The organism is Williamsia deligens, from assembly GCF_024171765.1.
Classification (GTDB): domain Bacteria; phylum Actinomycetota; class Actinomycetes; order Mycobacteriales; family Mycobacteriaceae; genus Williamsia_A; species Williamsia_A deligens.
The window spans coordinates 572,882-625,719 of sequence record NZ_JAMTCI010000002.1 but is presented as its reverse complement, the minus strand read 5'-3'; the positions used below and the strand labels follow the sequence as shown (position 1 = coordinate 625,719).

Annotated in this window: 43 protein-coding genes, 2 tRNA genes and 1 rRNA gene (1 of these 46 cut by a window edge); 30 read left to right on the top strand and 16 right to left on the bottom strand. The window is 71.0% G+C overall.

Translation table 11 applies throughout. From position 1 onward, the window contains the following. A 5S ribosomal RNA gene (gene rrf, locus LX14_RS21080) occupies positions 1-86 on the top strand; the annotation flags it as partial. A 66-nt stretch (positions 87-152) separates the two neighbouring features. Here the strand turns inward: rrf and LX14_RS17180 are convergent. Then, complete coding sequence (locus LX14_RS17180; RefSeq protein ID WP_253648532.1) at positions 153-719, bottom strand: NUDIX domain-containing protein; 567 nt, start codon at positions 717-719, stop codon at positions 153-155. Between the two features lie 17 nt (positions 720-736). Here LX14_RS17180 and nucS point away from each other — a divergent pair, with 17 nt between their 5' ends. Both nucS and LX14_RS17170 read left to right on the top strand, forming a co-directional pair. Beyond that, a complete protein-coding gene (gene nucS, locus LX14_RS17175; RefSeq protein ID WP_253648531.1) occupies positions 737-1,420 on the top strand; it encodes an endonuclease NucS in 684 nt (227 codons plus the stop codon). A 2-nt stretch (positions 1,421-1,422) separates the two neighbouring features. Next, positions 1,423-1,704 (top strand): Rv1322 family protein, encoded by a 282-nt coding sequence (locus LX14_RS17170; RefSeq protein ID WP_253648530.1) that lies wholly within the window; start codon positions 1,423-1,425, stop codon positions 1,702-1,704. A 21-nt stretch (positions 1,705-1,725) separates the two neighbouring features. Here the strand turns inward: LX14_RS17170 and LX14_RS17165 are convergent, their stop codons facing one another. Both LX14_RS17165 and mce read right to left on the bottom strand, forming a co-directional pair. Next, positions 1,726-2,742 (bottom strand): coiled-coil domain-containing protein, encoded by a 1,017-nt coding sequence (locus LX14_RS17165; protein ID WP_253648529.1) that lies wholly within the window; start codon positions 2,740-2,742, stop codon positions 1,726-1,728. Positions 2,743-2,806: 64 nt separating this feature from the next. Then, positions 2,807-3,292, bottom strand: a complete 486-nt coding sequence (gene mce / locus LX14_RS17160) for a methylmalonyl-CoA epimerase (RefSeq protein WP_253648528.1) — start codon at positions 3,290-3,292, stop codon at positions 2,807-2,809. Between the two features lie 93 nt (positions 3,293-3,385). Here mce and LX14_RS17155 point away from each other — a divergent pair, with 93 nt between their 5' ends. The 5 genes from LX14_RS17155 to LX14_RS17135 all read left to right on the top strand — a co-directional run bounded on the left by LX14_RS17155 (position 3,386) and on the right by LX14_RS17135 (position 7,548). Next, positions 3,386-4,573 (top strand): acetyl-CoA C-acetyltransferase, encoded by a 1,188-nt coding sequence (locus LX14_RS17155; protein ID WP_253648527.1) that lies wholly within the window; start codon positions 3,386-3,388, stop codon positions 4,571-4,573. Positions 4,574-4,636: 63 nt separating this feature from the next. After that, positions 4,637-4,993: a DUF3817 domain-containing protein gene (locus LX14_RS17150; RefSeq protein ID WP_253648526.1), complete on the top strand. Its 357-nt coding sequence runs from the start codon at positions 4,637-4,639 to the stop codon at positions 4,991-4,993. A gap of 10 nt (positions 4,994-5,003) precedes the next feature. Continuing rightward, entirely contained in the window at positions 5,004-5,309 is a 306-nt protein-coding gene (locus LX14_RS17145) for an MTH1187 family thiamine-binding protein (protein ID WP_253648525.1), read from the top strand. Further along, on the top strand, positions 5,306-6,571 hold the full coding sequence (locus tag LX14_RS17140; protein ID WP_253648524.1) for an MFS transporter: 1,266 nt from the start codon (positions 5,306-5,308) through the stop codon (positions 6,569-6,571). The genes LX14_RS17145 and LX14_RS17140 overlap by 4 nt, the downstream gene beginning before the upstream one ends. Positions 6,572-6,621: 50 nt before the next feature. After that, positions 6,622-7,548, top strand: a complete 927-nt coding sequence (locus LX14_RS17135) for a tetratricopeptide repeat protein (RefSeq protein ID WP_253648598.1) — start codon at positions 6,622-6,624, stop codon at positions 7,546-7,548. A 6-nt stretch (positions 7,549-7,554) separates the two neighbouring features. Here the strand turns inward: LX14_RS17135 and glgB are convergent, their stop codons facing one another. The 4 genes from glgB to LX14_RS17115 all read right to left on the bottom strand — a co-directional run bounded on the left by glgB (position 7,555) and on the right by LX14_RS17115 (position 15,302). Further along, on the bottom strand, positions 7,555-9,747 hold the full coding sequence (gene glgB, locus LX14_RS17130) for a 1,4-alpha-glucan branching protein GlgB (protein WP_301283857.1): 2,193 nt from the start codon (positions 9,745-9,747) through the stop codon (positions 7,555-7,557). A gap of 38 nt (positions 9,748-9,785) precedes the next feature. After that, the gene (locus tag LX14_RS17125) at positions 9,786-11,804 is read right to left on the bottom strand and encodes a maltotransferase domain-containing protein (protein WP_253648522.1); all 2,019 of its coding nucleotides are present in this window, start codon (positions 11,802-11,804) and stop codon (positions 9,786-9,788) included. 94 nt (positions 11,805-11,898) lie between these two features. After that, positions 11,899-14,001: an ATP-dependent DNA helicase gene (locus tag LX14_RS17120; RefSeq protein WP_253648521.1), complete on the bottom strand. Its 2,103-nt coding sequence runs from the start codon at positions 13,999-14,001 to the stop codon at positions 11,899-11,901. Further along, positions 13,998-15,302: a nicotinate phosphoribosyltransferase gene (locus LX14_RS17115; RefSeq protein ID WP_253648597.1), complete on the bottom strand. Its 1,305-nt coding sequence runs from the start codon at positions 15,300-15,302 to the stop codon at positions 13,998-14,000. The genes LX14_RS17120 and LX14_RS17115 overlap by 4 nt, the downstream gene beginning before the upstream one ends. Positions 15,303-15,322: 20 nt before the next feature. Here LX14_RS17115 and clpS point away from each other — a divergent pair, with 20 nt between their 5' ends. The 8 genes from clpS to LX14_RS17075 all read left to right on the top strand — a co-directional run bounded on the left by clpS (position 15,323) and on the right by LX14_RS17075 (position 21,205). Then, positions 15,323-15,706: an ATP-dependent Clp protease adapter ClpS gene (clpS, locus tag LX14_RS17110; RefSeq protein WP_253648520.1), complete on the top strand. Its 384-nt coding sequence runs from the start codon at positions 15,323-15,325 to the stop codon at positions 15,704-15,706. Between the two features lie 4 nt (positions 15,707-15,710). Then, positions 15,711-16,298, top strand: coding sequence for an oxidative stress transcriptional regulator AosR (gene aosR, locus LX14_RS17105; RefSeq protein WP_253648519.1), 588 nt, complete (start codon positions 15,711-15,713; stop codon positions 16,296-16,298). Next, entirely contained in the window at positions 16,295-17,371 is a 1,077-nt protein-coding gene (locus tag LX14_RS17100; RefSeq protein ID WP_253648518.1) for a P1 family peptidase, read from the top strand. The genes aosR and LX14_RS17100 overlap by 4 nt, the downstream gene beginning before the upstream one ends. Positions 17,372-17,463: 92 nt before the next feature. Then, positions 17,464-18,114, top strand: a complete 651-nt coding sequence (locus LX14_RS17095) for a rhomboid family intramembrane serine protease (RefSeq protein WP_253648517.1) — start codon at positions 17,464-17,466, stop codon at positions 18,112-18,114. Beyond that, positions 18,111-18,920, top strand: a complete 810-nt coding sequence (murI, locus tag LX14_RS17090; protein ID WP_253648516.1) for a glutamate racemase — start codon at positions 18,111-18,113, stop codon at positions 18,918-18,920. The genes LX14_RS17095 and murI overlap by 4 nt, the downstream gene beginning before the upstream one ends. A 69-nt stretch (positions 18,921-18,989) precedes the next feature. Beyond that, the gene (locus tag LX14_RS17085) at positions 18,990-19,751 is read left to right on the top strand and encodes a cyclic nucleotide-degrading phosphodiesterase (protein WP_253648515.1); all 762 of its coding nucleotides are present in this window, start codon (positions 18,990-18,992) and stop codon (positions 19,749-19,751) included. Between the two features lie 57 nt (positions 19,752-19,808). Continuing rightward, positions 19,809-20,558, top strand: a complete 750-nt coding sequence (rph, locus tag LX14_RS17080; RefSeq protein ID WP_253648514.1) for a ribonuclease PH — start codon at positions 19,809-19,811, stop codon at positions 20,556-20,558. After that, on the top strand, positions 20,555-21,205 hold the full coding sequence (locus tag LX14_RS17075; protein WP_253648513.1) for a non-canonical purine NTP pyrophosphatase: 651 nt from the start codon (positions 20,555-20,557) through the stop codon (positions 21,203-21,205). The genes rph and LX14_RS17075 overlap by 4 nt, the downstream gene beginning before the upstream one ends. A 100-nt stretch (positions 21,206-21,305) precedes the next feature. Here the strand turns inward: LX14_RS17075 and LX14_RS17070 are convergent, their stop codons facing one another. Together LX14_RS17070 and LX14_RS17065 are read right to left on the bottom strand one after the other, a co-directional pair. Beyond that, positions 21,306-21,635, bottom strand: coding sequence for a DUF3817 domain-containing protein (locus LX14_RS17070; protein WP_253648596.1), 330 nt, complete (start codon positions 21,633-21,635; stop codon positions 21,306-21,308). A gap of 67 nt (positions 21,636-21,702) precedes the next feature. After that, on the bottom strand, positions 21,703-22,104 hold the full coding sequence (locus tag LX14_RS17065) for a transcriptional regulator (protein ID WP_253648512.1): 402 nt from the start codon (positions 22,102-22,104) through the stop codon (positions 21,703-21,705). 61 nt (positions 22,105-22,165) lie between these two features. On the opposite strand from LX14_RS17065, the gene LX14_RS17060 reads away from it, so the two are divergent. The 3 genes from LX14_RS17060 (at position 22,166) to LX14_RS17050 (ending at position 24,810) form a co-directional block, all read left to right on the top strand. Further along, positions 22,166-22,247 (top strand) — tRNA-Leu (locus LX14_RS17060). Positions 22,248-22,395: 148 nt separating this feature from the next. After that, positions 22,396-23,901 (top strand): flavin-containing monooxygenase, encoded by a 1,506-nt coding sequence (locus LX14_RS17055; RefSeq protein ID WP_253648511.1) that lies wholly within the window; start codon positions 22,396-22,398, stop codon positions 23,899-23,901. 9 nt (positions 23,902-23,910) lie between these two features. After that, positions 23,911-24,810, top strand: coding sequence for an alpha/beta fold hydrolase (locus tag LX14_RS17050; RefSeq protein ID WP_253648510.1), 900 nt, complete (start codon positions 23,911-23,913; stop codon positions 24,808-24,810). A 21-nt stretch (positions 24,811-24,831) separates the two neighbouring features. Here LX14_RS17050 and LX14_RS17045 read toward each other — a convergent pair whose 3' ends face one another. Both LX14_RS17045 and LX14_RS17040 read right to left on the bottom strand, forming a co-directional pair. Then, positions 24,832-25,152 (bottom strand): putative quinol monooxygenase, encoded by a 321-nt coding sequence (locus LX14_RS17045; protein ID WP_253648509.1) that lies wholly within the window; start codon positions 25,150-25,152, stop codon positions 24,832-24,834. A gap of 104 nt (positions 25,153-25,256) precedes the next feature. Then, positions 25,257-27,044 carry an AMP-dependent synthetase/ligase gene (locus LX14_RS17040; protein ID WP_253648508.1) on the bottom strand — a complete coding sequence of 596 codons (1,788 nt, stop codon included), beginning with the start codon at positions 27,042-27,044 and terminating at the stop codon, positions 25,257-25,259. A gap of 406 nt (positions 27,045-27,450) precedes the next feature. On the opposite strand from LX14_RS17040, the gene LX14_RS17035 reads away from it, so the two are divergent. The 3 genes from LX14_RS17035 (at position 27,451) to LX14_RS17025 (ending at position 33,969) form a co-directional block, all read left to right on the top strand. Beyond that, positions 27,451-29,148, top strand: a complete 1,698-nt coding sequence (locus LX14_RS17035; protein ID WP_253648595.1) for a DEAD/DEAH box helicase — start codon at positions 27,451-27,453, stop codon at positions 29,146-29,148. A 135-nt stretch (positions 29,149-29,283) separates the two neighbouring features. Continuing rightward, positions 29,284-29,616, top strand: coding sequence for a rhodanese-like domain-containing protein (locus LX14_RS17030; protein WP_253648507.1), 333 nt, complete (start codon positions 29,284-29,286; stop codon positions 29,614-29,616). A gap of 180 nt (positions 29,617-29,796) precedes the next feature. Next, the gene (locus tag LX14_RS17025) at positions 29,797-33,969 is read left to right on the top strand and encodes a PDDEXK-like endonuclease domain-containing protein (protein ID WP_253648506.1); all 4,173 of its coding nucleotides are present in this window, start codon (positions 29,797-29,799) and stop codon (positions 33,967-33,969) included. Positions 33,970-34,019: 50 nt separating this feature from the next. Here LX14_RS17025 and LX14_RS17020 read toward each other — a convergent pair whose 3' ends face one another. Further along, positions 34,020-34,436: an HIT family protein gene (locus LX14_RS17020; RefSeq protein ID WP_253648505.1), complete on the bottom strand. Its 417-nt coding sequence runs from the start codon at positions 34,434-34,436 to the stop codon at positions 34,020-34,022. A 458-nt stretch (positions 34,437-34,894) separates the two neighbouring features. Between LX14_RS17020 and LX14_RS17015 the strand changes: the two genes are divergently transcribed. Both LX14_RS17015 and acpS read left to right on the top strand, forming a co-directional pair. Beyond that, a complete protein-coding gene (locus LX14_RS17015; RefSeq protein WP_253648504.1) occupies positions 34,895-44,128 on the top strand; it encodes a type I polyketide synthase in 9,234 nt (3,077 codons plus the stop codon). After that, entirely contained in the window at positions 44,125-44,517 is a 393-nt protein-coding gene (acpS, locus tag LX14_RS17010; protein ID WP_253648503.1) for a holo-ACP synthase AcpS, read from the top strand. The genes LX14_RS17015 and acpS overlap by 4 nt, the downstream gene beginning before the upstream one ends. A 5-nt stretch (positions 44,518-44,522) precedes the next feature. Here acpS and LX14_RS17005 read toward each other — a convergent pair whose 3' ends face one another. Together LX14_RS17005 and bcp are read right to left on the bottom strand one after the other, a co-directional pair. Then, positions 44,523-45,203: a TetR/AcrR family transcriptional regulator gene (locus LX14_RS17005; protein ID WP_253648502.1), complete on the bottom strand. Its 681-nt coding sequence runs from the start codon at positions 45,201-45,203 to the stop codon at positions 44,523-44,525. 12 nt (positions 45,204-45,215) lie between these two features. After that, a complete protein-coding gene (bcp, locus tag LX14_RS17000) occupies positions 45,216-45,686 on the bottom strand; it encodes a thioredoxin-dependent thiol peroxidase (RefSeq protein ID WP_253648501.1) in 471 nt (156 codons plus the stop codon). A gap of 184 nt (positions 45,687-45,870) precedes the next feature. Here bcp and LX14_RS16995 point away from each other — a divergent pair, with 184 nt between their 5' ends. Beyond that, positions 45,871-46,092 carry a DUF3618 domain-containing protein gene (locus LX14_RS16995; protein ID WP_253648500.1) on the top strand — a complete coding sequence of 74 codons (222 nt, stop codon included), beginning with the start codon at positions 45,871-45,873 and terminating at the stop codon, positions 46,090-46,092. A 20-nt stretch (positions 46,093-46,112) separates the two neighbouring features. Here LX14_RS16995 and LX14_RS16990 read toward each other — a convergent pair whose 3' ends face one another. Beyond that, on the bottom strand, positions 46,113-46,751 hold the full coding sequence (locus LX14_RS16990) for a TetR/AcrR family transcriptional regulator (RefSeq protein WP_253648499.1): 639 nt from the start codon (positions 46,749-46,751) through the stop codon (positions 46,113-46,115). A 118-nt stretch (positions 46,752-46,869) separates the two neighbouring features. On the opposite strand from LX14_RS16990, the gene LX14_RS16985 reads away from it, so the two are divergent. Beyond that, positions 46,870-48,201, top strand: coding sequence for a cytochrome P450 (locus LX14_RS16985; RefSeq protein ID WP_253648498.1), 1,332 nt, complete (start codon positions 46,870-46,872; stop codon positions 48,199-48,201). Here the strand turns inward: LX14_RS16985 and LX14_RS16980 are convergent. Then, positions 48,147-49,385 (bottom strand): LGFP repeat-containing protein, encoded by a 1,239-nt coding sequence (locus LX14_RS16980; protein ID WP_253648497.1) that lies wholly within the window; start codon positions 49,383-49,385, stop codon positions 48,147-48,149. The genes LX14_RS16985 and LX14_RS16980 overlap by 55 nt on opposite strands. 106 nt (positions 49,386-49,491) lie before the next feature. Between LX14_RS16980 and LX14_RS16975 the strand changes: the two genes are divergently transcribed. The 4 genes from LX14_RS16975 to LX14_RS16960 all read left to right on the top strand — a co-directional run. Next, a tRNA-Lys gene (locus tag LX14_RS16975) sits at positions 49,492-49,564 on the top strand. 232 nt (positions 49,565-49,796) lie between these two features. Continuing rightward, the gene (locus tag LX14_RS16970; RefSeq protein ID WP_253648496.1) at positions 49,797-51,023 is read left to right on the top strand and encodes a L,D-transpeptidase; all 1,227 of its coding nucleotides are present in this window, start codon (positions 49,797-49,799) and stop codon (positions 51,021-51,023) included. A 110-nt stretch (positions 51,024-51,133) separates the two neighbouring features. After that, positions 51,134-52,276: an acyl-CoA dehydrogenase family protein gene (locus tag LX14_RS16965; protein ID WP_253648495.1), complete on the top strand. Its 1,143-nt coding sequence runs from the start codon at positions 51,134-51,136 to the stop codon at positions 52,274-52,276. Between the two features lie 34 nt (positions 52,277-52,310). Then, on the top strand, positions 52,311-52,838 hold the 5' end (the start) of the coding sequence (locus LX14_RS16960; protein WP_253648494.1) for an MMPL family transporter. It continues 1,656 nt past the right edge of the window; only the first 528 of its 2,184 coding nucleotides appear in the window; the start codon lies at positions 52,311-52,313; its stop codon lies beyond the right edge, outside the window.

Below are 52,838 nucleotides of genomic sequence, written 5' to 3'. Positions count from 1 at the left end.
GCCCCATTCCGAACCCGGAAGCTAAGCCCTCCAGCGCCGATGGTACTGCACCTTAACAAGTGTGGGAGAGTAGGACACCGCCGAACACAACATCCAGACAAAGCCCTTGGACATCACGTCCAAGGGCTTTGTTGCGTTCATAGGACAAGCGATCATCGACCATTGGCGACGAAGACCGCCCAGCCGGCGAGTGATTGTGCGTCGACGATCGTCCCGTCCGTGATCGCCGCGGTGATCTCGTCTCTGCTCCACCACCCGACTGTCATGTCCTGCTCGGTGTCGTCGCGGGACGGGCTGCCGGCCTGGAGTTGCTCGGCCACCACGATGGACGTCTGCTGGGCGGTGAAACCGGGGGCGACGTCCAGTGTCGCGAGGACGGTGACCGTGTCGGCGACCATCCCGGTCTCCTCGGCGAGTTCCCGACGCGCAGCGTGCGTGATGTCCTCGTCGGGGTGGTCGACGGTGCCCGCGGGGAACTCCCATCGTCGACTCCCGACCGGGTAGCGGAACTGGCGCACCACCGCAAAGCGCCCGTCCTGGCGGATCGCGATCACCACGACACCGGGCGTCCGGTGGACCACCCCGTACGTGCCCAAGCTCCCGTCGCCTCGCCGGACGACGTCCTCCGTGATTGTCATCCACGGGTTGCGGTGCACCTCCCTCCCGCTGACACGCTCGACGGCGGGTGGACGGGTGGGATGGTTGGGCGTCTCGGTCACGCCACTAGGCTGACACGGTGCGTCTGGTGATCGCGGAATGTCAGGTCGACTATGTCGGGCGGTTGACGGCCCATCTGCCGAAGGCGAAGCGGCTCCTGCTCATCAAGAACGACGGCTCGGTGAGCGTGCACGCCGACGACCGCGCCTACAAGCCGTTGAACTGGATGAGTCCGCCCTGCACCCTCGTCGAGCACGATGCGCCCGCCGACAGCGACGCGTCCGCTCTCTGGGTGGTGACGAACAAGGCCGGCGAGGAGCTGCGGATCCTGCTGGGGTCTGTCGAGCACGACTCGTCCCACCAGTTCGGTGTCGACCCCGGCCTGGTCAAGGACGGTGTCGAGGCCCATCTCCAGGAACTCCTGGCCGAGCATGTCGAGACCTTCGGTCCCGGGTTCACGCTCGTGCGTCGTGAGTACATGACCGCGATCGGTCCCGTCGACCTGCTGTGTCGTGATCCCGCAGGCGGCACCGTCGCGGTGGAGGTGAAGCGCCGAGGTGAGATCGACGGCGTCGAGCAGTTGACCCGATACCTCGACCTGCTCAACCGCGACACCACTCTCGCGCCCGTGGCCGGCGTGTTCGCCGCGCAGGTGATCAAGCCGCAGGCGCGGACGCTCGCCGAGGATCGCGGTATCCGCTGCGTGACGGTCGACTACGACGCACTGCGGGGCATCGAGAGCACCGAGTTCCGGTTGTTCTGAGCATGCCGCGCCGTAATCGTCGTCCTGTGCCGTCCCCGGGTGGGGTCGGCGGTGCCACGATGCGCACCGAGCGGGGACCGAGCGGGCTCGACCGTGACCACCATGTGCGTCCGATCCCGGCGGATCGGGCGGTCAAGAGCTACCGGTGCCCCGGGTGCAACCAGGCGATCCTGCCGGGGACGGCGCACGTGGTCGCGTGGCCGACCGACGACGACGGCGACGACCGTCGGCACTGGCACACGGGGTGCTGGCGGGGGCGATCGACCCGTACCGGGTTCCGGTAGCGCCGAAGCCCCGTCGTACCGTCAGGATCGTGAGATCTGCGCGTCCTGCGACAGGCCCTGGTTGAGCAGCTCGGTGCTGTCCAGCGAGACGAGGTCGTCCTCGCCCTCGAGCTCGGCCAGCAGCCGGGGGAGCTCGTCGAGCTGGGACCGTACCTCCGACAGCTGGGCCAACATCCGGCTGCGCAGCTGCCGCGCGCTCTGGACCAGTTCCGCGGACCGGGTGACCCGCTCGGTCGCGAGGGAGTGCGACTGCGCGAGCAGCCGTTCGGACTGTGCCCGCGCGTTGTCGACGAGATCGCGGGCCGTGGCCTCCGAGGTGAGCTCGAGTTCCTTGACCGCCTGCACCGCCTTGTCCCGGCGTGCGGCCATCGTGACGTCGAAGTCCTCCTGCGTCCGCTCGCGGTCCCGACGCGCCTGCGCGTCGAGTTCCTGCGCCTCCGCGCGGGCGTTGGCGACGATCCGCTCCGCCTCCTTCTTCGCCGCATCCATCGTCGAGGAGTGCTCGTGCTCCATGGCTGCGGTCCGTTCGGCGATGAACGTGGCGTTCTCGTCGTGCGCCGCGCGCGCGTCCGCCTCCAGACGGGCGGCCTCACCGCGCAGGCGCTGCGCCTCCGCGGTCGCCGCGGACACCTGCGCGGCGGCCTCCTCCGCGGACTCCTCGCGGAGCTGAGCCGCCTCCTGACGGGCCACGGACAGCACCTCGGCCGCCTCGGCCTGCGCGGTGGCCCTCATCTCCGAGGCCTCGTCGGCGGCGAGCTGGAGCATCCGGGAGATGCGATCGCTCATGCCCTGCGCCGTGGTCACCGGCACGGACAGTGAATCGACCTCGCGACGGAGCTGTTCGATCTCGTCCCGGGCGTCGTCGAGATGCTCGGCGAGCTCGCGGGCGTTGGCGGCGGCGGCGTCGCGATCGGCGGCGATGACGCGCAGTTCGGCGTCCGTGCGGGCGAAGAACTCGGCGACCTGCTCGCGGTCGTAGCCGCGCATGGCGATGGCGAACGGCAGTCCGTGTGATGAGCCCTGATCGTGTTCCGGCATGTCGCGTAGCTTACTTGCCGGGTTCGGCCCCGCGGCGGGTCCGCCCGCGTCCGCGGCGCCGCCCTCAGTGCTCGGTCGCGGCCGGTTCCACGAGCTCCAGCAGGACACCGCCGGCGTCCTTCGGGTGCACGAAGTTGATGCGGGAGTCGGCGGTCCCGCGACGTGCCTGCGGGTAGAGGACCCGCAGGCCGCTGTCGGTGAGGCGGCGGACGACCTCGTCGAGGTCGGTCACGCGCACCGCCAGCTGTTGGAGCCCGGGTCCGTTGCGGTCCAGGAACTTCGCGATGGTCGACGACTCCGTCAGCGGCGCGAGCAACTGGATCTGCGCCGCGCGCGAGGTGCCCGCGTCGGCGGGTCCGACCATCGCCTCGACGACGCCCTGATCGGTGTTGGTCTCCTCGTGCAGGCACACGAACCCGAGATGGTCGGCGTACCAGGCTTTCGCGGCCTCCAGATCGGCGACGGCGATGCCGACGTGGTCGATGGCCGTGACGAGGTCACCGATGGCTGCGGTGGCCGGGGACGGGGAGGTGGATGCGCTGGTCGACATGTCGTGACGGTACCGTTGTCACCGAGTGATCGCTCGGGCCGGGCACGGTCCCGTGCCGATGCGCACCCAGTCCCCCAGAACGAAGAGGTACCCATGTCGTCGGTCATCGTCGCCGGAGCCCGCACCCCCGTCGGACGCCTGATGGGCGCGTTCGGAGACGTCAGCGCAGTCGACCTCGGCGCGACGGCCATCCGGGGCGCCCTGGACAAGGCCGGCCTGCCGGCGTCGGCCGTGGAGTACGTGATCATGGGCCAGGTCCTCACCGCGGGCGTCGGGCAGATGCCCGCGCGACAGACCGCGATCAAGGCCGGGATCGGCTGGGACGTCGCCGCCCTGACCATCAACAAGATGTGCCTGTCGGGCATCGACGCGATCGCCCTGGCCGATCAGCTCATCCGGGCGGGTGAGTTCGACTGCATCGTCGCCGGCGGTCAGGAGTCGATGTCGCAGGCGCCGCACCTGCTGCCCGGCAGCCGTTCGGGCTTCAAGTACGGATCGACCGAACTCGTCGACCACATGGCCTACGACGGACTGTTCGACCCCTTCACCGACCAGCCGATGGGCGCGCTGACCGAGCAGACCAACGACGTCATCACCTTCACCCGTGAGCAGCAGGACGAGTTCGCGGCGCAGTCGCACCAGCGCGCGGCCGCAGCGTGGAAGAACGGCGTCTTCGCCGACGAGGTCGTCCCGGTGAGCGTCCCGCAGCGCAAGGGCGACCCGCTCGAGGTCACCGAGGACGAGGGCATCCGCGCCGACACCACCGCCGAGTCGCTCGGACGGCTCCGTCCGGCGTTCCGCAAGGACGGCACCATCACCGCGGGCAACTCCTCGCAGATCTCCGACGGCGCCGCGGCCGTGATCGTCATGAGCAAGGAGAAGGCCACCGAGCTCGGGCTCACGTGGCTCGCGGAGATCGGCGCGCACGGCGTCGTCGCAGGTCCGGACTCGTCGCTGCAGGCGCAGCCGGCCAACGCGATCGTCAAGGCCTGCGGGCGCGCCGGGATCGACCCGGCCGACCTCGACCTGGTGGAGATCAACGAGGCGTTCGCGGCCGTCGGACTGGCCTCGACGCAGCAGCTCGGTCTCGACCCCGAGAAGGTGAACGTCAACGGCGGCGCCATCGCGATCGGCCACCCCATCGGCATCTCGGGTGCCCGCATCGTCCTGCACCTGGCGCTGGAGCTGCAGCGTCGGGGTGGCGGTACCGGCGCTGCCGCACTGTGCGGGGCCGGGGGACAGGGCGACGCCCTGATCATCACCGTTCCCGGTCGGTCCTGAGCGACACCGACACCTCTACTACTCGCGGTAGTAGCGGGTGACGTCGTAGGGCACAATGAACGCATGAGCTCCGTCCTGGAACCCCGCATCATCGCCCGCGTCTTCCGCGTCGTGGCCATCCTCGAGGCCATCACCTGGCTGGCGCTCCTCATCGCGATGTACTTCAAATGGGTCGAGGGCCACACCGAGGCCGTCGCCGTGCCCGGCATGGTCCACGGGATCGTGTTCGTGGTCTTCGTCGTCGTGTCGCTGGTGACCGCCCGGGTGCTGCGCTGGTCGGTCCCGACCACGGCGTGGGCGCTCTTCTCGAGCATCCCGCCGTTCGGCACGCTGGTGTTCGAGGTGTGGGCACAGCGCACCGGCCGTCTCGAGCGTGACGGCGACCGCAACCGTGTTGCCGAGGGCGCACCGTCCGTGTGACGGTGGGACCGTGATCGTCGCCTTCAGCCTCGCCCCGTCCGGTGGTCCCGCCGTGGCCGACGACGGCAGCATGAGTGCCGCCGTCGCCGAGGCGGTACGCGTGGTGCGTGAGTCCGGGGTGTCCCATCAGACGACCTCGATGTTCACATACCTCGAAGGCGAGTGGGACGAGGTGATGGCGGTGGTGAAAGCCGCCACCGACGCGGTCCTCGCCACGGCGCCGCGGGTGTCGCTGGTGCTCAAGGCCGACATCCGCCCCGGCCACGACGACCAGATGACGGCCAAGGTCCGCCGCGTCGACGAGCATCTCGCGTGAAGCGTCCGGCCTCGGGCCGGGCCCCCACCGCGGTACGCCGCGCCCGCCTGGCGGTGTCCACGGTGTTCTTCGTCAACGGTCTCCTGGCCGCGATGTGGGTCGCCCACATCCCGGTGATCTCCGACGCGACCGGCGTCGACCACGGGACCCTGGGCGGTCTCCTCCTGCTGCTCGGCGGCAGCGCGTTCGTCGGCATGCAGGTCTGCGGTCCCGTCATCGACCGGTACGGAACGCGCGGGGTGATCGTCGCCGCGGCGGTGACGCTGGCGTTCGCGACCCTCGGTCCCGTGGCGGCGACCTCGGCCTGGCAACTCGGTCTGGCGCTCGCGGTGTTCGGGTTCGCCAACGGTGCGATCGACGTCGCGATGAACGCCCACGCGGTGGTCGTCGAGCAGTTCTACGGACGCCCCGTGATGTCGTCCTTCCACGGGTTCTTCTCACTCGGGGGCCTCGTCGGATCCGCGGTGGTCGCGATCGGACTCGTGCTGGACATCCCGGTGGTGGCCACCGTCGCGGTGATCGCCGTGCTGTGCGTGTCCGCGATCGCCGGTGTCCGCCCCGCTCTCGACGCAGCGCGCGTGGGTGCGTCCGACGACGGCCCGGTGACGACCGTGCCCGACGCGGCGGGTGGCGCCGTGGGCACGCGGTTCCCCGCCGGGTCACGCGGGCGGATCCTGCTCATGGCGGCGGTCGCGTTCGCGCTGATGCTCGCCGAGGGCACGGCCTACGACTGGAGCGCGCTGCACACCACTGAGCGCTTCGGCGTCGGTGACGCGGTGGGCGCCGTGGCTTTCGGGGCGTTCAGCGCGACGATGCTCCTGGGACGGTTCCTCGCCGACACGGTCACCACCCGCCTCGGACCCGTCGCGGTGGTGCGCGGCGGCGCGGCGATCGCGGCGGCCGGCATGGCGCTGGTGATCGTCGCGCCCGCCCCGGCCGTCGGCATCGTCGGGTGGGCCGTCTTCGGGATCGGCGTGGCCGGCGGTGTCCCGCAACTCTTCACGGCCGCGGGCAACGTCACCGCGCAGCCCAGCGGGCGGATCATCTCGACGGTGGTGGGCTGCGGCTACCTCGGCATGCTCGCCGGGCCGGCGGTCGTCGGGTTCATCAGTCGAGCGACCACCCTGGGGACCGCGTTGTGGGTCGCGGTGGCGGCGATGGCGTTCGGGTCCGCGGCCGCCGGTGTGGTGCGGCGGAGGGGGTCCGCCGGTGACCGGGGCGATGGTGAGCAGTCGTCCATCCGTGCCAGACTGGACGCGTGAGCCGACCTCAGAACCGCGCGCAGGCAGGCGCGCTCGCCCGGGCCGCGGCCATGTCCGGTGCCGTGGACCTCTCGGGCCTCAAGGAACGAGCCGACGCCGAACGGAGCCGTGCCTCGGCGCCGCCCCGTCCGCCCGCGGGACCTCCCGGCGGCGGCGAGAACGCCGGTGGACCCGCTGCGGTGCCCGCGATCGTCGAGATCACCGAGGCCACCTTCGAGACCGAGGTGATCGCCCGGTCCGATCAGGTGCTGGTCCTCGTCGACTTGTGGGCCACCTGGTGCGGTCCGTGCAAGCAGCTCTCGCCCATCCTCGAGCGCCTCGCCGAGCAGGCCGACGGCAAGTGGATCCTCGCGACCGTCGACGTCGACGCGAACCCGCGGATCGCGCAGGCCTTCGGGGTGCAGTCCATCCCGACGGTCGTCGCCATCGCCGCCGGTCAGCCGGTCTCCGCCTTCCAGGGTGTGCAACCGGCGGAACAGATCTCGGGCTGGATCGACGACATCCTCGAGAAGGTCGGCGACCGGCTCACCGGTCTGCCCGCAGCGGCGGAGGACGCACCGGTGGAGGAACCGGGTGACCCGGAGATGGACGCCGCGGCCGGTCTGCTCGACGCAGGGGATTTCGACGGGGCGCTCGCGGCGTACCGCGCCCTCGCCGACCGCGACCCGTCGAACGTCGAGGCGGCCTCGGCGGCACGCAACATCGAGTTCGTGGTGCGGGCGCAGTCGCACGACCCGTCCGTCGTCGACACCACCGACCCCACCGACGTCGACGCGGCCCTCGCCGCGGCCGACGTGCTGCTGCTCAACCAGCAGCCGGACGCGGCGTTCGACCGGATCATCGCGACGATCCGCGCGACCTCCGGCGACGACCGCTCGCGGGCCCGGGAGCGGCTGCTGGCGCTGTTCGAGTTGTTCGACCCCGCCGAGACCTACGTCGTGTCCGCGCGCCGCAAGCTGGCCAGCGCCCTCTTCTGAGGCCGGTCAGCTCTCCGGGACGATCCACACGGCGCCGTTGGCCGGCAACGTCATCCGTGCCGAAGCGGGACGACCGTGCCAGGCGTCCTCGACGGCGGTGACCGCGCCGAGGTTCCCCTCGCCGGACCCGCTGTAGTGCGGTGAGTCGGTGTTGAGGACCTCGCGCCACACCCCGGCGACGGGGAGACCGACGCGGTAGTCGGTGCGGGTGGTGCCCGAGAAGTTGAACACCGCCGCCAGCACGCTGCCGTCGCTGCCGAACCGCAGGAAGCTGATGATGTTGCCGGCGGTGTCGTTCGCGTCGATCCACGAGTAGCCGTTCGGGGTGACGTCCTGGGTGAACAGCGCCGGCGTCGCGCGGTAGACGCGGTTGAGGTCGGCCACGAGGGACTCGATCCCCGCGTGCAGTTCTCCCTCCCACCCGGTCCGTTGATCCCAGTCCAGGCCGCGTTCCTCGGACCACTCCGCGGTCTGTCCGAAGTCCTGGCCCATGAACAGCAGCTGCTTGCCGGGGTGTGCCCACATGTACGCCAGGGCGACGCGGACGCCGGCCGCCTTCGTCCGGGAGTCCCCGGGCATCCGGGACCACAGGGTGCCCTTGCCGTGTACGACCTCGTCGTGGCTGATCGGCAGGATGAAGTTCTCGCTCCACGCGTACATCAGCGAGAACGTGATCTCGTGGTGGTGGTGGCTGCGATGGATCTGGTCGCGCCCGAGGTAGCCGAGCGTGTCGTGCATCCACCCCATGTTCCACTTCATGGTGAAGCCGAGTCCGCCGAGAGCGGTGTCCCGGGTGACGCCGGGCCATGACGTCGACTCCTCGGCCGCGGTGACCACGCCGGGGAAGAGCTTGTGGACGGTCGCGTTCATCTCCTGCAGGAACTGCACCGCCTCCAGGTTCTCCCTGCCCCCGTGGACGTTCGGTGTCCACCCGCCCTCGGGTCGGGAGTAGTCGAGGTAAAGCATCGATGCGACCGCGTCCACGCGCAGGCCGTCGATGTGGAACTCCTCGAACCAGTAGAGGGCGTTCGCCACGAGGAAGTTGCGGACCTCGTTGCGACCGAAGTCGAACACGTAGGTGCCCCAGTCGAGTTGCTCGCCGCGTCGGGGATCGGCGTGCTCGTAGAGCGGGGTGCCGTCGAAGCGTGCGAGCGCCCACTCGTCCTTCGGGAAGTGGGCGGGCACCCAGTCGACGATGACGCCGATGTCGCGGGAGTGGAGTGCGTCGACGAACGTGCGGAAGTCGTCGGGCGTGCCGAAGCGCGACGTCGGGGCGTAGTACGACGTCACCTGGTACCCCCAGGACCCACCGAACGGGTGCTCGGCGACCGGCAGCAGCTCGATGTGGGTGTACCCCATCTGCTCGACGTACTCGCCGAGCTCGGTCGCGAGCTGTCGGTAGTCGAGACCGGGACGCCACGAACCGAGGTGCACCTCGTAGACGCTCATCGGCTCCGCGGTGGGCACCGATGCAGCGCGACGGGTGATCCAGGCGTCGTCGCCCCAGGTGTGCGACGAGGCGTCGACGATGGACGCGGTGGCGGGCGGCACCTCGGTGCGCCGCGCCATGGGGTCGGCCTTCTCCCGGACGCCCCCGTCGCGGCCGGTGACGCGGAACTTGTACCGGGTGCCCTCACCGACGTCGGGGATGAAGAGCTCCCACACGCCGCTGGACCCCAGCGACCGCATGGGTGTGCCGCGCCCCGACCATCCGTCGAACGAGCCGGTCACCGTGACCCCGACGGCATCCGGGGCCCAGACGGAGAACGACGTCCCGGACACCATCCCGTCGGGGGTGTCGAAGGAGCGCAGGTGTGCGCCGAGGATGTCCCAGAGACGCTCGTGACGTCCCTCGGCGAACAGGTGCAGATCCAGCTCGCCCAGGGTCGGCAGGAACCGGTAGCCGTCGGCGACGAGGTGCTCGGTGGTGCCACCCGCGCCGTCGGGGTAGGAGACGCGATAGCGGTAGTCGACGAGATCCTCGATGTCGATCGCGGCGACGTAGAGGTCGTCGGACTGATGGCGCAGCGGGTGGTCCACACCGCCGATGACGGCGACCACGGCCGTCGCCCCGGGGCGGATGGTGCGCAGGACCGTCCCGCCGGCGACCGGGTGGGCACCGAGCACCGAGTGCGGGTCGTGATGTGTTCCGCTGCGCAGGAGATGCAGGTCGACCTCGCGCAGCGTGGGATCCGGCAGCGGCGCCGGGTCCGGGCGGGGTGCTGTGTCGGGCGGGGTCACGGGGTCGCCTCCTGGGACGGCAGTCGGTGGGCGAGGCGGGTCGCCGTCGCGCGGTCCACCGGCGGCAGCGCGACGATGTGGGCGACCGCGCGCCACGGCTCGAGGCGAACGTAGTTCGCCTGGCCCCAGTGGAAGTGCTCCCCGGTCACCTCGTCGATCCCCGAGAACCGGTCGTTCCAGTCCTGGCCGATCGACGGCATGTCGAGCCACACCGTGGACTCCTCGGCGCCGAACGGGTTGAGGTTCACCACGACCACCACCCGGTCACCCGTGACCGGGTCGACCTTGGAGTAGGCGATGATCGCGTCGTTCTCGACGTGGTGGAAGGTGATGCAGCGCAACTGTTGCAGCGCAGGGTGGCGGCGACGGATCTCGTTGAGCGAGGTGATCCACGGCTCCAGCGAGTCGCCCCGCGACGCCGCCGCCTTGTAGTCACGGGGCCGCAGCTCGTACTTCTCGGAGTCGAGGTACTCCTCGCTGCCCTCCCGCACCGGACGCGACTCGAAGAGCTCGTATCCGGAGTACACGCCCCAGGTGGGGGCCAGGGTGGCCGCGAGTGCCGCGCGCAGCGCGAACATGCCCGGCCCGCCGGTCTGCAGGCTCTCGTGCAGGATGTCGGGGGTGTTCACGAACAGGTTCGGACGCGCCTCGTCGGCGTGATCGGCGATCTCCCTGCCGAACTCGGTGAGCTCCCACTTGGCGGTGCGCCACGTGAAATACGTGTAGCTCTGGGTGAACCCGAGCTTGGCCAGACCGTAGAGACGCGCCGGCCGGGTGAACGCCTCGGAGAGGAACAGCACGTCGCGGTCGCGCTTCTTCACCTCGGCGATCAGCCACTCCCAGAAGTCCGGCGGCTTGGTGTGCGGGTTGTCGACCCGGAAGATCTTGACCCCCACCGACACCCAGTGCAGGACGACGCCGAGCACGGCGCGGTAGATCCCGGCGCGGTCGTTGTCGAAGTTGACCGGGTAGATGTCCTGGTACTTCTTCGGCGGGTTCTCCGCGTACGCGATGGAGCCGTCGGGCAGGACCGTGAACCACTCGGGGTGCTCGATCGCCCAGGGGTGGTCCGGCGCGCACTGCAGGGCGAGGTCGATCGCCACCTCCATGTCGAGTTCCCGTGCGCGCGAGAGGAACCAGCGGAAGTCCTCGAGGGTCCCCAGCTCGGGGTGGATCGCGTCGTGGCCACCCTCGTCCGAGCCGATCGCCCACGGTGAACCGGGATCGTCGGGCCCGGGGGTGAGCGTGTTGTTCGGTCCCTTGCGGTTGACCTTGCCGATCGGGTGGATGGGTGGCAGGTAGACCACGTCGAAGCCCATCTCCGCGATACGGGGGAGATCGGCGGCGGCGGTGAGGAAGGTGCCGTGGACCGGACGACCCTCGTCGTCCCACCCCCCGGTGGAGCGGGGGAACATCTCGTACCAGGACCCGAACAGCGCGCGGGCACGGTCCACCCACACCCGGTGGGACCGGCCCTTCGTGAGCAGCTCCCGGACGGGGTTGTCGGCGAGAACCGCCGCCACCTCGGGGGACAGCGCCGGACGGACGCGGATCGCGAGGTCCCGGTCGTCACGCAGCGAGGCCGCGGCGTCGTCGAGGAGTCGACGGTCGGAGGGCGGCACCCCCTCGGCGGCCCGGGTGAGCAGGCGGGCGCCGATCTCGAGGTCGTTGGCCAGCTCGTCGGCACCCTGTCCGGCGTCGAGCTTGGCGGTGACCGCGTGATGCCAGGTGGCGTACGGATCGCTCCACGCGTCGATGCGGAACGTCCAGTACCCGACCTCGGTGGGGACGAACCCCGCGTTCCAGGTGTCGGGTTCGTGCGCGCGCACCATCGGCGTCTCGATCGCCGACGCCCGGCCGGGCCCGTCGACGTGCAGGGTGGCGGCGACGGCGTCGTGGCCTTCGCGCCAGACCGTCGCGCTCACCGGGACGAACTCGCCGACAACGGCTTTCGCGGCGAACTGCCCGTTGGTGATCACCGGGGCGACGTCGTCGATGCCGATACGTCCGATCACGCGGTCGTCCACCTCTCTGCCGGGGGACGCGTGGGGCCACGCGTCGGGGGAGTCGTCTCAACCGTAGGGGATCGACGCGGTCGGTGGTGGCCGGTCAGACGCTGGACCGGTCCCCGAGCCGCGCGAGCGCGGCACGGACCTTCGCGGGGTCGGTGGTCTGCCAGTACGGCGGCAGGGATGCCCGCAGGAAGCCGCCGTAGCGGGCGGTCGCCAGACGGGGGTCGAGCACGGCGATCACCCCGCGGTCGGCGGTGCTGCGCAGCAGACGGCCCGTTCCCTGGGCCAGCAGCAGTGCGGCGTGGTGTGCGGCCACCGCGAGGAAGCCGTTGCCGCCCCGGGCCGCCACCGCACTCTGACGCGCGACGAGCAGCGGGTCGTCGGGACGCGGGAACGGGATGCGGTCGATGAGCACCAGCGACAGCGACGGGCCGGGCACGTCGACGCCCTGCCACAGCGACAGCGTCCCGAACAGGCAGGTCGCCTCGTCGTCGGCGAATCGTTGCACCAGCTGACCGGTCGGCGCGTCACCCTGGCACAGCACCGGCAGCGAGATCCGCTCGCGGACCGCCGCCGCAGCCTCCTTCGCACCCCGCGTCGACGAGAACAGGCCGAGCGTGCGGCCCCCGGCAGCCTCGATGAGGGCGACCATCTCGTCGAGAGTCGACGACGACATCCCCGCACGCCCCGGTGGGTCGAGGTGGGTGGCGATGTAGAGGATGCCGGCCTTCGCGTGGTCGAACGGGGAGCCCACGTCGAGGCCGGTCCACCGGACGGAGGCGCCGTCGGACGGAACCGGCTTGCCCGACGCCGTGAGGTCGGACAGGGCGTACACCGACTCGTCGGTCCCGGCGGGGCCGGAGGTGGGCGCCGTCGGCGGGACGGTCTCGGCGGCGCTGCGACCGGCGATGGGCAGACCCCAGGTCGCCGCGAGCGCGTCGAAGTTGCCGCCGATGGTGAGCGTGGCCGAGGTGAGGACGGCGGTGGCGTCGGCGAACAGCGAGGACCGCAGCAGGCCGCCGACCGACAGCGGCGCCACCCGCAGCACGCGGCGACGGTCGTCCTTGACGGCGTCCTCGTCGACCCAGACCACGTCCCGTCGTCGGGACTCGTCGGGCTCGTCGAACGCGCCCAGGATGCGCACGGCGGTGTCGTGGGCCTCGTCGAGCCCGGTGATGGCGGCCGACCGCGCGGCCGCGGCGGCGGAGTCGGTGCCGGACTGCGCCGGGCCGATCGCCGAGCGGGTCCGCCACAACCGGTCGCGGATCGCGGCGAACACCGCCGCCGCCCCGTCGGGCAGGCGGGTCCACCGTCCCGGGGAGGTCTCGTCGAGCAGTCGCGCGAGCAGTTCGCCCGCACCGGCGACGTCGTCGGCGAGTTCCTCGTCGACGAGCTTGCCGCAACGGCGGGCGAGCATCCCGAGCGTCGCCGGGGCCATCTCGGCCGTGGCCACCGAGGTGATCCGGTCGACGAGTTCGTGGGCCTCGTCGACGATGACCACGCTGTGCTCGGGCAGCACGTTGAACCCGCTGATGGCGTCGATCGCCAGCAAAGCGTGGTTGGTGACGACGACGTCGGCGTGCCCAGCGCGTCCGCGCGCCTTCTCGGCGAAGCAGTCGGCGCCGTAGGTGCAGGAACTCGCGCCGAGGCACTCCCGGGCGGAGACGCTGACCTGGCGCCACGACCGGTCGATGACCGCCGTCGGCAGGTCGTCGCGGTCGCCGGTCTCGGTGTCGCTCACCCACTCCCGCAGACGCACCACCTCACGGCCGACGCGCGAGGAGGTGAAGGGGTCGAACAGCTCACCCGTCTCCTCCTGCGCCTCCCCGGAGTGGATCTTGTTCAGACACACGTAGTTCGCGCGGCCCTTGAGGATCGCGAACACCGGTTCGCGGCCCAGGGGCTTCGTGAGCGCCTTCGCCAGGCGGGGGAGGTCGCGGTCGACGAGCTGTCGTTGCAGCGCGATCGTCGCCGTCGAGACCACCACCGTGGACCCCGAGTCGACGGCGTGGCGGAGCGCGGGGACGAGATAGGCCAGCGACTTGCCCGTGCCCGTGCCGGCCTGCACGGCGAGGTGCTCACCGGTGTCGATGGCGTTCGCCACGGCGGTGGCCATCGCGAGCTGACCGTCGCGGCGTGTCCCGCCCAGCGCGGACACCGCGTCGGCGAGGAGGTCGCCGACGCCGGGGATCGCGCTCACGGGAGGACGTACCGGGTGGGGATCGCGGGGTCGCCCGACGACAGGCCGAGTCCCTCCCACGGCAGGCTGACCAGGGCGTCGGCCAGGTGTGTGCGGCTGTCGGTCAGCGTGGGGAGACCCGCGACGGGCTCGCCGTCCCGGATGAGCGGGATCTGCAGCGGCGTGGTGGTCAGCCCGGGCACCGCGGGCACCTCCGCACCGGCCGCGTAGACGATCTCCTCGACGATGGTCCCGGTCGGTCGCGCCGACCGGACCGCCGACTTGGCGCCGCCCCGCGACTCCTTGTGACTGGCCCGCTTGGCCACCCCGATCCCGTCGACCTCGACGAGCTTGTAGACCATCCCGGCCGTCGGCGCGCCGCTCCCGGTCACGAGCTGGGTACCCACGCCGTAGGCGTCGACGGGTTCGGCGCGCAGGGCGGCGATGCCGTACTCGTCGAGGTCGCCGGAGACGACGATCCGCGTCCGGTCGGCGCCGAGGGAGTCGAGCTGGGCGCGGACCTGGCGGGCCAGGACGCCGAGGTCGCCGCTGTCGATGCGGACGCCACCGAGGTCGGTGCCCGCCACCTCGACGGCGGTCGCGACGCCGCGGGTGATGTCGTAGGTGTCCACGAGCAGCGTCGTCCCGACACCGAGCGCGTCGATCTGGGCGGCGAACGCTGCGGCCTCGTCGGGCCCGTCCGGCCCGGTGTGCAGGAGGGTGAACGAGTGGGCGCTGGTGCCGGCGCCGGGCACCCCGTAGCGCCGGGTGGCCTCCAGGTTGGACGTGCTGGACATGCCCGCGAGATATGCGGCGCGGGCGCAGGCGACCGCGGCCGACTCGTGCGTGCGGCGCGAGCCCATCTCGATGATCGGTCGTCCCGCCGCGGCAGTGACCATGCGTGCGCCCGCGGAGGCGATCGCGCTGTCGTGGTTGAGGATCGACAGGATCAGCGTCTCGAGGACCACGGCCTCGGCGAACGTCGCCCGGACGGTGAGGATCGGTGAGCCGGGGAAGAAGAGCTCACCCTCCCGGTAGCCGTCGATCGACCCGGTGAAGCGGTAGTCGCCGAGCCAGGTGAGGGTGTCGGGGTCGACCACGCCGCGCAGGGACGCGAGTTCGTCGATGCCGAAACGGAAGCCCGCGAGGGCCTCGACGAGACGCCCGGTGCCCGCGACGACGCCGTACCTGCGACCGTCGGGGAGTCGGCGGGCGAACACCTCGAACGTGCAGGGGCGTTGCGCCGAGCCGTCCCGGAGTGCGGCCGAGACCATCGTGAGCTCGTACCGGTCGGTGAACAGAGCCGTGTTCTCGATGCTCACCATCACCTACCCTTGTGGCCATGCGCGGACTGAGGCCGACCGCGGGCGCCCGCTCCGAGACGTCCCGACGGTCGCGCGGCGCCGTCGTCGTGGCCGACGGACGGCATGAGGCTACCCCGGGTGGGGCCGCTGTCGCCGACCCCGACACGGCTGACTCCGACACCTCCGACGACCGTCCCTGGATGACCATCGTCTGGGACGACCCGGTCAACCTCATGCGCTACGTCACCTACGTGTTCCAGAAGATCTTCGGCTACTCCGAGGCGAAGGCGGCGGAGCTGATGATGCAGGTGCACACCGAGGGCAAAGCCGTCGTCTCGAGCGGCGATCGCGACAAGGTGGAGATCGACGTACGGAAACTGCACGCGGCCGGTCTGTGGGCGACGATGCAGCGCGACGGCTGAGACGGTGCAGAACTGGAAGCGGCGTGGCCGCGGGGAGTCGTTGCGGATCACCAGTCGGGTGGACGCCCACGAGAGCGAACTGATCTCGTCGCTGGTGTCGTCGATGACCGAGCTCCTCGACGAGCGCGCGTCGACCGCCCCCGACGACGAGCTCGCCGCGATGACGGGCATCCCGGTGGGGCACTCGTCGGCACCGCAGGACGCCACGCTCGGACGGCTGCTCCCCGATTTCCACCGGCCCGACCAGGACCGCCACCTCGGGGCGGACGCCGTCACCGGCGACCTCAACGGTGCCCTGCGCAGCGTGCACGAACCGCACATCCTCGCCGCGAAGTCCCAGGCGCTGCACACGGTCCTCGAGACGCTCCCGTCCGGCGGCGGCGACATCTCGCTGACGCGGGTACAGGCCGAGCAGTGGTTGACGGCCGTCAACGACGTGCGTCTGGCCCTCGGGGCGATGCTGGGTGTCACCGAGTCAACCCCCGACCACCTCCCGCCCGACGACCCGCAGGCAGCCCACCTCGACGTCTATCACTGGTTGACCGTGGTGCAGGAACTGCTGGTGGTCGCGGTCATGGGCGCCTCGCGGTGACCACCGCCCGCGGGTCGATCACCGACGTCGTGGGCATCGCTGTCGGGCATGCGCAGCGCGTCGACCCCGACGTCGTCGTCGCGACCCCCGACGTCCCGGGATCGGGATGGGCCACCGGGGTGACCGTGGTGACGGTGCCGGAGGGGTCGGTGGCCGCGATCGACGTGCGCGGGGGCGGACCCGGGACGCGCGAGACCGACCTCCTCGACCCGTCGAACAGCGTGCAGACGGTGCACGCGATCGTCCTCACGGGCGGGAGCGCCTACGGACTCGCGGCCGCCGACGGGGTGATGCTCGCGCTGGAGGAGCGCGGTGTCGGACTGTCCATGGACGGCAGGGGAGGTGTGGTCCCGATCGTGCCCGCGGCGGTCGTCTTCGACCTCCCCGTGGGCTGGTGGCGAGATCGGCCTGACGCCGCGATGGGACGGGCGGCGCTGCTCGCGGCCGGTGGGGACGTCGCGCGGGGCTCGGTGGGCGCCGGCGCCGGGGCGCGGGCGGGGGTTCTCAAGGGGGGTGTCGGCACCGCGTCGACGACGGTCGATCTCGGTGACGGAGTCCATGTCACCGTCGGCGCGGTGATGGTTGCCAACCCGGTCGGTGACGTCGTCGACCCGCGCACCGGACTGCCGTGGGATGCAGCGCCGGACGAACTCCGGCTCCATGAACTCACGACACCGACAGCGACCGACATCGACGCACTGCGGGACCTGCGGTCGAAGGCGACGGTGCTGAACACGACGATCGGCGTCGTCGCCACCGACGCCCGACTCGATCCCGCGACCACCCGTCGGATCGCGATCGCGGCCCACGACGGTCTCGCGCACGCCATCCGTCCCGTGCACTCCCCGCTCGACGGCGACACGGTGTTCGCCGTCGCGACCGGTGCGGTGGAGTTGCCCGACGACCCCCGGGTGCCGTCGGGGATGTCGCCGACGGTCGGGGCGCTGGCGCGTCTGGGCGCCGCGGCCGCCGACGTCACCCGCCGCGCGATCGTCGACGCCGTGGTCAGCGCGACCGGCGTGGCCGACATCCCGGCCTACCGGGACGCCCTGCCGTCGGCGTTCGACGGCTGACAGCCCGGTCTCGCAGCGTCGGTATCCTCGGGTGACCCGACCCGAGGAGTGCGACGGACATGTTTCCCCCCGGATCGCCCCACGACGGGTCGATGACCACCCGTGGCGGCACGGCTGCCGTGCCGAGCGCCGCCGGCGGTGCGCAGCCGCGCCGGGTCCTGTGGATCCGATCGGCCGTCGTCATCGCGCTGGTGATCGGGGTGCTCTACCTCGTCGAGGCGTTCGACGCCGCGGCGGACAACCGCCTCGACGACGACGGCATCCACCCCCGTGACACCGACCGGTGGTGGGGGATCCTCACCTCGCCGTTCCTGCACGCCGGCTTCGACCACCTGACCTCGAATGCGGTCCCCGCCGCGGTCCTGGGTTTCCTGCTCCTTCTGGCCCGACGGTTCGTGATCACGACCCTTGTCGTGTGGGCCTTCTCCGGGATCGGTGTGTTCCTGTTCGGGCCGGCCACCTCCGTGACCATCGGGGCGTCGGGGATCATCTTCGGCTGGCTGGCGTTCCTGCTCGTCCGCGGACTGTTCAACCGCTCGCCGGCACAGATCGGGATCGGGGTGCTGCTGCTCCTCGTCTACGGCTCGGTCCTCTGGGGAGTGCTGCCCGGTCAGCCGCAGGTGTCCTGGCAGGCGCACCTGTTCGGCGCGGTCGGCGGCGTCGTCGCCGCATGGGCGCTGGCAGGGCGTGACCGCCGCCGCCGCGCCGCGGCCCCATCGCCGCTCGTCGAGCCCCGCCGGTGAGCGACGTCGACCCCCGCCACGACGCACCGATCGGCATCTTCGACTCCGGCGTCGGCGGTCTGACGGTCGCGCGTGCCATCGTCGACCAACTCCCCGACGAGGACATCGTCTACGTCGGGGACACTGCGAACGGGCCCTATGGACCGCTACGCATCCCCGAGGTCCGGCGGCACGCGCTTGCCGTCGGCGACGACCTCGCGGCACGGGACGTCAAGGTCATGGTCATCGCCTGCAACACCGCGTCGGCGGCATGTCTGCGGGACGCCCGCGAGCGCTATCCCGTCCCGGTTGTCGAGGTGATCCTGCCCGCGGTCCGCCGCGCCGTCGCCACCACGCGGACCGGACGGATCGGGGTGATCGGGACCGCGGCGACGATCGCGTCCCGCGCGTACGACGACGCGTTCGCCGCCGCGACGGGCGTCGAGCTGACCACGGTCGCCTGCCCGCGGTTCGTGGACTTCGTCGAGCGGGGCATCACCTCGGGTCGACAGATCCTCGGGCTCGCGCAGGGATACCTCGAGCCGTTGCAGCAGGCCCGCGTCGACACCGTCGTCCTGGGATGCACGCACTACCCGCTGCTGTCCGGCGTCATCCAGCTCGCCATGGGCGACGAGGTCACCCTGGTGTCCAGTGCCGAGGAGACGGCCAAGGACGTCCTGCGAGTCCTCACCGAGAACGACACGCTGCGACCGCACACCGGCCGACCCGCTCGGCGCGAGTTCACCGCCACCGGCGATCCGGCGTCCTTCGCCCGCCTGTCGGCGCGGTTCCTCGGACCCGCGGTGGGCGCCGTCCACCACGTCTGACCACACCTCGTCCGAGTGACGGCCCGGGGTTGATCGCTGTGGTGCGCGTCACGTGGCACAGTGAACGGCATGCGAGTGACCGTTCTGGGGAGCTCGGGCAGCGTGATCGGGCCCGAGAGTGCGGCATCGGGATATCTGCTGACGGTCGACGGCCACCAGCCGGTGGTCCTCGACTTCGGGCCGGGGGTCCTGGGGGCGTTGCAACGGGTCCACGACCCGAACGACGTCACCGTGATGCTGAGTCATCTGCACGCCGACCACTGCCTGGATCTGCCGGGCCTGCTCGTCTGGCGGCGATATCACCCGGTGCCCGCCTCGGTGCGTGTTCCCCTCTGGGGACCGCAGGGGACCGGTGCGCGCATCGGCGCCGCCTCGTCGGAGTACGCGGGTCAGATCGACGACATCACCGACACGTTCGACGTGCACCACTGGGCGGAGGGCGAGCCCGTCGAGCTCGGCCCCCTGACGGTGGTCCCCACGCGCGTCGCGCACCCGCCGGAGACGTACGGGATGCGCATCACCGACCCCGACGGGCGTGTCCTCGCGTTCAGCGGTGACACCGCCGAGTGCGACGCCGTGGTGGACCTCGCCCGGGACGCGGACGTCTTCCTGTGCGAGGCGTCGTGGACGCATGCTCCCGACGAGCGGCCCCCGGGCCTGCACCTGTCGGGCACCGAGGCCGGCCGTATCGCGACGAAGGCCGGGGTGTGGTCGCTGGTGCTCACCCACATCCCGCCGTGGACGTCCGTCGACGACGTCGTCGCCGAGGCGACCGCCGAGTTCGCCGGACCGATCGACGTGGCCCGTCCCGGACGGGTTTTCGACGTCTGACCGCGCTGCCGGTGATCCGACACCGCCCGCGTGCCGGGGATCGTTAGAGTTGGCCGCGTGAGCAGACGAGCAGACGGCCGCGCCGACGACGAGATGCGCCCCATCCGCATCACCCGGGGCTTCACCGACCACCCCGCCGGATCGGTTCTCGTCGAGTTCGGCAAGACGCGCGTGATGTGCACGGCCAGCGTCGAGGAAGGTGTCCCGCGCTGGCGGCGCGGCTCCGGTCTCGGGTGGCTGACCGCCGAGTACGCGATGCTCCCCGCCGCCACCCACTCCCGGTCGCAGCGCGAGTCGGTCAAGGGCAAGGTCGGCGGCCGGACGCAGGAGATCAGTCGCCTCATCGGTCGATCGCTGCGCGCCTGCATCGACCTGGCGGCGTTGGGGGAGAACACGATCGCTCTCGACTGTGACGTCCTGCAGGCCGACGGGGGCACCCGTACCGCGGCGATCACCGGCGCCTACGTCGCCCTCGTCGACGCCGTCGCGCTGCTGAACGAGCGCAACCTCCTCGCCGACCCCCAGCCCATCTCCTGCGCCATCGCCGCGGTGAGCGTCGGTGTGGTGGACGGCCGCGTGCGTCTCGACCTCCCCTACGAGGAGGACTCCCGCGCAGAGGTCGACATGAACGTCGTCACCACCGACGCGGGGACCCTCGTGGAGATCCAGGGCACCGGTGAGGGGGCCACCTTCTCGCGGGCGACCCTGGACAAGATGCTCGACATGGCCGCTCTGGGCACCGACCGCCTCTTCGACGCGCAGCGCGAGGCGCTCGGTGCGCCGTTGCCGACCGCCCCCGGCGTGTGACCACCCCCGCCGCGACCACCCTGCTCGTCGCGAGCCGCAACGCGAAGAAGCTGACCGAGCTGCGCCGTCTCGTCGCGTCCGAGGGCATCTCGGGTGTGCACATCGTCGGGCTCGACGAGGTCCCGCCGTTCCCGGAGACGCCGGAGACGGGTGCGACGTTCGAGGAGAACGCCCTCGTCAAGGCCGTCGACGGCTGCGCCGCCACGGGTTTCGCGTGTCTCGCCGACGACTCCGGTCTCGAGGTCGACGCCCTGCGGGGCATGCCCGGAGTGCTCAGCGCGCGCTGGGCGGGACGTCACGGCGACGACGAGGCCAACCTGCGACTGCTGCTCGGCCAGATGTCCGATGTGCCCGCCGAGCGGCGCGGCGCGGCGTTCGTCTCCGCCTGTGCGCTCGTCACGCCTGCAGGCGGACAGCATGTGGTGCGTGGGGAGTGGCGCGGGCGGATCGTCGACGGTCCTCTGGGCGACAACGGTTTCGGGTACGACCCGATCTTCGTCCCCGACGACGACGAGCTGTCCGGCGGATCGGTCGCCGGGCGTACCGCGGCCCAGCTCTCACCCGCCGAGAAGGACGCTCTCAGCCATCGCTCCCGGGCGCTCGTCCATCTGCTCCCGGTTCTGCGCGAGCTGGGTGCGGGGTCCTGACGACCGCCTCCACGCGACTGCATCGGTCAGACGCGACCGCATCGGACAGACGCGACCGGTGTGACGGTCGCGCGACGCAGAACCGGTCGCGGGAACCGGGTCACACGTCGAACTGGGCGCGGACCTCGCGGGTGCGGATGTGCTCGACATAGAACGACAGGAACGGGATCGTGCCCGCGATGAGGGTGACGACGGTCTTCCCGATCGGCCACCGCACGCGGATCGACAGGTCGATCGCCATGATCAGGTACACGAAGTACACCCAGCCGTGAACGATCGGGACGAAGTCCAGTGAGTCGACGCCGAACCCGTACTTGAGGATCAGCTCGACCACGAGCAGCAGCAGCCACAGACCGGTCACCCAGGCCAGCACCCGATAGCGCAGCAGCGCGCCACGGATCTTCGTCGCCGCAGCCGGTGTGGCGGCCACGGGAGCTTGCTTCGTCGTGGGGTCGGGGCTCGTCACGTGTTCTCCTGCATCGCTGGTGCGCCGACGGTCATGCGTGGTCCCGTCGGGCGAGTTCGGACAGATACCGGTTGTACTCGGCGTGGGCGCGGTCCTCCGGGGTGGCGTCGTCGTCGAGGGTGATGGTCACCGGGGTCGAGGCCGGCCGCTGGGGGAGGACGTCGGCCGGGACCTCGATCGCACCGTGCGCGCGTGGATCCATCTTCGCCACCTCGTCGGGGTCGCTCTCGAGGACGACGAACCGGCGGTAGGCGTAGACGACGAAGGCGGCGAACGCGGGCCACTGCAGCGCATAGCCCAGGTTCTGCCCGGTCCCCGACGTCGACTCGAAGCGGGTCCACTGCCACCACGCCAGACCGAGACACACCAGGAACGCCACGATCACCAGCACGATGAGTGCGGGTCGGTGGCGTCGGCGAGCTGCGGTGGTCACGCGACGACGGTACCGCGCACCGAGTCCGGGCTGGTCAACCGAGTAAGGTGGCGCTGCACACGCGCGAGTGGCGGAACTGGCAGACGCGCTGGATTTAGGTTCCAGTGGGGCAACCCGTGGGAGTTCGAGTCTCCTCTTGCGCACCCGTTCTCACTGCATGCACCGAGGACGCCACCACACTTGTGGCGCGTCCCAACGACGACGCGAGCATGCACCCGCTCGCGCACCCCCGTGTCAGGCTCGCGGCACCTGCCGCATCGGCGGCGTGAGGCGCGAGATCAGGGGGAGTCGGTGTCAGCCATCGAGGTCGAGGTCGCCATCGTGGGTGCCGGGCTGTCCGGCATCGGGGCGGCGCACCATGCGCGTCAGGCCGTCGGCGACAGCCTCGTGGTGCTCGAGGCCCGGGACCGCATCGGCGGCACGTGGGATCTCTTCCGGTACCCGGGTGTGCGGTGCGACTCGGACATGCAGAGCCTCAGCTACCGCCACAACCGCTGGACCGACTCCGATTCGATCGTGTCGGGTGCTCGGATCCGTGACTACATCGAGGCGACCGCTCGGCGCGACGGGACCCTCGACAACATCCGGTTCGGGCACCGCGTGACCGACGCGGACTTCGACACCGCGACAGCGCGGTGGACGGTGCGGGCGAGCGTCGACGGTCAGGACGACCCGGTGGTCGTCCGGGCGCGCTTCCTCTACCTGTGCACGGGCTACTACGACTACGACCGGGGTCACCAGCCCCTCATCCCCGGACTCGAGGACTTCGACGGGCCGGTGGTGCACCCCCAGCACTGGCCCGCCGACCTCGACCACTCGGGGCGACGCGTCGTCGTCGTCGGCAGCGGCGCCACCGCGATCACGCTGGTCCCGGCGCTGGCGCGGACTGCCGGCCACGTCACGATGCTGCAGCGGTCGCCGACCTACGTGATGTCGTTCCCCAGCCGGGACAGTGCCGACGAGCGACTCGCGCGGCTCATCGGACGGCGCGCCGCCTCCGCGATCACCCGCGCCAAGAACGTCGCCATCGACACCGCGCTGTATCAGGCGTGCCGACGGTGGCCGGACCGCATGCGCGGCGTCATCCGGTCGGAGAACGCCGCACAACTGCCTGACGACTTCGACCTCGACCGGCACTTCACGCCCAGGTACGACCCCTGGGACCAGCGGATGTGTCTCGCGCCCGACGGCGACCTGTTCCGGGTCCTGTCGGACGGATCGGCCTCCATCGTCACCGACACCATCGACCACGTCCGAGCCGACGGGATCGTGACGTCGGCCGGCGAGGTGGTGCCCGCCGACATCGTCGTCACCGCCACCGGCCTGCAGATGCTGGCCTTCGGACGCGTGCGCCTCTCAGTGGACGGCATCGACAAGCCCGTGTCGGACACGCTTTCCTACAAGGGCATGATGCTCAGCGGCCTGCCCAACCTGGTCTTCACCATCGGCTACACCAATGCGTCGTGGACCCTCAAGGCCGACCTGGTGGGGGAACACTTCCGTCGACTGGTGCGCCACATGCGGCGACACGGCCACGACACCTTCGTGCCCGTCGCACCGGCGGACGTCCGCACCGAGCCTCTGCTCGACTGCGAGGCGAACTACATCGTGCGGTCCATCGACACCTTCCCGCGAGCGGGCGGCCGACGACCCTGGCAGCTGGGGATGAACTACTACCACGACGCGCTCATCCTGCGCCGGGGTCGCGTGCTCGACCCCGCACTGCGGTTCGGTTCGGTGGGCGGGGGACGCGAGCGCGCGTCGGTGGCGGTCGGGACGTCCGGGGCCGTCTCCTAAGCTGAGGCGATGAGCAGCGAGGCCCGTCGCATCGACATCGCCCTGCCGGAGCTGCGGTTGTCCGCGCTCACCTGGGGTCCCGACACCGGCACGCTCGCGGTGCTGCTCCACGGATACCCCGACTCGGCCTACACGTGGCGACACCTCGGGCCTGCGCTCGCGGACCGGGGCTTCCGCGTGGTCGCGCCGTTCACCCGCGGATACGCCCCCAGCGAGATCCCCGCCGACGGCGACTACCACGTCGGCGCGCTCATGCACGACGCGGTCGGTGTGCACCACGTACTCGTCGGTGACGAGTCCGCGGTGCTCGTGGGCCACGACTGGGGTGCGGTGACGGCGAACGGCATCGCCGCGTGGCCGAAGTCCCCGTTCGCACGGGTGGTCTCGATGGCCGTGCCGCCGGTGCCCGCGATGACGCGGTCCGTCGCCCCGCCTGCGGAGACCGTCCGCATGCTCGCCCGCCAGGCGCGGATGAGCTGGTACATGGCGTTCAACCAGATGCCCCGTGTCTCGGAGGCATCCCTCGACCGCCTCATCCCGCGCCTGTGGCGCGACTGGTCGCCCGGACACGATCCCAGCGGGGACCTACCGCATGTCTTCGACTCGCTGCCCGACGCCGAGCACCGTCGCGCCGCCCTGGGCTACTACCGAGCGCAGGTGCGTCCGCGACGTCCGCAGGCGCGGTACCGGGAACTGCAGGACTTCTGGCTGAAGAGGCCGCTCGCACCGATGCTCTACCTCCACGGCGCGGACGACGGATGCATGCAGGTGGGGTACACCGCGGCCGTCGACGATGTCCTGCCGGACGGCAGTGCTGTCGAGATCGTCTCCGACGCAGGACATTTCCTGCAGGTGGAACGGCCCGCCGAGGTCAACCGGTTGGTGCTCGACTTCCTCGGCGGGCCCTGACGCACCCCTCGTGGCGGGTCGTCAGTCGACCTGCATCTCGCCCATCGGTCCCCAGCCGTCGGCGCCGATCTTCTCGCTGATGATCGTCGGCGTGTGGGCGAGGTACTGCGGGAGCTCGTCGACGGCTTTCCTGAAGTGGTCGCTGGTGACGTGCGCCTCGGCGGCGTCGTCGGCGAAGCCCTCGGTCAGCACGTACTCGTTCGGGTCGTCGAGACCGCGCGACCAGTCGAAGAACAGGTTCCCCTCCTCGCCGCGGGTGCTCGCGGTGAAGTCGGCGACCAGCTCCGGCCAGGCGTCGGCGTGCTCGGGCTTCACGGGGAACCGGACGACGATGAAGATCACGGGGACGGCTCCTGCCGGACGGGGCGGGACGGCGCTCAGGCCGCCCGCCGGAGGACGTACGAACACCACCGAGGTGGGCGCCCGACGGCACCCACCTCGACGGGTCACTTCGTGTAGAGCTTCTCGATCTCGTCGCCGTGCGCCTCGTGGATCACGTTGCGCTTGAGCTTCATCGTCGGCGTGATCTCACCGGACTCGATGGTGAAATCGGAGTCGAGGACGGTGAACTTCTTGATCTGCTCGGCCTTCGACACCCTCGTGTTGGCCTGCTTGACCGCCTCGTCGAACTCGGCGCGCAGGTCTTCGTTGGTCGCGAGCTCCGAGATGGGGGTGTCGGCGGGCAGCGAGTGCCGGTCGAGCCACCCGGGGACCGACTCCGCGTCGATCGTGATGAGCGCGGCGATGAACGGCTTGTTGTCGCCGACCACGAGGCACTGGCTGACCATCGGATGGGCGCGGATCGCGTCCTCCAGCGGGGCGGGGGAGACGTTCTTGCCACCGGCGGTGACGATGAGTTCCTTCTTGCGCCCGGTGATCCGCAGGAAGTCGTCCTCGAGGGTGCCGATGTCGCCGGTGCGGAACCACTCGCCGTCGAACGTGTCGCGGGTGGCCTCCTCGTTGTGCCAGTAGCCGGAGAAGACCATCGGACCCTTGAGCAGGATCTCCCCGTCGTCGGCGATCTTCACCGCACCGCCGGCGACCGGACGACCGACGGTGCCGATGCGCTGCGCCCCGGGGGCGTTGACGGTGACGGCCGCGGTGGTCTCGGTGAGTCCGTAGCCCTCGTAGACCGGGACGCCGATGCCGCGGAAGAAGTGGCCCAGCCGCTCACCGAGCGGGGCGCCACCGGAGATCGCGTCCTCGCACTGTCCGCCGAGCGCAGCGCGCAGCTTCGAGTAGACGAGCTTGTCGAACACGGTGTGCTTGGCCTTGAGTGCGAGACCGGGCGAGCCCTTCTCGAGGGCCTTCGAGTACTCGATCGCGGTGTCGGCCGCGCGGTCGAAGATCTTGCCCTTGCCGCCGTCGTAGGCCTTCTGCTTGGCGCTGTTGTAGACCTTCTCAAACACGCGCGGCACCGACAGGATGTAGCTGGGCTGGAACTTCTCGAAGTCGGTCAACAGGTTCGCGATGTCGTTCGTGTGGCCGAGCACGACGCCGCTCTCGATCGCACCCACGGCCACCATCCGCGCGAACACGTGCGCCAGCGGGAGGAACAGCAGGGTCGAGCGGCCCTCGGCCATGACGTGGCCCAGCGTCTTGCGGACGCTGTGGCACTCGCCCAGGAAGTTGGCGTGCGTCAGGGCGACGCCCTTGGGGTTGCCGGTGGTGCCGGAGGTGTAGATCAGCGTCGCCATGTCCGAGGCGTGCATGCCCGCGCGGCGGCGATCGAGCTCGGCGTCGTCGACCGAGGCGCCGCGGGCACCGAGGACACCCAGGATGTCGTCGTCGATGACGAGGGTCTCGCGCAGCCCGGCGGCGTCGACGACGGCCTTGTGCTGCTCGTGCTGCTTCGTCGACTCGACGAGCAGGACCGTCGTGCCGGAGTCGGTGAGGATGTACTTCACCTGGTCGGACGCGGAGGTCTCGTAGATCGCGACCGTGGCACCGCCCGCGCGCCAGATGGCGTAGTCGAGCACTGTCCACTCGTAGCGGGTGGAGGACAGGATGGCGACGCGGTCGCCGGCCTCGACGCCGGAGGCGATGAGGCCCTTGGCGGTGGCATCGACCTGATCGGCGAACTCCCGCGCGGTGACGTCGGTCCACACACCGTCCACGCGGCGGCGGAAGAGCTTCATCGACCCGCGCTCGTCGCGCAGTCGGATCGGGCAGTCGACGATGATCGTGTCGTCGTCCACGACGATCTCGTGGGGACTGGTCGCTGCTGCGGTCACTGGGGGAGCCTCCGATCGATGGATGCCGTCCGCCGGAGAAACGGCCAATCCGGTCGCGACGACAGTGTGATCCAGATTACCCGGAGGCGGGGCTGCGACGACCGTAGCAACAGCGGATGAAACGTATCGGTCCGGGTGTGTCATCGACAGGCCGTGTCGCGGTGTCATGGATGTCACCGTCGGGGCACTCTCGCGGATACGTCCGGGCGCCCGGTCGGCGTCTAGAGTGCTACGGGCAGGTCGGACACGCTCACCGGGGGACGCGGGCAACGGTTCGACACGATCGAATCGACGGCCGTCAGGGCCGAGAACAGCGGAGTGAGACGTGGACGGCAGTGGTTCAGGCAGTGGCGACGAGAACACCTCGGGCGGTGACTCGCACGGATCCGGTGCCCCCGACACCGGGGTGACGTTCGCCGACCTCGACATCGCGTTCCCGGTTCTGCGGGCGCTCGAGGACGTCGGGTACGAGAGCCCGTCGCCGATCCAGGCCGAGACCATCCCGCCTCTCATGCAGGGTCGCGACGTGGTCGGTCTCGCGCAGACGGGCACCGGCAAGACCGCAGCCTTCGCGATCCCGGTGCTGTCGCGGATCAGCACCGACGGCAAGGCCCCGCGTGCGCTCGTCCTCGCGCCGACCCGTGAGCTCGCCCTGCAGGTGTCCGAGGCGTTCGGCAAGTACGCATCCCACCTGCCCGACGTGCGCGTCCTCCCGATCTACGGCGGCCAGTCCTACACGGTGCAGCTCTCGGGCCTGCGGCGTGGCGCCCAGATCGTCGTCGGCACACCGGGTCGCGTCATCGACCACCTCGACAAGGGCACGCTCGACCTGTCGCAGCTGGAGTTCCTGGTCCTCGACGAGGCCGACGAGATGCTGACGATGGGGTTCGCCGAGGACGTCGAGCGGATCCTGTCCGACACCCCCGACTCGAAGCAGGTCGCGCTGTTCAGCGCGACCATGCCCAGCTCCATCCGACGCCTGGCGCAGAAGTACCTGAAGCAGCCGGTCGAGATCACCGTCAAGTCCAAGACCGCGACGGCGCAGAACATCACGCAGCGCTACCTGCAGGTCTCGCACCAGCGCAAGCTCGACGCGTTGACGCGGGTGCTGGAGGTCGAGCAGTTCGACGCGATGATCGTGTTCGTCCGCACCAAGTCGGCGACGGAGGAACTGGCCGAGAAGCTGCGAGCGCGCGGGTTCTCCGCCGTCGCCATCAACGGTGACATCGCGCAGGCGCAACGCGAGCGCACCATCAGCGCCCTGAAGAAGGGTTCGGTCGACATCCTCGTCGCCACCGACGTCGCGGCGCGCGGCCTCGACGTGGACCGGATCAGTCACGTCGTGAACTACGACATCCCGCACGACACCGAGTCCTACGTCCACCGGATCGGCCGGACCGGACGCGCGGGACGGTCCGGCAACGCCCTGCTGTTCGTCTCGCCCCGGGAGCGGCACATGCTCCGGTCCATCGAGCGGGCGACCCGCCAGCCCCTCACCGAGATCAGCCTGCCCAGCGTCGACGACGTCAACGCGCAGCGCGTCGCCAAGTTCGGGGAGTCGATCACCGAGAACCTCGCGTCGGACAACCTCGACACCTTCCGCAAGCTGGTCGAGGACTACGCCCGTGACAACGACGTGGCGATGGCCGACATAGCGGCGGCACTGGCGCTCGAGACCCGCGACGGCGGTTTCTTCCTCACCCCCGACCCGCCCGCCGGGGAGCGCCCGCAGCGCGGCGATCGGCCGGAGCGCCCCCGCCGGGAGGGACAGCCTCGCTTCGCGACCTACCGGATCGCAGTCGGCCGGCGTGATCGCGTGACACCAGGCGCGATCGTCGGTGCCATCGCGAACGAGGGCGGCCTGACGCGCGCGGACTTCGGCAACATCAGCATCCGCGACGACTACAGCCTCGTGGAACTGCCCGACGACCTCGCCCGCGACACCCTCGAGACCCTGCGGCGGACGCGGATCTCGAACAAGCCCATCAACATCGGCCCCGACCAGGGTCCGCCGAGGCAGCGGTCGTCGGGTCGCGGCGGTCGGTTCGACGGCCCCGGGCGGCGCGGCGCCCCCAAGGTCGCCGGTCGCGGCGCGAAGCGCTGATCCGGGTTCGCACGCCTCGGCGACACCCGTCGCGGATCACGGCGCCGTAACACGCGGCACGCGTGGGACGACTCCCTGGTGAGAGGTGGCGTCTCGGACGCCATGACAATCGCTATACGAGGACCGGTGGACCACATGACCGTGGTGGATCGCATCTCGGCGGCCGAGGCCGTCGAACACACCCACGAGGGACACGCCGTGGTCCTCGACACCCGCCCGCAGGTGGCGCGGCACCAGGGATCGCTCCCCGGTGCGGTGGTGGTGGAGCCGTCGGACCTCGAGGACGCCCTCGCCCCGACCTCGCCACGACGGATGTCGTGCGTGGCCGACCTCGACACCGAGATCGCCGTGGTGTCGGTGCGCGCCCAGGCGCGCCGTGTCGCCGAACGCATCGCCGAACTCGGTTACACCAACGTCCGATGGGTCGACGGCGGGTATCCGGAGTTCCGGTCGGCGCTGCTCGCCTGAGGACGCCGGTCCCGCGCCCCGGACGCTCCCGACGCCTCGTCGTGTCGTGGTCCGTGCATTGCGTCCGACAACCGTTCACCAGGTAGCGTTCTACCTGCTCGGGTGGAGTGTCGACCTGAGCTCGACCTCGAGGGAGAACGTCGACCTCGACGCAGGAGTGGCGCGGGCGAAGAGGACCTGATGACCGAAGCGATGTCCGGGGACGACCGACGGGGCCGAGTGCTCCGTCTGTTGCAGTTCCTGCACGAGCTCGTCGCGGCCCGGTCCACCGTGGTCCGCGACGTCGGTGACCATCCGTCGGTCCTCTGGCTCGGCGACGAGTGGAACCTCCCGGTGAAGTCCGGCGCCGCCCCCGGCGGCGTGGTCGTCGAGGTGCGGTCCACCGGCCCGACCGCCGATGCCTACGCCCAGGCCGCAGCGATGCTCGACGACCTCGCGGAGCGGCCCGAATCTCTCGAGATCGTCCTCGCGCAGGGTCTGCTGACCGTGACCGACCCCTCCGAACCCGACACCGAACCGACCCTCGACGAGCACCTCATCACCCAGGCCGTGGTGGCCGAGCACGACCACACCGCGGGTGTCGTGACGGTCCGGCTCGCCGGCGACTCGGTGCCCCGACTGCACGACGGCCACCTCCTGACCGGACTCGACGGTTTCGACCTCGGTCGGTCCGCCGCGATCGCCGACCGCCTGGCCACGGTCGCGTCGGCGGTGGCGCCGGGCGTCGACGAGATCCTGGCGTCGTGGCGGTCCACGGTGGCCGGTGACGCCGAGGGTGTCTCGGTGTCCCCGCGGCCGGCGCTCGTCCTGCGGGACCGCGGTTCGAGTGCTGTCCTCGCCTACTACGAGACGATGATGGCGTCCCTGCGGGACTCCTCCGCCGACATCCCGATCGGCCTCGCCCAGCTGGTGGAGCCGATCGAGGCACCCGAACGGCTCGAGCGACTCGCCGCGAGCGGCGCGATGTCGGCCGGTGAGCTCGTCGAGGACGCGCTGTACCCACTGCCGTCGAACGTCGAACAGCGCGACATCCTCGCGCAGCTCGGCGTCGACTCCGGCGTCGTCGTCGAGGGTCCCCCGGGGACGGGCAAGACCCACACCATCGCCAACCTGATGTCGGCGTTGCTGGCGAAGGGCCAGCGGGTGCTCGTCGTCAGCGAGAAGGCGCAGGCCCTGCAGGTCCTCCGTGACAAGCTGCCGCCCGAGCTGCGTGAGCTGGCGGTCGCCATCACCGACGTGACCAAGGACGGGTCCGCCTCCCTGGCGGAGAGCGTCTCGGCGATCGCCGCGCGCAAGGGCTCCTTCCAGTCGCGAGTCGCCACCTCGGAGATCAAGAACCTGCGCTCCAAGCGCGATCAGGCCCGCGCGAAGCGTGAGCAGACACTGCGGGAGATCTGGCAGCTGCGCGAGTCCGAGACCGAGAAGCACGAGTGGGTGGCCCCCGGCTACAGCGGCACCGCGGCGCAGATCGTGCGGGCGTGCCAGGCCGTCGAGGACCGCTTCGACTGGCTGCCGGGACCGCTCGACTCGGTCCTGCCCCCACTCGACACCGACGAGATGTCGCGGCTGCTGACCCTGCTGCGCGAGCGCGACGACACGTGGGCGCAGCGGTTGGGGCAGAACCTCCCGGACCTCGAGAACCATCTGCCGGACTCGGTCGACCTCGACGCGATCTGCGCGCGACTCCGCGCTCAACCGCACGAGAAGATGACCGGCAACGGCTCCCTGCTCGCCATCCTGGCCGATGTCGACAGCGCCCGCCTGTCGGCCATCAAGGAGCGGTGCGATCGCCTGGCCGCCGCTGTGCGCGAGGTGCGCACCTTCGACGCGCCGATGCAGGAGATGACCGAGCGCCTGTTGTCGGGATCGGCTGCCTACCTGTGGAACCGGGTCACCCAGATCTCTGCCGTGATCGACGAGGCGACCCGACGTGACGCCGAGATCGGTACCCACGACGTCGTCGTCGAGCCCGTCGTCCCCGGTGCCGCGGCCGTGTTCGACGAGGCCGCGCAGTACCTGCGCTCCGGCGGCGTGTGGCGCTCGCGCTTCCGCAAATCGCCTCAGCAGCGGGCCGTGGAGGCGTTGGGCGTGACCGCGACGGTCGACGGCCGCCCGGCCACCGACGCCGCGTCGGTCCAGATGGTCGCCGATCACCTCGGCGTCCTGGAGAACGTCGCCACCGTGCAGGCGGTGCTCGCCGATGTCGAGGTCTCCGTGGACACCTCGGGGTCGCGGTCGGCGCAACTGGGTCGACTCGTGTCGCTCGACTCCCAGCTGGGCTGGATCTCCGAGCTGCTCACCGGACGGGATGCCCTCATCCGACAGCTGGAGGCGATCAGTCCGGGTGGCCCGCGCCCCAAGGGGATCGACGAGGTCGAGGAGGTCGCGCGTCAGACCGGTGCGATCGCGGCGACCAACGACGGTGTCCTCGCGCGCCGCGAACTCGAGGAGTGCGCGCGCAGCCTCGCCGCCGAGACCGACCAGGGGCCGTCGGTCGAGGGTGACGCGCTCATCGCCGCGCTGACCGCCGGTGACATCGATGCCATCAAGGACGCGCGGCGGGCGTTCACGACCGCCCGAGCGGAACGCGACCGGCAGGGCGCGTTGGACCTGCTCGAGTTGCGGCTCAAGCAGAAGGCGCCCGAGCTGCACCGGGTGTTGACCGAGACCGCCGACGACCCGGCGTGGGATGCGCGGCTGCGCGACCTCGGCGACGCGTGGTCGTGGCGGCGCGCGTACGCATGGGCACAGGACCGCAGCGATCCCGACCGGGAGGCGCGCCTGGCCGCCGACCTCGACGCGGTCGAGGCCGACATCGCCCACTTCACCGCGGGACTCGCCGCCGCCGCCGCGTGGCGAGAGTGCCTGGAGCAGATGACGGTCACCCAGGTGCAGGCGCTGCAGTCCTACCGGGACCACATCACCAACCTGGGCAAGGGATCCGGCAAGCACGCCGAGCGGTTCCGCACCGCGGCGCGGTCGGCGATGACGCAGGCGCAGGGCGCCGTGCCCGCGTGGATCATGCCGATCTCCCAGGTGTTGTCGTCGATCGCCCCCGAGCAGAACTCGTTCGACGTCGTCATCGTCGACGAGGCGTCCCAGGCCGACATCACCAGCCTGTTCCTGCTGTGGCTCGCCCCGCGCGTCATCGTCGTCGGTGACGACCGGCAGTGTGCCCCCGGCGGTTTCGCGGGAGCCGGGCTCGACGACGTCTTCACCAAACTCGACTCCTACCTGCACGACGTGCCGCAGTACATGCGGGACAGCCTCACCCCGCGGTCGAGTCTGTTCTCCATGCTGCGCACCCGGTTCGGTCACGTCGTGCGGCTGCGGGAGCACTTCCGGTCGATGCCCGAGATCATCGAGTACTCGTCGCGCCAGTTCTACCCGGATTCGCCGTTGGTCCCCGTGCGCCAGTTCGGCGCGGACCGCCTCCCGCCGTTGCGATCGGTGTACGTGTCCGACGCCGTGGCGACCGGTGACGGCTCGGCGCTGACCAATCTCGACGAGGCCGATGCGCTGGTGGCGCAGGTGGTCGAGTGCATCGGCGACGAGCGGTACGACGGTCTCACGTTCGGTGTCGTGGTCCTGCAGGGCCAGCGCCAGGTCGACGTCATCACCCAGAAGCTGCGGTCGGCGATCAGCGTGCAGGAGTGGCACGACCGTCTCCTCCGGGTCGGCACCCCACCGGACTTCCAGGGCGACGAACGCCACGTCGTGTTCCTGTCGATGGTGGTCTCCACCGACCGCAACCCGGTCTCGTTGACCCGCAGCGAATCCCAGCGACGCTTCAACGTGGCCGCGTCGCGTGCCATGGAGCAGCTGTGGCTGTTCCACTCGGTGACGTCGGACGACCTGCGCGGCAACGACCTCCGCTACTCGCTGCTCACCTACCTCGAGCGCACGCAGAAGGCCCTCGTCGATCCGATGCCGGCCGACGTGGGGATCGACGAGCGGCGGGAACCGTTCGAGAGTCTCTTCGAGCAGCGCATCTTCTGCGATGTCCGCGACCGCGGGTACCACGTCAACCCCAAGGTGTCGGTGAACAACCGCGTCATCGACCTCGTGGTGACCGGGTCCGACGGCCGGCTGGCCGTCGAGTGCGACGGAGACGAGTTCACGAGCACCCCGGAACAGGCGCGGGCCGACATGGAACGCGAGCGCGAGCTGCGACGGTGCGGCTGGCGGTTCTGGCGCGTCCGGGAGTCGGAGTACCTGCTGGACCCGGACCGGGCGCTGGCGGGCCTGTGGTCCGAGCTCGACGCGCGCGGTGTGCGTCCCGAGGCTGTGACCACCGGGGACGGTGTCGCCGTCGCCGAGCCCTGGGAACCGATCGACCTCGGCAGCGAGTAGTCACACCGCCGAGCCGGGGGCGGCGTCGGCATCCCGGCCCGTGACCGCGCTCAGGAAGAGATGGCTGCCCGGATGGCCGCCGCGGTGGCGTCCGGATCGGGGTCGCGCCGGGTCACGAAACCCTTCGCGAACGACAACCGGTCCCCATGGTGTCGCGGCACGACGTGCATGTGCGTGTGGAACACGGTCTGGAACGCCGCCCGGCCGTCGTTGAGGACCAGGTTGACGCCGTCGGCGGCGATGCTCGACCGGCGCAGGGCTGCGGCCACGCGGCTCGCGCCGGCGAAGACCGCGGCGCCGTCCGCGGCCGGGAGGCCGGCCAGATCCGGGGTGTGGGACCGGGGGATGACCAGTGTGTGACCGGGTTTGACGGGCCGGATGTCGAGAAACGCCACCACGTCGTCGTCGGCGTAGACCTGTCGGGACGGTGCGACGCCGGCGACGATCGAGCAGAAGACGCAGTCCATGGCGCTCACAGTACGAACCCGTCGGGGTCGTACGCGACGCAGCGTGAACACATCACGATCTGATAACGAACTGCGACCGGCGTCGTGACCGCCCGGTTCAGCGCGCGACACCGGCCCTGACCTGCGCGGTATCCGAGGCCCCCCGGTGTCCCGGCGCGAACCGCACTTGTTACCGACGGGGTTACCCGCGGGTATACCCACGGGTCACCCCAGAACATGAGGGATCCCTCATTTTCGTGTGCGACGATGGTCCGCGTCCGCACGGCAGCAATCCCATGATCGCGCAGCGCCCCCCGCGCAATCGCCACCGTGACAACGGTTCTGACCCGCATCGCGGCGGGAGAGCCCGGGCGACAGGTCATCTCGGGCCGCGACGGCCCGGACCGCGGCCACCGCTGCTGCCCGACATCGATGTCGCCTGCACCCCGCCGACCCCCACCCCCGAGGAGAACTCCACTGTGACGGTCAACGAGTACCGCAACAACACCGACGGCACCCCGTCGGCAGGTCGACACACCGACACCCTGATCGCGCGCCTGATGTCCGGCACGCCGTACGCCGTCACCTTCGGTGGCCAGGGCACCCCGTGGCTCCCGGCCCTCGCGGAACTCGTCATCGACGCAGAACTCGACCACTCGCTCGCGCAGACCGTCGAGGCGGCAGAACGTCTCGTCGCACCGGTGACCGCGCAGCTCGACGCCGTCCGCCCCGACGGGTTCGATCCGCTCACCTGGGTGCACGCCCTCGCCGCGGATAGGGATGTCCCCGCACCCGACGTCCTCGCGGGCGCCGCGCAGTCCGTCCCGGGCATCCTCCTCACCCAGATCGCGGCCCTCGCGGCGCTGGCGAAACAGGGACTCGACACCGCACGCATCCGCCCCCAGGCCGTCGCCGGTCACTCGCAGGGCGTGTTGGCCGCGGATGCGGTCACCGACTCATCGGGGGCCGGCGCGGCGGGTGGGCTCCTGGCCCTGGCACACCTCATCGGCGCCGCGGGTGCCACCGTCGCCCGTCGCCGTGGGCTCGCCGCCGGCGCCGACGGCAGCCCCATGCTGTCGATCAGCCGGGTCGACCCCGCGCGCCTCGCCGAGATCCTCGCCGACCACCGTTCCGAGCTCGTCGCGCAGGACGCCGCGATCGCCCCGGTCGTCGCGATCCGCAACGGCCGACGGTCGGTCGCCGTGTCCGGCTCACCGCGCCAGTTGCGCGCCCTGGAGAAGCGGTGCGCCGCCATCGCGTCCGCCGAGGCCGCCGACCGCAAGGCGAAGATCACCGGTGGCGCGCCGTTCGCGCCGACATTCGACACTGTCGACGTCTCGGTCGCCTTCCACCATCCCGCGATGGTCGAGGCCGTCGAGCTCGTCGTCGAGTGGGCGCAGCTCTGCGGACTGGACACCGGATGGGCCCGCGATCGCGCCGATGCGGTCCTGGTGAGCCCGTGTGACTGGGTCGCGGAACTCGACGAGGTCGCCGACAGCGGAGTGCGGTGGCTGCTCGATCTCGGTCCGTCGGACTCGGCGACGCGCCTGTCGGTGCCCAACGTCCGCGGGCGCGGCATCGGCTGTGTCCCGGCCGCGCTGCGCGGCGGCCAGCGCAACGTCTTCGCCCCCGGCGGTGTGCCGTCGGTGCCCGCTCCGTGGAGCGTCCACGCCCCCACGGTCGCCCAGCTCCCCGACGGCAGGACCGTCGTCGAGACCGCGTTCACGCGGCTGACCGGCCGGTCGCCGATGCTGCTGGCCGGGATGACCCCCACGACCGTGGACCCCGCCATCGTGGCCGCGGCCGCCAACGCCGGTCACTGGGCCGAGCTCGCCGGCGGCGGACAGGTCACCGAGGAGATCCTCGCCGACAACCTGGCCCGGCTGGACGCGCTGCTCGAGCCCGGTCGTCAGGCGCAGTTCAACGCGCTCTTCCTCGACCCCTACCTCTGGAAGTTGCAGCTGGGCGGCAAGCGACTGGTCCAGAAGGCCCGTGCGGCCGGCGCCCCCGTCGACGGTGTCGTGGTGTCGGCCGGCGTCCCCGAACTCGACGAGGCGGTCGCCCTGGTCGAGGAACTCGTCGACGCCGGCATCCCCTACGTCGCGTTCAAGCCGGGCACCGTCGAGCAGATCCGCTCCGTGGTCCGCATCGCCGCCGAGGTCCCCGCGCACCCGGTCATCGTCCACATCGAGGGCGGGCGCGCCGGCGGCCACCACTCGTGGGAGGACCTCGACGACCTCGTCCTGGCCACCTACGCCGAGCTGCGTGCCCGACCCAACGCCGTGATCTGTGTCGGCGGGGGGATCGGCACACCCGTGCGCGCCGCGGACTACCTCACCGGCCGTTGGTCGACCGCCCACGGCTTCCCGGCGATGCCGGTCGACGGCATCCTCCTCGGGACCGTCACCATGGCGGTGCTGGAGGCGACCACGTCCCCGGCCGTCAAGCAGCTGCTCGTCGACACACCCGGATCCGACCGGTGGATCGGTGCGGGTCACGCCGCGGACGGGATGGCCTCGGGCCGCAGCCAACTCGGTGCCGACATCCACGAGATCGACAACGCCGCGTCGGCGTGCGGTCGCCTGCTCGACGAGGTCGCCGGAGACGCCGACGCCGTCGCGCAGCGCCGCGGCGAGATCATCGCCGCCCTCGACGCCACGGCCAAGCCCTACTTCGGTGACGTGGCCGCGATGACCTATCGGGCGTGGCTCACCCGCTACGCCGACCTGGCCGTCGGCACCGACCCGGGTCCTGCGCCGGAATGGGCCGATCTCACCTGGCGCGACCGCTTCCGGCAGATGCTGCAGCGCACCGAGGCCCGCATGCATCCCGCCGACCGTGGTGAGGTCGAGACGGTCTTCGCCGACGACGCGTCCACCGACAACCCGCACGCCGCGATCGACGTCCTCGGGGGCCTGTTCCCCGAGATCGACGCCGACGTCCTGCATCCCGCCGACGTCGCGTTCTTCCTCGGGCTGTGCCGTACCCCCGGCAAGCCGGTGAACTTCGTGCCGGTGGTCGACGCCGACGTGCGCCGCTGGTGGCGCAGCGACTCCCTGTGGCAGGCCCACGACGCGCGCTACGGCGCGGACGAGGTCTGCGTGATCCCGGGACCGGTCGCGGTCGCGGGCATCACCCGCGTCGACGAGCCCGTCGGTGAGCTGCTGGACCGCTTCGAGTCGCACCTCGCCCAGGAGATGCTCGCCCGGGGCGCGACGGTCTCGTCGACGGTGTCCCGCCGCGCCGGGATCGCCGGCCACGACGGTCTCCTGGCCGCCGTCATCGCCGCGGACTCGGTCGAGTGGGCTGGACGCATGGTGACCAACCCGATCGCCCGCCTCGGTGACCTGAACCGGTGGTCCTTCCTCGACGACGGTGACGACCGCGCGGAGCACGCGCCGACCGGCGCCACCCTCACGCGCACCGCGACCGGTGTGGATCTCGTCGTGCCGATCGCCGTCACGAGCGTCACCATTCCGCTGACCGTCGACGACGGGTTCGCCGACGGCGCCTGCCCCCGTGTCGATCTCGACGCGGCGTCGGACGCGATGCGCACGATCCTGACCGTCGCGGGTGGGGGAGACCTGCCCGAGGTCGTCGACGGGGTCGCGACCATCACGGCCCACTGGGCCGCCGACCTCGCCGCCGACCACGCCGGCGTCACCGCGCACGGGCTCCCGTCGCGACTGTCCGCGTCGACACCGTCGGGCAGTCGCGGGTTCGCCGTCCCGGACGCGGTGATCGGGCTCGCGTGGCCGTCTGTGTTCGCCGTCATCGGTGCGGCCCGCACCACCGACGACCGCCCTGTCGTCGAGGGCCTGCTCGACCTCGTCCACCTCGACCACGCCGTCGCCACCACCGGTGTGCTGCCGCGCACCGACACCGAGGTCCGCGTCACCGCGTCGCTGCGGTCCGTGAGCGACGCCTCCGTGGGTCGGGTCATCGCCGTCGACGTCGAGATCGCCACCGACACAGCGATCCTCGTCGCCGCGACCGAGCGGTTCGCCATCCGCGGCCGCCAGGGCCCCGCCGAGCTCACCGATCCCGTCCGCGCGGGCGGCGTCCCGGACGACGAGCGCGCCGCGACCCGCGCACTCGTACGCACCGCGACGGTGCGGGCACCGGCCCGCATGCACGGCTTCGCCGCCGTCTCCGGTGACCGCAACCCGATCCACACCGATCCCCGCGCGTCGCGGCTCGCCGGTCTCGGCGATCCGATCGTGCACGGGATGTGGCTGTCGGCACTGGCCCAGCACGTCGTCACCGCCACCGACTCCGACAGGCCCGTCCCCGCCCCCCGTCCGCTCCTCGGCTGGACGGCGCGCTACCTCGGGATGGTCCGGACCGGTGACGACGTGACCGTGCGCGTGGACCGTGTCGGGCTCGATCACGGCGCCGAGGTCGTCGAGGTGACCTGCTCGGTCGACGGCGACCTCGTGCTCGCCGCCACCGGCCGTCTCGCCGCACCGCGGACCGTGTACGCCTTCCCCGGCCAGGGGATCCAGAGTGCCGGGATGGGACTCGCGGCCCGGTCACGATCGGCAGCGGCCCGTGACGTCTGGGAGCGCGCGGACGCGCACACCCGCGCGGCACTGGGCTTCTCGATCCTGGCGGTGGTCCGCGACAACCCGACGACGCTCGTGGCGCGCGGCACCACCTACACCCATCCCGACGGCGTGCTGTTCCTCACCCAGTTCACCCAGGTGGCGATGGCCACACTCGGCGTCGCGCAGATCGCGGAACTGACGGAGGCCGGTGGTTTCGTCGAGGACGCCATCACCTGTGGTCACTCCGTCGGCGAGTACAACGCGCTGGCCGCGTGCGCCGGCGTGCTGCCGCTGGAGGCCGTGCTCGAGGTCGTCTTCCAACGTGGCGAGGCGATGCACCACCTCGTCCCCCGAGATGAGCTGGGACGCAGCGACTACCGCCTGGCGGCCATCCGCCCGAGCCAGTTCGGCGTCGCCGACCACGAGGTCGTGGCCTTCGTCGAGCAGGTCGCACGCACCTGCGGGGAGTTCCTCGAGGTCGTGAACCTCAACCAGCGGGACACGCAGTACGCGGTCGCGGGCACGGTGCGGGGTCTGGAGAACCTCGAGGCGCACATCGAACGTCGCCGGGCCGAGTTCGGCGGCAAGCGCGGGTTCATCGTCATCCCGGGCATCGACGTGCCGTTCCACTCCAGCGTCCTGCGCGACGGGGTGCCCGAGTTCCGGACCCGACTGCAGGAACTGCTGCCGGAGTCGCTCGACCCCGACGTCCTCATCGGTCGCTACATCCCGAACCTGGTGCCGCGGCCGTTCTCGCTCGACCGCGCCTTCGTCGCCGAGATCGCCGATCTCGTTCCGTCGGAGCCGCTCGCGGCGGTGCTCGCCGACTTCGAGACCGCATCCGCGGACCGGTCCGCGCTGGCCCGGACCATCCTCATCGAGCTCCTCGCATGGCAGTTCGCGAGCCCGGTGCGGTGGATCGAGACCCAGGACCTGCTCTTCGCCGGACCCGACACCGGCGGTCTCGGTGTCGAGCGGTTCGTCGAGGTCGGGGTGGCGACCGCACCGACCCTGGCGGGACTGGCCACGAACACCCTCAAGCTGCCGGACTTCGCCGACGTGGCGGTGCAGGTGCTCAACGTCGAGCGGGACACCCAGGTGATCCTCGCCCAGGACGAGGCACCCGACGAGCCGGAGGACGAGACCGACACGGCGCCCGTCGAATCCGCCGAGACCCCGGCCGTACCGACGGCGACCGTCGTCGCCCCGACCGCGCCAGCGCCGTCGGGCCCCCGTCCCGACGACATCGCCTTCGTCCCGTCGGACGCCGTCCGCGCGGTCATCGCGATCTGGACGAAGATGCGCCCGGACCAGATCGGTGCCGCGGACACGATCGAGGCGCTGTGCGACGGTGTCTCGTCGCGACGCAACCAACTCCTGCTCGACGTCGGCGCCGAGCTCGGTCTCGGCGCCATCGACGGAGCGGCCGAGGCCGACATGGCCGGCCTGGCGTCGACGGTCGACGCGCTCGCCCGTGGCTACAAGCCCTTCGGGGCCGTCCTGTCCGACGCCGTCGGTGATGCACTGCGCAAGGTGCTCGGACCACTGAACAAGCGCCCGGCGTACATCGAGGACCGGGTCACCTCGGTCTGGCAGCTGGGCCCCGGGTGGGCGCGGCACGCCACGGTGGCGCTGGCACTCGGTACCCGTGAGGGCGCATCGGTGCGCGGCGGCGACCTCGGCGGCCTCACCGGTGGTCCGGTGGCGTCGGTCGACGCTCTCGACGCCGCCATCGACGCCGCTGTCGCCGCGGTCGGCACGCAGCAGGGCGTCGCGGTGAGCAAGCCCGCCAACGACTCCGGTGCGGGTGCGACGGTGGACGCCGCTGCACTGGGTGCCCTGACCGAGCAGTTCACCGGTCGCAGCGGGGCACTGGCCTCCGCGGCGCGGACGGTGCTGCGCAAGCTCGGACTCGACGACGACCTCGACCCGTCCGACGCCGTCGACGAGGACGCGCACGCCGCACGCGTTCTCTCCGACCGCGTCTCCGCCGAACTCGGCGCGGACTGGCTGCGGATCGTCACACCGACCTTCGACGAGAAGGCAACCGTCCTCGTCGACGACCGGTGGGCGAGTGCCCGCGAGGACCTGGCCCGTCTGTGGCTCGCCGACGAGCACCGACTCGACAGCGACTTCGACGTCGTCACCGCACGGTTCGCCGGTGCCGGTCACACGATCGCCCAGCAGGCGACCTGGTGGCAGGGCAAGGCGCTGCGCGTGGGCGACGGTGTCCGGGCGAGGGTCTACGCCCAGATCGCCCACGAGGCCGAGGATCCCGCCCCGGGTGTCTGGGAAGGGGAGGTGGCCGTGGTCACCGGCGCGTCCGCCGGATCCATCGCGGCCGCCGTCGTCGGGCGTCTCCTCGCCGGCGGCGCCACGGTGGTCGCGACGAGTTCCCGTCTCGACGCCGACCGGGTCGCCTTCTTCAAGCAGCTCTACCGCGACAGCGCCCGCGACGGCGCGGTCCTGTGGCTCGCCTCGGCGAACATGTACTCCTACACCGACGTCGACGACCTGGTCGAGTGGATCGGCGCGGAGCAGACCGAGACCGCAGGCGGATCGACCACCGTCGTGAAACCCGCACTGCGCCCCACCCTGCTGTTCCCGTTCGCCGCGCCGCGGGTGGCCGGCGACCTCGCCGACGTCGGGCCGCGGGCCGAGCTCGAGATGAAGGTCCTGCTGTGGTCGGTGGAGCGTCTCATCGCCGGCCTCGGGTCCATCGGCGCCGACCACGACATCGACGGTCGTGTGCACGTGGTGCTGCCGGGATCGCCCAACCGCGGGATGTTCGGCGGGGACGGCGCGTACGGCGAGAGCAAGGCCGCCCTCGACGCGCTCGTCGCGCGGTGGTCCTCGGAGTCGTCGTGGAACTCCGGCGTCACGCTGGCCCACGCCATCATCGGCTGGGTGCGGGGCACCGGACTCATGGGCCACAACGACGGCATGGTCGCCGCCGTGGAGGCCGCCGGTGTGCGCACCTGGACCACCGAGCAGATGGCCGACGAGCTCGTGTCGCTGTGCACCGCGCCCCGTCGTGAGGCCGCGCTGCAGGCCCCGATCGTCGCCGATCTCACCGCGGGCCTGGCCAACGTCGATCTCGATCTCGCCGCGCTCGCCGCACAGGCCCAGGCGCAGACGGTCGCAGACGACGTCGTCGAGACCACTGTGCCCACCGTCCCTGCCCTCCCCGCGCCCGCGCGGCCCGTCACGGGCACGACGCCGACCTGGCCCGAGCTGACCGTCGACCCCGCCGATCTCGTCGTGGTCGTCGGAGCCGGGGAACTCGGTCCCTACGGCAGCTCCCGCACCCGGTTCGAGATGGAGGTCTCCGAGACGCTCTCGGCGGCCGGCGTCCTCGAACTCGCCTGGAGCACAGGGCTGATCACCTGGGAGCAGACCCCCAAGCCCGGGTGGTACGACACGGAGACCGGAGATCCGGTGGCCGAACACGAGATCGCCGACCGCTACCACGATGCGGTCGTCGAGCGGTGCGGCATCCGCCGCTACGCCGACGACGGCGAGATGGTCGACAACACCGCGCCGCTGCTGGAGTCGGTCTTCCTCGACGAGGACCTCACCTTCACCGTGTCCACCGAGGAGGAGGCGCGAGCGTTTGCGGCGTCGGATCCCGAGCGCACGGTCGTGGCGCCGGTGGCCGGCGGCGGGGAGTGGGAGGTGACCCGCAGGGCGGGCACCGAGATCCGCGTGCCGCGACGGTTCACCCTGTCGCGCACGGTCGGTGGGCAGATCCCGACCGGCTTCGATCCCACCGTGTACGGCATCTCCGCGGACATGGCGGCGTCGCTGGACCGGGTCGCGCTGTGGAACATCGTGGCCACGGTGGACGCGTTCCTCGGGTCCGGGTTCGACCCGTCCGAGCTGATGCGCTGGGTGCACCCGGGTCTCGTCGCGAACACCCAGGGCACGGGTATGGGAGGCATGGAGTCGATGCGGTCGCTGTACATCGACACGCTGCTGGGCGAGTCGAAGGCGAACGACATCCTGCAGGAGGCGCTCCCGAACGTCATCGCCGCGCACGTCGTCCAGTCCTACGTCGGTGGCTACGGCGCGATGGTCCATCCGGTCGCGGCATGCGCGACCGCCGCGGTCTCGGTCGAGGAGGGTGTCGACAAGATCAGGCTCGGCAAGGCACTCTTCGCGGTCACCGGTGGTTTCGACGACCTGTCCATCGAGGGCATCGTCGGGTTCGGCGACATGTCCGCGACGGCCGACTCGGCCGCGATGGCCGCACGCGGCATCGACCCGCGTCGGTTCTCCCGCGCCAACGACCGCCGACGTGGCGGGTTCGTCGAATCCCAGGGCGGCGGAACGGTTCTCCTCGCCCGCGGTGACGTGGCTGCCGACATGGGCCTGCCCGTGCTGGGCGTCGTCGCCTGGGCACAGAGCTTCGGCGACGGCGTGCACACCTCCATCCCGGCCCCCGGGATCGGTGCGCTCGGAGCGGCGCGCGGACGGTCGGAGTCGCCGATGGCGCGGGCACTGCGCGATTTCGGGGTGAGCCCCGACGACGTCGCGGTGGTGTCGAAGCACGACACGTCCACCAAGGCCAACGATCCCAACGAGGCGGACCTGCACGAGCGGATCGCGGGCGCGTTGGGCCGCAACGACGGTGCGCCGCTGTTCGTGGTGTCGCAGAAGTCGCTGACGGGCCATGCGAAAGGCGGCGCGGCCGCCTTCCAGCTGATCGGTCTGTGCCAGATGCTGCGGGAGGGTGTCATCCCGCCCAACCGGAGCCTGGACTGCGTCGACGACGCCATGCGCCGCCATCCGCACCTGGTGTGGGTGACCGAGGCGCTGCGCCTCGGGGACCGGTTCCCGCTCAAGGCCGGTCTGCTGACGAGCCTGGGGTTCGGTCACGTGTCGGGTCTGGTCGCGGTGGTCCACCCGGAGGCGTTCGTCGCCGCACTCGATCCCGAGCGTCGCGCGGCCTACCGCCGTGCCGCTGCGGATCGGTCGAGGGAGGGCGGCCGGCGTCGACTCGAGGCGATGTGTGGGGGACAGGCGCTGTACCAGCGGCCGCCGAACCGTCGCCTCGGCGACGACGGTCCCGACCCCGACCGGGAGGCGGCGATGCTCCTCGACGACGGTGTGCGGCTCGACGCCGACGGCGACTACCCGGCGTTCGCGGAGTCCTCGGCCCGGTGAGCATCCTCGGGATCGGGATCGACATCGTGTCGGTGCCGGAGTTCGCCGAGCAGATGACACAGGCGGGCACGACGTTCGCCGACCGGTTCACGGTCGGCGAACGTCGGGACTCCGCCGCAGGCACCGGCGACGACGCGCGACACCTCGCCGCGCGGTGGGCCGCCAAGGAGGCCGTGCTCAAGGCGTGGTCGGTCAGCCGGTTCGCGCTCGCCCCCGCCGTGGCTGCCGTGGAACTCGCCGACATCGAGGTCGTCACCGACGTGTGGGGACGGCCGTCGATACGCCTCGCCGGGACGATCGCGGAGCACCTGACCGACGTCCGCATCCACATCTCGCTCACGCACGACGGCCCGACGGCGGCCGCGATGGCGGTGATCGAGGGCGCCTGACCCCCTCAGCGCGCTGCGGTCACCCCGGACGAGGCGTCGTCGCCGCCGGGATCGGCTCCGTGATCGGCACCGGGATCCTCGAGCACGAGGTAACCGGTGAGCATGCGCTTGAGTTCGGCGACGGTGCGCGCGTGGTCGTGCCCGTCCTGCACGGAGAAGCTCAGCAGCGAATACGCGGTGTGCACCAACACCTCCGACATCATCGCGCGCCGGGTGTGCTGGCTCGGTGTCAGCGGCGCGATGATGCGCGCGACCATCTGGGCGAGCGCCCGCTCGTGCACCAGCGCGGTCGCGCGGGTCGCGGGGGTCGACTGCACGGCGAGCCACACCGCACGACGCGACGGGTCGTCGCGCCAGAGCGAGGCGAGGTGGTCCAGGAACTTCTCGAGCAGTCGCGGCCAGTCGAGGGACGGGATCTCCCGGCCGAACTCCGCGAGCGCGTCCTGCACCCCGACGGCGTCCTGACGGTCCAGCTCGCACACGATGACGTACTTGTTCGCGAAGTACTGGTACAGCGTCCCGATCGGGACGTCCGCGCGGGCTGCGATCTCGTCGCAGGTCAGCGATTCGAACCCCACGTCGATGAGCAGCGCCCGTGCCTCGACCAGCATGGCCTCGAACCGGCGCCGGCTGCGCTCCTGTGTCGGTCGCTTCCGCGGGACGAGGGGCGCCGTCGGATCACCCATGGGACGAGTCGGTCAGACCGCGAGGTCGCGGCGGAGCTTGGCGACGTGGCCGGTGGCGCGCACGTTGTACTGCGCGACCTCGATGGTCCCGTCGGCGTCGACGAGGAACGTCGAGCGGATCACCCCGGTGACGGTCTTGCCGTACATCGTCTTCTCGCCGAACGCGCCCCACTCGGTCAGCACGGTCTTGTCGGGGTCGCTGAGCAGAGGGAACGTCAGTCCCTGCTCGTCCCGGAACTTCGCGAGCTTGGCGGGCTTGTCGGGGGAGATGCCGACGACGTCGATACCGGCCCCGGACAGTTCGGCGAGGTTGTCGCGGAAGTCGCAGGCCTGCTTGGTACATCCCGGCGTCGACGCGGCGGGGTAGAAGTAGACGACCACCTTGCGGCCGGCGTAGTCCGCGAGGGAGACGGGGTCGCCGTCCGCGTCGGGCAGGGTGAAGGCGGGCGCGGTGTCCCCGGGGGCGAGCCGTCGTGTCGTCACGCGTGACACCGTAGTCGAGCACCCTCGGCGGCCGGTGCGGGTCGTGTCGGGCCCGGACACCGGTGAACTCGCGGGCGCGGGTGAACTACGGTGAACAGTCGAGAGCGGTCCGGGAGTACCACCGGACACGATCACCTCACCGGGCGTCGTCGACAGGCGCACCCGGGCCGACGATGGAGGACACGTGGCACGCGACCCCGACAGCATCGAGCGCGACATCGTCCGTGCGCGCGAGGACCTCGCCACCACCCTGGACTCGCTCGCCGAGCGCGCGAACCCGCAGCGGCTGGCGCAGGACGCCAAGTCCGGTGTCGTGGCGACGCTCAACGCACCCGCCGTGAAGTACCCGCTCATCGGCGTCGGTGTCCTCATCCTCGCCCTCACGGTGAAGAAGCTCGTCAACTGACACCGCTCGTCGCGGTCGGCTCAGGCGTCGACCGCGCTCTGCGCGACCAGCAGTGCGACGGTGGCGGCCACCGCGATCTCGGTGATCTCCGCGGGGTCGTGACCGGCTTCGACCTGTGACGCGATCACCTCGCGCAGCCCGCCCACCAACAGCACCACCATCGGTCGGGACGGCGGTGTGTGGCCCTCGCGGCGCAGGTCCTCGCTGTCGGCGAGTTCGCTGACGAGGTCGACGAAACCCTCCCGCGTGGCCCGTTCCACCGTTCGCGCGCCGGCGCGCAGGGTGGGGGCGTCACGGATCCAGGACAGCGTCAGGGCGGGCTCGGCCGACGCGCCCTCGATCCACGACTCGATCCCGGCGCGCACCTGTGCCCGCCACGGCGCGGATCGGTCGACCCTGCGGTAGATGAGATCGATCTGTCCGCGGTTGATCGTCTCCAGCATCGCCGCGAAGCACTGTTCCTTGTCGGAGAAGTGCTCGTAGAACGTCCGGCGCGACATCCGCGCGATGCGCACGACGTCGGCCACGGTGCTGTCGCGGTACCCGCGGTCGACGATCGACGTCGCCAGCGCGTCGATCAGTCGACCGCGGACGTCGTCGGTGCGCGCCGTCTCGCGCGGTGACGGCTGCGGGCCGACCCCCGCGGCATCGCTGCTCATGGGACACGAGGCTAATCGGACGGTGAGCGGAACCGATCCTTGTGACGCCGTGGTACGTGTGCGTACCATCGCCGGTGCCGGGTCGCGCACGACCTCGGCGGGTGCAGGAGGCCACCGGATGACCACTCAGACCGACGGACGTGTCGACGTCCCGGCGATCCCCCCACGCCCGCGGGTGCCGAGAGCGCTGATGGCGGCCACGGCCGTCGTCAACCGGCAGGCCGGGTTGTCCTGGCTGCGCGCCCGACACGGCACCGCGTTCACCATCGACATCCCCGTGTTCGGATCGACGGTGGTCTTCGCGGACCCGACCACGGCCCGCGAGGTGTTCCGCAGTCCCACCGACGTGCTCGAGTCGGTGGAGCAGAATCTCGGTCGGGTGCTCGGGCCGAACTCAATGTTCGCCCTCACCGGCGATCGTCACCGTCGCGAACGCAAACTGCTCGCTCCGCCCTTCCACGGACGACGGCTGCGCGCCTACCACGACGTCATCGAGGCCGCGGCGCGCACCGAGATGGCGACGTGGCCGACCGACCGCGAGTTCGCGACGATGCCCTCGATGATGCGCATCACCCTCGCGGTGATCATCCGGGCCGTGTTCGGTGCCAGCGGGCCCGAGTTCGACCGGCTGCGAGAGTTGTTGCCGCGCCTCGTCGAACTGGGGTCGTGGTTGGCGCTGGTGCCGATGCCGCCACTGCACGCCCTCGGCGACCACAGTCCGTGGGGCCGGATGCGGCGCCTGCGACGGGAGTACGACGCCATCGTGGGTCGGCTCATCGACTCCGCGATGGCCGACGGTGACGTCGACGCACGCGACGACGTCCTGTCGATGATGGTGGCGAGTCGCTACGACGACGGCAGCCGCATGACCCACGCCGAGGTCGCCGACGAACTGCTGACCATGCTCGCGGCGGGGCACGAGACGACCGCCACCACCCTCGCCTGGGCGGTCGAGCGTCTACGCCGGCACCCCGACGTCCTCGAGCGTCTCGTCGCCGAACGCGACGCCGGTGGTTGCGAACTGCTCGAGGCGACCATCACGGAGGTGCAGCGGTCGCGGCCGGTGATCGACGTGACGTTCCGGACCGTCGTGGCCGACGAGGCGCAGATCGGCGGATGGACCGTGCGACGTGGGCAATCGGTCATGGTCGCGATCGGGCTGATCCACGCCGACCCCGCGGTGTGGCCCGATCCCGAACGGTTCGACCCCGACCGTTTTCTGGGGTCCCGGCCCGATGTCACCGACTGGATCCCGTTCGGTGGCGGGTCGCGTCGGTGCATCGGTGCTGCGTTCGCGTCGATGGAGTTGTCGGTGGTGTTGTCGACGATGCTGGACGACCTGGTGCTGGAGCCGACGACCGATCCCGGCGAGCGGTGGCGACCGCGCGGTGTGGCCTACGCCCCCGGACGCGGCGGTCGTGCGCGGGTGAGCAGGCGACGCAGGAGCTGACGGAGTCGGTCGCGCAGGCCTGTCCCCGCGGGTTTCTCGACGGGAATCGGTACCTCGGTCACGCCGCCGGAGGGCGTCCAGCGCAGGGTCCCCCGGTCGAAGTCCTGTCGGCGTCCGGCCCCGTCGGCGTACTCGTCGGTCACCGGCCAACCGAGACCACCCGCCGGCCCGCCGAGCTCGGCGTACCGGGCGCCGATCGCGCCGTGGGTCCACCGGCCCGCGGGAGAGCCGTTGCGCCGGAACAGTGTCCCGCCGGCGAACTGCTGGACCCCGCCGTCGGGCAGCACCGTGTGCACGGCCGCGGGGTAGCCGAGCGGACCGGCCTCGAACCCGAGCGCGGCCCATGCCTCGAACAGTCCGGCGTGGGGGATCGGGATGGCGTGCACGCGCCCGTCCGACGTCCTGGGCATGGTGGGGGACCAGTAGACGTGGGCGTTCTCGAACGCGGCGAAGCGTCCCAGCCCGTCGGGGCACGGCGTCTCCCCGACGGTGATGCGACGCCCGATCCAGGAGGCCGCGATGCGCGCGGCCTCGTCGATCTCGTTCACCGCCGAGAGCGTGCCGATCCCGCAGGCGACGGCGAACTGCTCGGCGGTGAGTCCGTCGGCGGAGTTCATGTCGCACCGACCGAACGGCGGCGCCCCCTCGGGCAGTCCGCCTCCCCACCCCTGACCGTCGGTGTACTGGTGGGCGATCTGGCCGGGCAGGTTCGGGTTGCGGCCGTACCCGGCTCCGATCACCCGGAGTCCCGGCGGGCGGGTGCGCCACATCGCGGTGAAGTCCGCCGCGTTCGCGTACCCGATGACCCGCCGGGGATTGCCGCCGCAGTAGTCGACCAGGTCCCAGTACGTCCGGTTGATCCAGTCGGACCCGTCGCCGGGCGGGTTGCCCCCCGACTCGACGTCGAGCATGAGGACGACCCGGGGGTGCAGGCCGCCGGCGCGCTCGATCATGTCCCGCATGGTGGCCGTGGTCTCCTGCCAGTTCGGGCGTACGTAGCAGTAGACGATCGCGACCGTGAGCCGCCCGGAGTCCAGCGACCGTCGCACCCACGCGTGGTTCGCCGGGAAGTTCGGGTCCCGGAACGTCCCGTCGTTCGAGCGGATCGACAGGATCGGATACGGGTACGAGTCGTCGACGGGGGGCTGGTAGAAGGAGACGTCGGCGAAGAGGGTGTCGGTCATCGTGGCTCCACTCTGCACGGTGGTCCCGACACCGGGTCCCCCGGCGCGACCACGGGATTTTTCCGGCGCGCCCCGCACCTGTTAGTGTTCGTTCTCGCATCACCACGCGCCATTAGCTCAATTGGCAGAGCAGCTGACTCTTAATCAGCGGGTTCGGGGTTCGAGTCCCTGATGGCGCACACGAAGAAGGCCCCCGTCACGACCGTCCGGTCGAGGTGGGGGCCTTCGTCGTGGGGGCCGTCGGGTCCGGCGCAGCGCGCCGCCACGGCGCCGGTCGTCTGTTCTCGTACACTGATCACGTCTGCTTGAGGGGGTCGGGCACGAGGTGATCCGTCGAGCCGGCGGCCGACGGGACACCACCACGCGATGCTGCGTGAACTGACCGGTACGACAGATGTTTTCGGGAGTGCGATGAGGTTCGGGCGTTCGGGTCGGAGTGTCTCGTGGGCGGCCATGGTGGTGGCCGTCGTGGCGGTGATCGCCACCGCGTGTTCATCGGGGAGTGCCGCCCCCACGTACAGCGACAAGGTCGGCAGCAACGTCGGGTTCGACGACCTGATCCGGCCCAGCATCTCGGTGACCGGTTTCGCCGGTGCGCCGCTGACCGACCGTGCGGCGGGTGTCCAGCCCGGTGCGCCGCTGCGGGTCACCGCCGCCTCGGGACGGCTCACCGACGTGCGCATCCCGAAGGCCGACGGGGGCATGGTCGCCGGCGTCTACAACTCCGACCGGACGACGTGGACCTCCACCGAACCGTTCGGGTACGGGCGTACCTACACCCTGTCCGCCGACGCGCGGGGGATCGCGGGGGCCGCGGCGACGCAGATGTCGTTCACGACGCGCTCGCCGACCAATCTCACCGACGCCTACCTCCTCCCGGAGAACAACTCGACCGTGGGCATCGGGCAGCCGGTCGCGATCCGGTTCGACGAGCCGATCAGCGACAAGCGCGCGGCCCAGAACGCGATCACCGTGCGGACCGACCCGCCTGTGGAGGGCGCCTTCTACTGGCTCAGCGACAGCGAGCTGCGGTGGCGCCCACAGAACTTCTGGAAGCCGGGCACCAAGGTCCACGTCGACGTGAACACCTACGGCATCGACCTGGGTGACGGTGTCTTCGGTCAGCAGAACAAGACGCTCGACTTCCGCGTCGGTCGCGCGCTGGTGGCGACCGGCGACGACCGCACCAAGCAGGTGTCGGTCGCCATCGACGGCAAGGTCGTCCGCACCATGCCGGTGTCGTTCGGCAAGGAGAGCTCGCCCACCAACCCCGGTACGTACATCGTCGGGGACCGCCTGCCCAGCCTGATCATGGACTCGTCGACGTACGGCGTCCCGGTCAACTCCCCCGGGGGGTACCGGGAGACCGTGTACTTCGACACGCAGATGTCGTGGAGCGGGATCTACCTGCACGCCGCGCCGTGGTCCCTCGGCGACCAGGGCAACACCAACGTCAGCAACGGGTGTCTCAACGTCAGTCCCGAGAACGCCGAGTGGTTCATGAACACCGCTCTGCGCGGCGACATCGTCATCGTGAAGAACACCGTCGGTGACGTGCTGCCGGGTACCGACGGACTCGGGGACTGGAACATCCCGTGGGACGTCTGGAAGAAGGGGAACGCGGGCGGCAACGCCTGATCGGGACCCCCACGCTGCCATCGGCCAGTGTTACGCTCCGCGTTGACATGATGGCCGGGCGTTCGGCCGTCCCGGCGGCGCGTTGCGCCCGTGGAAAGGCAGTTCCCCTGATGGCACCCCGTTCTCCCTGGATGACCGACGATCTCGACGACCTGCGCTCGATGGTGCGCAAGTTCATGGACAAGTCGGTGGCGCCCAACGTCGACAAGTACATCGAGCAGCACCACGTCGACCGGGACCTGTGGAACCAGGCCGGTGAACTCGGCCTGCTCTGCATGTCGATCCCGGAGGAGTACGGCGGCGGCGGGGGGACCTTCGCCCACGAGTCCGTGCTCATCGAGGAGCAGGCGCGCATCGGCGACTCCTCGTGGGGCGTGACGCTGCACAACGGGATCATCGCCCACTACCTGCTCGCCTACGGCTCGGAGGAGCAGAAGCAGACCTGGCTGCCAAGGATGGCCTCCGGTGACGTCGTCGGAGCGATCGCCATGACCGAGCCCGGCACGGGATCGGATCTGCAGAGCATCACGACCAAGGCGATCCGCGACGGCGACGAGTACGTCATCGACGGGTCGAAGACCTTCATCACCAACGGTTCCCAGGCCGATCTCATCATCGTCGTGGTGAAGACCGACACCTCCGAGGGCGCCAAGGGCATCTCGCTGGTCCTCGTCGAGGGCGACCGGGACGGGTTCCGCCGCGGACGCGTGCTCGACAAGATCGGCCAGCGCGGCCAGGACACCTCCGAGCTGTTCTTCGACGGTGTGCGCGTGCCGACGTCGAACCTCCTCGGGGCCGAGGAGGGGCAGGGCTTCATCCAGCTCATGCAGCAGCTGCCGCAGGAACGCCTCATCATCGCCGTCGCGTCGATCGCAGGGATGGAGGCGGCGATCGACCACACGCTGCGCTACACCAAGGAGCGACAGGCGTTCGGACGGCCGGTGTTCGGCTTCCAGAACACGAAGTTCAAACTCGCCGAGGCGGCCACCGAGACCCGGATCGGACGCGTCTTCGTCGACGACTGCATCGTCAAGCACCTCGACGGTGCGCTGGACATCCCGACCGTCGCGATGGCGAAGTGGTGGACGACCGACCGTGCGATGACCGTCCTCGACGAGTGCATGCAGCTCTTCGGCGGCTACGGCTACATGAGCGAGTACCCGGTGGGCCGCATGTGGGCCGACGCCCGTGTGCAGAAGATCTACGCCGGGACCAACGAGATCATGAAGGAGATCATCGCCCGGTCACTCTGACCCGCCGACCTGGCAGCGGTGTTACGTTCGGCGCGTGAACGCCCTGGCGGACCTCGTCGTCGCGCGACGTCGCTGGGTCGTCGTCGCGTGGATCCTGCTGGCGGCTCTGGGTGGGTTCGGTGCCTCGCAGGCGGTCTCGGCGCTGAGCTACGACTTCAGCCTCCCCGGACAGCCCGGTTTCGAGACGAACTCCGACATCGTCGCCACGTTCGGGTCGGGCGGGGCGAACCCGCCGGTGCTGCTGGCGGTCGGCGACAGCTCCCGGCCGGCTACCGACGCGGCCGGACGGGCTGTGGCCGACGCCGCGCACGACGCCGTGCCGGGAGCGCGGATCGCGTCGTTCGCCGACGAGTCGGCGCTGCGTGCACGCACCGGGTCGGTCGGGGTGGTCATGGTCTACCCGCCACCGTCGACGGGTCCCGATCGCTACGGCAAGGCGCTGCCCGCCCTGGCGGCGGTGGCCGCCGGCAGCTCCGGTCGGCTCGGGGTGCCGGTCGCGCTGACAGGAGCCGACGCGCTCACCGCGGCGGGGGCCGGCGGGGGCATCGACATCCTGGCCGAG

What these genes read in the sequence shown, in the direction of transcription:
- LX14_RS17170 (WP_253648530.1), top strand. Translation starts at nt 1,423, where the DNA reads ATGCCGCGCCGTAATCGTCGTCCTGTGCCGTCCCCGGGTGGGGTCGGC.
- LX14_RS17165 (WP_253648529.1), bottom strand. Translation starts at nt 2,742, where the DNA reads ATGCCGGAACACGATCAGGGCTCATCACACGGACTGCCGTTCGCCATC.
- mce (WP_253648528.1), bottom strand. Translation starts at nt 3,292, where the DNA reads ATGTCGACCAGCGCATCCACCTCCCCGTCCCCGGCCACCGCAGCCATC.
- LX14_RS17155 (WP_253648527.1), top strand. Translation starts at nt 3,386, where the DNA reads ATGTCGTCGGTCATCGTCGCCGGAGCCCGCACCCCCGTCGGACGCCTG.
- LX14_RS17150 (WP_253648526.1), top strand. Translation starts at nt 4,637, where the DNA reads ATGAGCTCCGTCCTGGAACCCCGCATCATCGCCCGCGTCTTCCGCGTC.
- LX14_RS17135 (WP_253648598.1), top strand. Translation starts at nt 6,622, where the DNA reads ATGTCCGGTGCCGTGGACCTCTCGGGCCTCAAGGAACGAGCCGACGCC.
- clpS (WP_253648520.1), top strand. Translation starts at nt 15,323, where the DNA reads ATGCGCGGACTGAGGCCGACCGCGGGCGCCCGCTCCGAGACGTCCCGA.
- LX14_RS17095 (WP_253648517.1), top strand. Translation starts at nt 17,464, where the DNA reads ATGACCACCCGTGGCGGCACGGCTGCCGTGCCGAGCGCCGCCGGCGGT.
- LX14_RS17085 (WP_253648515.1), top strand. Translation starts at nt 18,990, where the DNA reads ATGCGAGTGACCGTTCTGGGGAGCTCGGGCAGCGTGATCGGGCCCGAG.
- LX14_RS17050 (WP_253648510.1), top strand. Translation starts at nt 23,911, where the DNA reads ATGAGCAGCGAGGCCCGTCGCATCGACATCGCCCTGCCGGAGCTGCGG.
- LX14_RS17030 (WP_253648507.1), top strand. Translation starts at nt 29,284, where the DNA reads ATGACCGTGGTGGATCGCATCTCGGCGGCCGAGGCCGTCGAACACACC.
- LX14_RS17025 (WP_253648506.1), top strand. Translation starts at nt 29,797, where the DNA reads ATGACCGAAGCGATGTCCGGGGACGACCGACGGGGCCGAGTGCTCCGT.
- LX14_RS17020 (WP_253648505.1), bottom strand. Translation starts at nt 34,436, where the DNA reads ATGGACTGCGTCTTCTGCTCGATCGTCGCCGGCGTCGCACCGTCCCGA.
- LX14_RS17005 (WP_253648502.1), bottom strand. Translation starts at nt 45,203, where the DNA reads ATGGGTGATCCGACGGCGCCCCTCGTCCCGCGGAAGCGACCGACACAG.
- LX14_RS16990 (WP_253648499.1), bottom strand. Translation starts at nt 46,751, where the DNA reads ATGAGCAGCGATGCCGCGGGGGTCGGCCCGCAGCCGTCACCGCGCGAG.
- LX14_RS16985 (WP_253648498.1), top strand. Translation starts at nt 46,870, where the DNA reads ATGACCACTCAGACCGACGGACGTGTCGACGTCCCGGCGATCCCCCCA.
- LX14_RS16980 (WP_253648497.1), bottom strand. Translation starts at nt 49,385, where the DNA reads ATGACCGACACCCTCTTCGCCGACGTCTCCTTCTACCAGCCCCCCGTC.
- LX14_RS16970 (WP_253648496.1), top strand. Translation starts at nt 49,797, where the DNA reads ATGAGGTTCGGGCGTTCGGGTCGGAGTGTCTCGTGGGCGGCCATGGTG.
- LX14_RS16965 (WP_253648495.1), top strand. Translation starts at nt 51,134, where the DNA reads ATGGCACCCCGTTCTCCCTGGATGACCGACGATCTCGACGACCTGCGC.